The organism is Amycolatopsis sp. NPDC043889 (genome assembly GCF_056435645.1).
The window spans coordinates 224940-281853 of the sequence record NZ_JBWKEC010000007.1 but is presented as its reverse complement, the minus strand read 5'-3'; the positions used below and the strand labels follow the sequence as shown (position 1 = coordinate 281853).

Genomic DNA, 56914 nt, shown 5'->3' with positions numbered 1-56914 from the left:
TCTCGAGGAACTCGTCGATGCCGACGCTGCCGCCCTCACGGCCGAGCCCAGACTGCTTGATCCCGCCGAACGGCGCCGCCGGGTTCGAAACCAGTCCCTGGTTGAGGCCGATCATGCCGGCTTCCAGCCGTTCCGACACCCGCAGTGCCCGCTTGAGATCGGAGGTGTACACATAGGACACGAGACCGAATTCGGTGTCGTTCGCCGCAGCGATGGCCTCGTCCTCGCTGTCGAATGGAGTGATCGGGGCGACCGGTCCGAAGATCTCTTCCGAAGCGAGCCTGGCGTCCTTGGGCACGTCGGTCAGCACCGTGGCCTGGTAGAAGTTACCCGGACCGTCGACTGTGGATCCTCCGGTGAGGACGCGCGCTCCTCGCTCGGTGGCATCGGAGACCAGGCCACTGACCTTCTCGACGGCGGCTTTGTCGATGAGGGGGCCGACGACGACACCCTCCTCGGTGCCGCGCCCCATCGGCAAGGCCTCCATGCGCTCGGTGAGGCGCCGGGAGAACTCGTCGACGACGCCGCGCTGGACATAGAAGCGGTTCGCGGCCGTGCAGGCTTCGCCGATGTTGCGCATCTTCGCGGTCATCGCGCCTTCGATCGCCGCGTCGAGGTCGGCATCTTCGAAGACGAGGAAGGGGGCGTTGCCGCCGAGTTCCATCGAAGTGCGGAGCACCTTGTCCGCGCACTGTTCCAGCAGCTTCCGTCCGACGCCGGTCGAGCCGGTGAAGGACAGCTTCCGCGCGCGGCCATCGCGGATCAACGGCTCCATCACGCCGCCGGAGTCCGACGTCGTGAGCACGTTCAGCACACCTTCCGGCAGCCCCGCTTCGGCGAGGATCGCCGCGAGGGCCAACATCGAAAGGGGGGTTTGAGCAGCGGGTTTGATGACCATCGTGCAGCCTGCCGCGACCGCGGGTCCGATCTTGCGGGTGCCCATCGCCATGGGGAAGTTCCAGGGCGTGATCAGCAGACACGGCCCGACGGGCTGCTTCGTCACGAGGAACCGGCCAGACCCGTTGGGAGCGACGGCATAACCTCCGTCGATCCGGACGGCCTCCTCCGCGAACCAGCGGAAGAACTCGGCGGCGTAGGTGATCTCGCCCTTCGACTCCGCGAGCGGTTTGCCCATCTCGAGGGTCATCAGCAGCGCGAGTTCGTCGGCGCGCTTGATCAGCAGCTCGTAGGCGCGGCGCAGGATTTCCCCGCGTTCGCGCGGGGCGACGTTCGCCCAGTCGGCCTGTGCGGCGACGGCCGCGTCGAGTGCGCTGACACCGTCCGCCGGTGACGCGTCGGCCACCTCGCACAGGGCTTCGCCTGTCGAGGGGTCGAAAACGGGGAAGGTCTTCCCGTCCGTGGCGGGTACCCACTTGCCGCCGATGAACAGTTCCTTGCCGACCGACGTGACGACGCCGGCCTCACTGATCGAGCTCATCCCAACGCTCCTCCATGTTGTCCCGAACGCCATGCTATGGATATTGTCAACAATCGACAACAGCTCAGCCGACCTAGGAGCGCAGCCCATGGCCCAGCTATCACCGCTGCTCAAGCAGGCAACGCCGGTCGTGGTCGACCACGGTGAGGGGGTTTACCTCTACGGCACCGATGGCAAACGTCACCTGGATTTCACCGCCGGTATCGGCGTGACCAGCACCGGCCACTGTCACCCGCACGTGGTGAGCGCGGCGCGGGAACAGATCGGCAAACTCGTCCACGGGCAGTACACGACGGTCATGCACAAGCCGATGCTGGAGCTGACCGAGAAACTGGGCGGTGTCCTCCCGGAAGGCCTGGATTCCCTCTTCTACGCGAACTCGGGCAGCGAGGCGGTCGAGGCGGCACTGCGGTTGTCGCGGCAGGCCACGAAGCGGCCCAACGTCATCGTCTTCCAGGGCGGGTTCCACGGCCGGACCGTCGCGGCGGCGACGATGACGACGTCGGGCACCCGGTTCAGCGCCGGGATCTCGCCGCTCATGTCCGGCGTGCACGTCGCGCCCTTCCCCTACGCGTTCCACTACGGCTGGGACGAGGAGACGGCGACGAAGTTCGCGCTGCGCGAGCTCGACTACCTCTTCGCGACGGTCTGCGCGCCGAACGAAACGGCCGCGTTCTTCATCGAGCCGGTGCTCGGCGAGGGCGGGTACGTCCCGGCGAACACCGAGTTCCTGGCCGGACTGCGGGAACGCGCGGACAAGCACGGGATCCTGCTGGTGATGGACGAGATCCAGACCGGCTTCGGCCGGACCGGCCGGTTCTGGGGACACGAGCACTTCGGGGTGCGCCCGGACATCGTGCTCATCGCGAAAGGGCTCGCGAGCGGGTTCCCGATCTCGGGTATCGCCGCGTCGGAAGAGCTGATGGCGAAGGCGCTCCCCGGCTCCCAGGGCGGGACCTACGGCGGCAACGCGGTGGCCTGCGCGGCGGCGATCGCCACGCTCGAGGTGATCCAGCAGGAGGGCCTGGTCGAGAACGCCGCCGAACGAGGACGCCAGCTCCTGGAAGGCGTGCGGGTGATCGCGGACAAATCAGCGTCGATCGGTGATGTCCGAGGGCTGGGGCTGCTGGTCGGTTCCGAGTTCACCACGCCGGACGGCGAGCCGGACACCGCGAAGGCCCAGGCGGCCCAGAAAGCCGCGTCCTCCAACGGCTTGCTGCTGCTGACTTGCGGGGCGTACATGAACGTCGTCCGGATGGTGCCGCCGCTGATCGTCGACTCAGCACAGGTCGACGAGGCACTGCGCATCTGGGGCGACGTGGTGGCGGGGGGCGAGTGATGGCCCGCTACATCACGATCACGCTCGACAAGCGCGGAGTGTCCTGCCGGGCCCGGCTGCTCGACGCCGAAGCCCCGCGGACCTGCCGCGCCGTCTGGGACGCGTTGCCGCAGAGCGGTTCGGCGTACCACGCGAAGTACGCGCGCAACGAGGTCTACACGCTCGTACCGCCCTTCGCCGAACCGAAGCCGGGCCGCGAAAACCCCACGGTGACCCCGATTCCGGGGGATGTCGTGTACTTCGGGTTCGAGGCGTGGGAGATCGGCAACCCGGCGTACGGCTACGACGAGGGCAGCGAGGCGCACAGCGACCAGGGCGCGACGGACCTCGCGATCTTCTACGGCCGCAACAATCTGCTGATCAACGGCGACGCGGGCTGGGTACCCGGCAACGTGTTCGCGACGATCGAAGAGGGACTGGCGGAAATGGCCGAAGCCGCCCAGGACCTTTGGCTGCGAGGTGTCGAGGGCGAGACACTTTCGTTCGCACGCGCGTAGGAAACCCGTGGGCGGTGCGGGCTCCCACCCTCACCGCCCACGGGCCGGCACCCCACCCTGGCTTACTGTCGCGCTTCGGTGAGCCGGTACTCGACACCACCGACCTCTTCACCACGCTGGTCGACCTGGGTCACGTGGACGGTGTACTGCCCGCCGGCAGCTTCGGCCCCGGCGGTGAAGCTCAGCTTGGCGCCGACCTGTTCGCCCGATTTGAAGGTCAGGCCACTGATCCGGGCTCGCTGCGGGTTCACGATGGCCAGCTCGGTCTCACCGACCCGTTCGACGCCCTCGCCCTTCGCACCGGCCGCCCGAACTCGACGCGCCCGCACGGGGGCACCGCCAGCGCCGCCCCCAGCGCCGCGCTCCGTCTCATCCTGGATCCCATCGAGCGTCCACCCCTTCCGGCGGACCACCGCGGCCCGCTGCGACATGGGTAACCGAGCGAGGTTGTCACGAGGTTGTGGACGCGGCGGAAGACAAACGTGAAAAGGATTCATGGCCATCCTCGCCCACGACGTACTACGCTTCGACAACCAGGCAAAGAGGCGTGAGGAAGGGCAGTCGATGGGCGATGTTGCGGCACGGTTCGCCGAGATCGTCGGGGACACGAACTTGCTCTCGGGCGAGGCGATCCCCGAGGACTACGCACACGACGAGGCTTTGACCACCACCGCGCGGCGGCCCGCCCACCTGGCGAAACCGGGAAGCGCCGAAGAGGTCGCGGAGCTGCTCAAGGCGGCGACCGAACACGGCGTGCCGGTCACCGCGCGAGGGTCGGGCACGGGGCTCTCGGGTGGCGCCACACCACGCGAAGACAGCCTGGTGATCTCTTTCGAACGAATGAACGCGGTACTGGAGATCGACACGGAGAACCACGTCGCCGTCGTCCAGCCGGGTGTCACGCTGTCCGATTTGGACGAAAAGACCACAGCGGCCGGACTCGGCTACACCGTCTACCCCGGCGAGCTGAGCGCGAGCGTCGGCGGCAACGTCGGGACGAACGCGGGCGGCATGCGCGCGGTCAAGTACGGCGTCACGCGGCACAACGTCGTGGGCCTGCAGGCCGTGCTGCCGACCGGCGAGATCATCCGGACCGGCGGCAAGACCTCGAAGGTCTCGACCGGGTACGACCTGACCCAGCTGATCATCGGCTCCGAAGGCACTCTCGCGATCGCGACCGAGGTCATCGTGAAGCTGTATCCGCGCCTGCCGCACGGCGCCACGGTGTTCGCCCCGTTCGAGACCTTCGACGAGGTGATGACCGTCGTCCCGAAGATCGTCGCCAGCGGCCTCGCGCCGCACATCCTCGAGTACATCGACAACCTCACGCTCGCGGCGATCAGCTACAACGAGAAGCTCAGCCTCGGTGTCCCGGACGCCATCCGTGACAAGGCGCAGGCGTATCTGGTGGTGGCACTGGAAAACCGCGACAACGACCGGCTGCACGCCGACATCGAGGAACTCGGCGGACTGCTGGGCGATGTCGGCGCGATGGACGTGTACGTGCTCGAGGGCGCTTCGGCGCGCAAGCTCATCGAGGCGCGCGAGAAGGCGTTCTGGACGGCCAAGGCGGCCGGTGCCGACGACGTCATCGACGTGGTGGTCCCGCGGTCCGCCATGCCCGAGTTCCTGCGCAAGGCCAGGGAAATGGCGTTGTCGCGCGAGGCGGGCGCGCTCGGCTGCGGGCACGCCGGCGACGGCAACGTCCACCTGGCCATCTTCTGCAAGGACCCGGAGAAGCGGAAGCAGCTGCTGACCGACATCTTCGCACTCGGCATGGAACTCGGCGGCGCGATCTCCGGCGAGCACGGACTCGGACGGGCCAAATCCGGCTATTTCCTCGATCTGGAGGACCCGGCGAAGATCGCGCTGATGCGCCGGATCAAGGAGAGCTTCGACCCGGCCGGGATCCTCAACCCCGGCGTTCTTTTCGCTGAGAGGGCTTGAAAAGTGAGTGAGATGAACGGCGCCCAGTCCCTGATCCGCACGCTCGTCGACAGCGGTGTCGACGTGTGCTTCTCGAATCCGGGCACCTCGGAGATGCACTTCGTGGCCGCGCTCGACTCCGTACCCGAGATGCGCGGTGTGCTCGGCCTCTTCGAAGGCGTCGTCACCGGTGCCGCGGACGGATACGCGCGGATCGCCGACAAGCCGGCGGCCACGCTGCTGCACCTCGGCCCCGGTCTCGGCAACGGGCTGGCGAACCTGCACAACGCGCGCCGCGCGCGCACCCCGATCGTCAACGTGATCGGCGATCACGCGACCTACCACAAGCAGTACGACGCCCCGCTCGAATCGGACATCGAGGCCGTCGCCGGTTCGCTCGAAGGCTGGGTCCGCCGCTCCGAGCACACGAAGGACGTCGGTGCCGACGCCGCCGCGGCGGTCGCGGCCTCCCAGGACGCCCCCGGCCAGGTGGCGACCCTGATCCTCCCCGCCGACGCGTCCTGGGGTGAGGGCGGCGAGACCTGCGCGCCCATCCCGCCACGGATCCCGCAGGTCGTCGACGCGACGACGGTGAAGAACATCGCCGAGGTGCTGGCCAGTGGTGAACCGGTCGCGCTGCTCGTCGGCGGCAGCGGCTGCCGAGAAGCCGGTCTGCGCGCGACCAGCCGGATCGCGGCCGCGACCGGCGTGAAGGCGTTCGTCGAGACCTTCCCCGCCCGGCTCGAACGCGGCGAAGGCCTGCCGACGATCGAGCGGCTGGGCTACCTCGCCGAGCAGGTCGCGTACCAGCTCGACGGGATCAAGCACGTGATCGTCGCCGGGACCAAGGCGCCTGTGTCGTTCTTCGCCTACCCCGGCAAGGCGAGCAACCTGGTTCCCGAAGGCGCGCAGGTCCATGTGCTGGCCGAAGTCGCGCAGGACGTGCCGCGAGCGCTGAACGACGTCGCCGACCTGGTCGCCGCCGAGACCGAGCCGGTGCTGCAGGAGTCCTCCCGGCCCGCGCTGCCGTCCGGGCCGTTGACGCCGCAGAACTGGGTCGACGTGATCGGCGCGCTGCTGCCGGAGCGCGCGATCATCGCGGACGAGGCGAACACCTCCGGTCTGCTGCTGCCCGCCGCGACCGCGGGCGCGCCCCGGCACGACGTGCTGACCCTGACCGGCGGCGCGATCGGCTACGGCATGCCCGTCGCGACCGGGGCGGCCGTCGCCGCGCCGGACCGGCCGGTGATCAACCTGCAGTCCGACGGCAGCGCGCTGTACACGATTTCGGCGCTGTGGACGCAGGCTCGGGAGAACCTCAACGTCACCACGGTCCTGCTGAACAACCGGGCGTACGCGATCCTGCGGCTGGAGCTGCAGCGGGTCGGCGCGGACGCCAACGGCCCGAAGGCGAACGAGCTGCTCGACCTCTCCCGCCCCGACATGGACTTCGTCAAGATCGCCGAAGGCATGGGCGTCCCGGCGACCCGGGCGACGACGGCGGAGGAGCTGGCCGAGCAGTTCCAGCGCGCGCTCGCCGAGCCGGGCCCGCACCTGATCGACGCGATCGTTCCGACGCTGTTCTGAGCGGAGCCGCCCCTGCGTGCGATGAGTCCCTTCATCGCACGCAGGGCGCTAGCGGACCGAAACGACCATCGGCTCGGGCTGACGTTGCTTCGGGACGAAAACGGTCAAGACGAGTCCTAGGAGCGCCGCACCGGCGGCGACCACGAAGCTCAGCCGGAACCCCGTCGCGGACGGGACGGAAACCCCGCCGATGGTGATCGCCAGCGACGCGAGCATGGTCGCCATCACCGCGCTGGACGTCGACGTGCCGACGGAGCGCATCAGCGAGTTCAACCCGTTCGCGGACGCGGTTTCGGTGACCGGGACCGCGCCCATGATCAGCGCCGGCATGGCCGCGTAGGCGATGCCCACGCCGCCGCCGATGATGATCGACGCCGTGATCAGCTCGAAGGCGTTGTCCATCAACACGGTCGCGAAGGCGTATCCGGCCGCGATGGTGGTGGCGCCGACCATCAGTGTCGTCCGTGGTCCGTAGCGCTCGATGAGCCTGGCCGAAACCGGCGACAGCATGAACATGACCAGGCCGTTCGGCGCGAGGCACAGCCCGGCCTGCACCATGGTCAGGCCGAGGCCGTAGCCGGTCGACGCGGGCGCCTGCAGCAGCTGCGGGAACGACAACGCCATCGAGTACAGCGCGAACCCGATCATGATCGACGCGAGGTTGGTGAACAGTACCGGCCGCCGCGCGGAGACCCGCAGGTCCACGAGCGGATCACGCCGCCGCAGCTGGTAGGCGCCCCAGACCAGCAGGATCACCACCGCGCTCCCCGCGAAGACGAGGGTGCGGCCGCTGCCCCAGCCCCATTCGCCGCCCTTGACGATCGGCAACAGCAGGCAGACCAGTCCGATCGTCAGCCCCAGCGCGCCGAGGTAGTCGAACGGCGCCGGTGTCTTCACCGGCGACTCCGGCACCACGAACAGGATCAGCAGGCCGCAGACGAGCCCGAGCCCCGCCGACGCCCAGAACAGGACGTGCCAGTCTGCGTTCTGCGCGACCAGCGCCGACACCGGGAGCCCGATGGCACCGCCGACGCCGAGCGTCGAACTCATCACCGAGATCGCGGCGCCGACCCGCTCCGGCGCGAGTTCGTCGCGCATGATGCTGATGCCCAGCGGGATCGCGCCCATGGCGCAGCCTTGCAACCCCCGGCCGAGGACCATCAGCGCGAGTGAACTGGTCAGCGCGGACACCACCGAACCGGCGACCAGGAAACCCAGGCTGATCAGCAGCAACCGGCGTTTGCCGTAGAGGTCGCCGAGCCTTCCGCTCACCGGCATCACCACGGCTCCGGCGATCAGGGTCGCCGTGACCACCCACGACGCGTCCGACGGTGTCGCGTTGAGCAGCCGGGGAAACGCGGGGATGAGCGGGACGACGAGCGTCTGCATGAACGACGCCACCAGACCGCAGGTGGCGAGCACGACGACGAAGATCCGGGGCGAAGGTGCCCGTCCGACCGGTTTCACCCTGTGCATCCCATGATCCGACCTTACACAGCATCACCCTTCTCAGTGAATGGTTGACCGACGGGATCACAGCCAGGTGCGAACCCCACCATGGCCGGAACAGGTACCGCGGCGATTCTGGCTGTAGCTATAGGAACCGTCCTCGCAGAGGGCGGTCGCTCCGTCAGCCGCGCCGGGTCCGGCCGACGGCCGATGGACACAGACACCGTCGGTGTTGCGGTAGTAGTCGCTCCCGCACTCCGCCAGGTTCGGCACCTTCGCCGCCTGCGTGGTCTTCGGAGGTGTTTTCGTCGGTTTGGGCTCGACCTGCTTCGGCACCTCGACCGCGGCCGTGGTCGTCGGCACGAACTGCTGAGGCGTCGGCGGTGCCCAACTGCTGGTCGGCGTCGACGTTGTGGTCAGCGCTGTCGGGACTGTCGGCGTTGTCCGCACCGGGTCGCTCTGCGGCGTGACCCGCCCGGTGGGCACGGTCTCCACACCGCAGCCTCCGGCGACCAGAAGTCCGATCGCCAGTGCCATGCCCAGCTTCGTCGTTCTCTTCGGCATAACGACCTCCCCTGCACCTGATGGTGCCGCGTAGTCGGGAGATCGCCCGCCGGTGTTACCGCCGGCGAGAGGGTCAGTCGACCATCGAGCCGCAACTGATGTTCAACGCCGTCGCGGTCATGCTGCGCGCATGGTCCGACGCGGCGAAGGCGGCCACACGGGCGACGTCTTCGAGCGATGCCGTCCGCTTGAGCATCGTCGCGTCGACCATGTCACGGATGGCGTCGTCGAGGCCGGCGCCCGCCGGAATCGTCTCCGGGATCCCGCCAGTGCGCAGGGTCACGACACGGATGCCCTGCGGCCCGAGTTCGCACGCCAGCCCGCGCCGCAACGCCTCCATCGCGCTGAACGCGACCTGCAGCCCGCCGAGGTGGTACCCCGGCAGCGGGTCACCGTCGCCACCGAACATCAGGATCACCCCGGACCCCTGCCCGATCATGTGCCGGGCGGCGGCCCGTGCGGTGAGGAAGTTCGTCCGCACCGCCGTCCGGACCGGGCTTTCGAGGTCCTCCAACGACATCTCGACCAGTGGAGTGCCCTGGACGTCGTTGTGTGTGATCACGTTCATCGAGATGTCGACGCTGCCCGCCGAGGAAACCACCGAAGCGACATGCTCGTCGATGGCGGACTCATCGAGTGCGTCGAACTCCGCCGTTTCCGCTTTCCCGCCCGCCTCCCGGATTTCGTCCGCGAGCGCGTCGAGCTTCTTCAAGGTGCGACCGGTGAGGTGGACGGTCGCGCCCTCCCTGGCGAATCCGCGGGCCACCGCGCTCCCGATTCCGCCCGCCGCCCCGTAGATGATCGCGTTCCTGCCTTCGAGCAACATCGCTTCCTCCTACTTGCCATCCAAGGTGATGAGTCCTTCGGGTGTTCCCTCCAGCTGGATGTCGACCCACAACGGGCGCCACGAGTGGACCTCGTGGAACCTGCGTAGTTCCGCCAACCCGCTGAGCCAGCCCATCCACATGCCGTACGGCGGTTTCTCGTCGGAGAATCCACTTTGGACGAAGGTCAGCTTCGTACCGCCGCCGGAGTCCTCGAGCTCCCAAGTGGCGACGACACCGTCCTGGTACGCGAGCGACATCTTCGAGTCGGGCACCAGGTCGACGATCTTCGCCGGGTCCGGATCCTTTTCCAGTGAACCCATCGCCCAACGTCCGCCGACGTGGGTCTCCGCCTCGATCCGGGCGCCGAACCAGCGCGTGAACACGGCGGGATCGGCGATCGAGGAGTAGACCTCACCTCGCGGCGCGTCGATCCGCACTTCTTCGCTCATCAGCGGGGAAGTGAGGTCACAGCGGGCGGTGAGCGGCCGTCCTTCGACGTGGTCGACGAGGTTCGCGACGGAAAGCGCCCAGAACGTGTGCATCATGCCGAGTGACGAGTCCGGATCGGCCAGCATCGCGGCGTAGTCCGGCAGACCGCTCTGACTGAACGACAAGGACGTCTCGTCCCCGTCTTCCGCCAGCGCGATCTCGACGACGGTCTCCGTCCCGTCGACGGTCCAGGCGAACCGCAGGACATTGTTCTCGGCCAGTAGCAGCCGCTGGCGCGGACGATCGCCTTCCGGCGTGTAGCGACCCCAGAACTCGTACCGGGACAGCAGGTCGACTTCCGCGTACTCGGAAAGCCACACGCGCAGTGCCCCGGGATCGGTCAGCGCGTGCCAGACCTCGTCGATCGGCGCGCGCAGGCGCACCTCGAACCTCGTCGGTTCAGTCACGGGCATCTCCCTTCGGGTAACAGGCCACGGCGAGCTTGAAGGCGTCGCCTTCCGCTCCGCCGTAGCGGGTGAACAGATCCTGCAAAGTCGTCTTCAGTTCGTCGAGGAACTCCTGGCGCCGCTCCGGCTCCACCCGGATCTCGCCGGCAACGCCGATCGACGGCAGCTCCGGCGCGGTCCTGTCGAGCGCGGCGACGTCCGCCTGGACCTCCTCCATGAGGTCCACCAAGTAGCCAAGGCTCAGCTCGTCCCGCGCCGCCCGCGGGCCCAGCCGTCCGACCAGTCCGGGTGACAACCAGTACGAACGGGCTGTCGCCTGATACACGCCCTCACTGACGGCGCGCACCTTCCGCTCCGACACCTGCTTCACGAGACCGGCTTCCACCAGTCGTTTCACGTGGTAGTAGACCCGCTGCGGAGTCTGATCCAGCACCGTCGCCACCTCGGTGCACGACCGCGGCTCCGCCAGCTGCCGCAGGACGTCCACCCGCTGCGGTTTCAGCAACGCCTCCGCCTGCTCCAACCGCTCCAGGTACTCCACGTCTCTCACAGCACCACGTCCTTGATCACAAAAATCAGTTTGAACGTAAAAATCTATTTTGTCAATCGCCCCGGTTCGCGCTACTCTCGTCGTGTGGCGATCCTGCGGCGGTACACGGCGGACATCGCGGTCACCGCGGCGGTGATCGCGGGTTCCGTCGTGGTCTCGCTCGGGGACGGCGCGGAAGCACCGCGCAACGCGGTCATCGGCTGGACCTGCGTGGCACTCGCCTGCGCCGCGCTGTTCCTGCGCCGCCGGTATCCACTCCCCGTCGCGATCTTCACCGCGGCCTGCTGCGCGATCCACTATCCGCAGACCGACCCCGACGGATTCGTGCTGCTCGCGTTCGCCTTCGCGCTGTACGACAACGCCTCGACCGGGCGGATCCGCAGCGCGGCGGTCGTCGCGGCGGCCTCGATGGGCGGCGTCGTGATCGGCGAGGCACAGGCCGGCGCCGTACGGCAGGTGGACGACTTCGCGTTCCTGCTGATGACGGGCTGGTTCATCGCGCTCGTCGCGGTCGGCGCGCTGACGTACTACCGCCGCGAAGCCGAACGCACCAAGGAGACCGAGGCACGGCGGAGGGCCACGGACGAGCGGCTCCGGATCGCGCGCGAACCGCACGACGTCCTCGGCCACAACCTGGCGCTCATCAACGTCCAGGCGGGCGCGGCCCTGCACGGCAAGGATCCGGCGAAATCAGAGGAGGCACTGACCACGATCAAACAGACCAGCAAGGAGGCGTTGCGTGAACTCCGCGCCACATTGGGCATGCTGCGACAGGTGGACACGCCCAGCCTGGCCAGGGTCGCCGAGCTCGCCGAATCGGCGGGCTTCACGGAACGCCCGGGTGTAGGTGACGCCGCCCGCGAAGCGCTCCCGCAGGTCCTCCGGCAGCAGGCGGTACATCGCGCGGCTGTCGGCGATCGGCGTCGCGCCGCCGGTTTCGGCCGCGGTGTCGCACAGGAAGAAAAGGCGGGCGGGCCAGCGCGCCGAGTACGAGTTCTCGTTGTGCATCGGGATCGACTCGGCAGGCGGGTACTCCGTCGAGGTGTAGATGTTGCCCGAGACCGCCGACCGCGGCGTCGACCGTTCCGTGTACGTCAGCAGCGAGCCGCCGATCTCCTCCGTGACCTGGTTGAACACCGCCAGATCGGCAGGCATCCCGCGCAGCAGGATCGCGCCGTGCTCGCGCAGCCGGCCCTGCAGCACTTCGCGATGCGCGCGCACCCAGTCCAGACCCGTGGCCGCGTACACGGTGATCTTCGTGTGTTCGTTGCCACCTCCTCGAAGCTGGGCCCCGAGGAATCCCGACCCGGAACATTGGGCACCCATCGGCACAGACCCCCAGCCTCCTGGGTATTGGCTACCTCAGCTGAACCGCAAGAAGAAGTAGCAAGAGCGTCGCAGTACGAAACCGGCCCGTTCCTGGCGAATTTCACAAGGAACGGGCCGTTCACGAAGCGGCTTATTCGTAGATCTCGCCCTTCGCGGCCTTCTCGACCAGCGAAGCGGGCGGGGTGAAGTGGTCGCCGTAGCGTTCCGCCAGCTCACGAGCCCGGTCGACGAAGCCCTGCAGGCCACCCTCGTACTGGTTGATGTACTGGATGACACCACCGGTCCACGCCGGGAAACCGATACCGAAGATCGAGCCGATGTTGGCGTCGGCGACGGTGGTGAGCACGCCCTCGTCGAAGCACTTCACGGTCTCGAGCGCCTCGGCGAACAGCATGCGCTCCTTGAGGTCCTCGAAGGGCACCTCGGCGGTGCCCGACTTGAACGCGTCACGCAGGCCCGGCCAGAGACCGGCCCGCTTGCCGTCTTCGTCGTAGTCGTAGAAGCCCGAACCGGTGGAACGGCCCTTGCGGTCGAATTCCTCCACCATCCGGTCGATGACGCCCTCGGACGCGTGCGCGTTCCAGGTGCCGCCGGCGGCCTCGATCGCTTCGCGGGTCTCCTTGCGGATCTTGCGCGGCAGCGTCAGGGTCAGCTCGTCCATCAGCTGCAGCGGCGGGGCCGGGTACCCGGCCTGGGCGCCGGCCTGCTCGATCGACGCCGGCTCGACACCCTCGCCCAGCGCGGCGACGGCCTCGTTGAGGAACGTGCCGATGACGCGCGAGGTGAAGAAGCCGCGGCTGTCGTTGACGACGATCGGGGTCTTCTTGATCTGCAGCGTGTAGTCGAAGACCTTCGCCAGCGTGGCGGGCGAGGTCTTCTCACCGCAGATGATCTCGACCAGCGGCATCTTGTCCACCGGCGAGAAGAAGTGGATCCCGATGAAGTCCTCGCTCCGCTGGACACCTTCGGCGAGCGCGGTGATCGGCAGGGTCGAGGTGTTGGAGCCGAGCACGGCGTCGGGGTTGACGATGCCCTCGATCTCCTGGAACACCTTGTGCTTCAGCTCGACGCTCTCGAAGACGGCCTCGATCACGAAGTCGACGCCGGCGAAGTCCTCCGCCTTGTCGGTCGGCTTGATCTTGGCGAGCAGCGCGTCGGACTTCTCCTGCGTGGTCTTGCCGCGGGAGAGCGCCTTCTCCTCCAGCTTGACCGCGTAGCCCTTGCCCTTTTCGGCGCCTTCGAGGGTGACGTCCTTGAGCACGACGTCGATGCCGGCCTTCGCCGAGACGTACGCGATCGCGGCACCCATCATGCCCGCGCCTACAACGCCGACCTTCTTGGCGGTGTACTTCTCGAAGCCTTCCGGACGCGAGCCGCCGGAGTTGATGCTCTGCAGGTCGAAGAAGAACGCCTTCGTCATGTTCTTCGAGACCTGGCCGGTGGCGAGGTGCACGAAGTAGCGGGTCTCGACGGTGATCGCGGTGTCGAAGTCGACCTGCGAACCTTCGATGGCCGCGGCCAGGATCGCCCGCGGGGCAGGCATGTTCGCGCCCTTGATCTGCTTGCGCAGGTTCGCCGGGAACGCGGGCAGGTTCGCCGCGAAGCTCGGGTTCGACGGGGTACCGCCCGGGATCTTGTAGCCCTTGACGTCCCACGGCTGCACGCCGCCTTCGGGGTTGGCCTTGATCCACGCCTTCGCGGCCGGGACCAGCTCCTCGACGGTGCCGACGAGCTCGTTCACGAGGCCGAGCTCCTTCGCCTTGGCGGGGCGGTGCCGCTGGCCCTGCAGCAGCACGTTCAGCAGCGCGCTCTGGATGCCCAGCAGGCGCACGGTGCGGACGATGCCGCCGCCGCCGGGGAGCAGGCCGAGGGTGACCTCGGGAAGGCCGATCTGGCTGCCCTTGACGTCGGCCGCGATGCGGTGGTGCGTCGCGAGCGCCAGTTCGAGACCGCCGCCGAGCGCGGCGCCGTTGATGGCGGCCACGACCGGCTTGCCCAGCTGCTCGAGCCGTCGCATCTGGCCCTTCATCAGGGCGCTGCTCTCGGTGATCTCGGCGGCGTGCTCCGGCTTGGCCTGGATCAGGTCGTTGAGGTCGCCACCGGCGAAGAAGGTCTTCTTGGCCGAGGTGAGGACGACACCGGTGATGCTGTCCTTCTCCGCCTCCAGGCGGTCCACGACCACGCCGAGCGACTCGCGGAAGTCGGCGTTCATCGTGTTGGCGGACTGCTTCGGGTCGTCCAGGGTGAGCACGACGATGCCGTCGGCGTCCTGCTCCCAGCGGATGGTCTTCGCTTCAGTCATTGTCTCTTCCTCAGACCCGCTCGATGATGGTCGCGACGCCCATGCCGCCGCCGATGCACAGGGTGACCAGGGCGCGGCGCGCCTGGCGGCGCTCCAGCTCGTCGACGACGGTGCCGACCAGCATCGCGCCGGTGGCGCCCAGCGGGTGCCCCATCGCGATGGCGCCGCCGTTGACGTTGACCTTCTCCTCGTCGAGGTGCAGGTCCTTGATCCACTTGAGGACGACCGAGGCGAAGGCCTCGTTCAGCTCCCACAGGTCGATGTCGTCCGGGGTGAGGCCGGCGATCTTGAGGACCTTCTCGGTGGCCGGGGTCGGGCCGGTGAGCATGATCGTGGGCTCGGAGCCGACGGTCGCGGTCGCCACGATGCGGGCGCGCGGGGTCAGGCCGAAGTCCTTGCCGATCTGCTCGTTGCCGACCAGCACCACCGCGGCGCCGTCGACGATGCCGGACGAGTTGCCACCGGTGTGGACGTGGTTGATCTTCTCGACCGAGTGGTACTTCTGGAGCGCGACGGCGTCGAAGCCGCCCAGCTCGCCGATGCCTGCGAAGGCGGGCTTGAGCTTGCCGAGGCCCTCGATGGTGCTGCCGGGACGACGGTGCTCGTCGTGGTCGAGGATCGTGACGCCGTTGATGTCCTTCACCGGGACGACGGACTTCGCGAAGTAGCCGCCGGACCAGGCCGCTTCGGCCCTTTCCTGCGAACGCACGGCCCACGCGTCGACGTCCTCTCGGGAGAAGCCCTCGATGGTCGCGATCAGGTCGGCGCCGGTGCCCTGCGGGACGATGTAGTTGTCGTACGCGGTGGCCGGGTCCATGAACAGCGCGCCGCCGTCGGAGCCCATCGGCACGCGCGACATCGACTCGACACCACCGGCGATGATCAGCTGGTCCCAGCCGGAACGCACCTTCTGCGCGGCGGTGTTGGTGGCTTCGAGGCCGGAGGCGCAGAAGCGGTTCAGCTGGACGCCGGCGACCGACTCGGGAAGACCCGCGTTCAGCGCGGCGGTTCGCGCGATCACGGCGCCCTGCTCGCCGACCGGGGACACCACGCCGAGGACGATGTCGTCGATCACGGCGGGGTCGAGGTTCGGGTGCCGGACCTTCAGTTCCTCGATGAGGCCGACCACGAGATCGACCGGCTTGGTGCCGTGGAGGGCACCGCCCTTGTTCTTGCCGCGAGGCGTACGGATCGCCTCGTAGATGTAGGCCTCGCTACTCACAGAAAAACTCCTCCGCAGTACGGCGCTGTATCAGGGATGGACACAGCCGGGTCGTACCGGCCGGTAGCCATGCTAATGGTCATTAACATAAACCGCGATAACCCCAAGGTGTCAATGGGTTGCGATGCACGCAACCGGCGCTATCGTGTGTTCACCCATGGATCACCCGACCGAGCGTTCAGCCCGACCGCGCGACCGCAAGGCCCAGCTGGCAGGCCTCGCCGCGGAGCTGTTTCGCGCCCGCGGGTTCCACGGCGTCGGCATCAACGACATCGCCGCCGCGGCCGGGATCACCGGGCCCGCGCTGTACCGGCATTTCTCGGACAAGCAGGCGGTGCTGTCCTACGTCGTGCTGTCCGGCATCGACGACATGGAGACGGCCACCACCGAGACGCTCGCGGACGTCGACCTTCCCGTTCCCGCCCAGGTCAACGCCCTGTTGGGCACCCTCGCGGCGCAGGCGGTGGAGCGGCGCGAGGTCGCCGCGCTGTGGCGCTGGGAGGGCAGACACCTGCCGCGGGAGGAACGGCGCGAGATCCGCCGCCGGTCGGGCGCGGTGCTCGAAGCGTGGTCGAAGGCGCTGCTCGCGTTGCGGCCCGAACTGACCGCCGACGACGCCGAGCTGCTGTGCTGGGCGGGGCTGAGCGTGTTCGGCAGCGTCTCCGTGCATCACACGTCCGTGGCGAAGAAACGCTTCGCGCAGATCCTGGTGCAGCTGGCGGAGTCGGTGCTGCATGTCACACTTCCCGAACCCTCGGAGCCGCCGGAAGAGACGCCGTCGATGGCACTCGGCGAACCGTCCCGCCGCGAGCAGATCCTCGCGGCCGCGACGGAGCTGTTCGGCCGACGCGGCTTCCGTTCGGTGAGCATGGAGGAGATCGGCGCGGCCGCCGGGATCGCCGGGCCGAGCGTGTACCGGCACTTCCCCAGCAAGGCCGCGCTGATGGTGGCGATCGGGCACCGAGCTGCCGACCGGCTGGCGCTCGCCGCGGAACGCGCGTTGCGGACCGGCGACGAACGCGACGCGCTGCGCAGGCTCGCGGCGTCCTATGTGCACACCTTGCTGCACACGCCCGAACTGCTGGTGTCGTTCTCCGGCAGCCCCATGGAACTGCCGGAACGCGACAAGGCGGACCTGATCCGGGTCCAGCGAGACTACGTCGCGCGCTGGATCGCGCTGGCGTCGGAGGTCCGGCCGGAACTGAGCCTGCGCGAAGTGAAGATCACCGTGCACGCGGCGCTGACCATCGCGAACGACCTCGCGCGCACCCGGCGCGTCAACGGCCGCCCGAATATCGAGGCCGAGCTGACGACGTTGATGCACGCCGTCCTCGGGGTCTGAAAGTCCGCTTTGGGCAAACTCGCGTGTCCCGCAAAGGAGTGAAGGGCACGATATGCGCGTGCCCACGAAACGCGGCCTGCATCTGGTGACCCGGGAAGAAGACCACAAGGTCACCACGCTGGAGCTCTTCTTCGATCTGGTCTTCGTCTACGCCATCACCCAGACCACGCAGCTGATGGCCGATCACCTCACCCCGCTCGGCATCGGACAGGGCGTCGCGATGATCGCCGTGCTGTGGTGGTGCTGGTGCGCCTACGCCTGGCTGGCCAACACCCTGCACGTCGACCGCGGCATCGCCCAGCTGGCGATGTTCGCCGCGATGGGGACGATGTTCCTGGTCTCACTGACCATCCCGGAGGCGTTCACCGACCTGCCCGGCGGCCTGTACGCGCCGCTGATGTTCGTCGGCTGCTACTTCCTCGTCCGGCTGCTGCATCTGACCGCGTACTTCGGCGCCGCGCGGACCGACCCCGAGCTGCGCAAGACCGTCTTGAAGATGTTCGTCGGCCTGCTGCCGAGCGTCGCACTGCTGACTGTCGCCGCGTTCTTCTCCGGCTGGGCGCAGCTCGGCATCTGGGCCGTCGCGATGCTGGCCGACTACGTCAACGTCTTCCGGACCCGTTCCTCGGACTGGCGGCTGCACCAGCCCGGCCACTTCGCCGAGCGGTTCGGGCTGATAGTGATCATCGCGCTCGGCGAGTCGATCGTGGCGATCGGCATCGGGATCAGCTCGTACCCGATGTCCTGGCCGATCACGCTGGCCGCCGTCTTCGGGCTCACGCTGGCTTCGGCGATGTGGTGGATGTACTTCGCCGTCGTCGCGCACGTGTCCGAGCACAACCTGAAGCGCGCGGAGGGCGTGGAGCGGGTACGGATCGGAACCGATACGTACACCTTCCTGCACCTCCCGCTCATCGCCGGGATCGTGCTCGTGGCGCTGGGGCTGAAGAAGTCGCTGCTTTACGTGTCCGACACCGAGCACCACAGCCTCGCCGACGGCCTCCACGGAACCCCGATCTGGGCGCTGACCGGCGGGCTCGCGCTGTATCTCATCGCGTTGAGCGGGCTGCGGCGCCGGAACCTGGGCTCGTGGAACGTGCGGCGACTGGTACTCGCGGTGGTCCTGCTGGCCGCGACTCCGCTGCTGGAACTGGTGCCGGCGATCGCGCTCGTCGGCATCGTCGCGCTGGCGGCGGTGGGTCTCGTGGTCGTCGAGAGGCGCAAGATCGTGAGTAATCCTGGCCTGCCCGGCCTCCCGGATCACTCACCGGCGTGACGTTCGCCTCCCCCATGGTGGCGCATCAGCCCAAGGCGAGTTAACCTACTCACGAGTAGGTAAGCGAGGCAGGGAGACTCACCGTGGGTGCGCCTAGGAAACGAGACGCGATGGGCCTTGGCCTGTCCGCGCTCACCCGGCTGGCCGGGAGCAAGGTCATTGAACGGGCCGGACTTCGGAAGCCCGTGCAGAACCTGGTCAGTGCCGGGACGCGCAACGGCTTCCGGGTCGCGGGCGCGGCGGGACGGACCTTCAAATCCGCCCAGAAGCTCGGCAAGCCCGCGCGGCTCGCGCCTGCCGAGGACACCGGGCTGTTCGACCTCACCCCGAGTGAGGACCAGCAGCTCATCGTCGAGACCGTGACGGAGTTCGCGGCCGAACAGTTGCGGCCCGCCGCGTCCGACGCCGACGCGAAGCTCCATGCGCCCGAGGGCCTGTTGAGCCGTGCCGCCGAACTCGGCATCACGCTCGTCGGCATCCCGGAGGAGCTGGGCGGGGTCGGCACAGAACGGTCGGTCGTCACGAACGCGCTGGTCGCCGAGGCCCTCGCGCACGGCGACCTGGGTCTCGCGGTCGCGGTGCTCGCGCCGTCCGCGGTCAGCACCGCGCTGGTGTCCTACGGCGACGAGCAGCAACAGGCGGACTACCTGCCCGCGTTCGTCGGCGAGAACGTCCCGGCCGCGGCGCTCGCGTTGCAGGAGCGCACCGCGCTGTTCGACCCGTTCAAGCCCGCGACCAAGGCCCGCCGCACGCCGAAGGGCTACCAGCTCGACGGTGTGAAGTCGCTGGTCCCGAGGGCCGCCGACGCCGAGCTGTTCATCGTGTCGGCCGACCTGGAAGGCCGCGGCCCGGCGCTGTTCCTCGTCGAGTCGTCGAACTCCGGTGTCACCATCGAAAACGAACCGGCGATGGGCCTGCGCGGCGCGGCGACCGGGAAGCTGCACCTGGAGAAGGTCGCCCTTCCGGCCGGTGCGCTGCTCGGCGGCGGCAAGGCCGAGGTCTTCACCGAGGTCGTCCGGCTCTCGCGGCTCGGCTGGGCCGCGCTGGCCGCCGGTACCGCGAAGGCCGTCCTCGACTACGTGGTGCCGTACGTCAACGAGCGCAAGGCGTTCGGCGAACCGGTGAGCCACCGGCAGGCCGTCGCGTTCTCGGTGGCCGACATCGCCATCGAGCTGGAAGGGTTGCGGCTGGTCACGCTCCGCGCCGCTTCCCGCGCCGAACAGGGCAAGCCGTACGCCCGCGAGGTCGCGCTGGCCCGGAAACTGGCCGCCGACAAGGGGATGCAGATCGGCAGCGCCGGGGTGCAGCTCCTCGGCGGGCACGGGTTCGTCAAGGAACACCCGGTCGAACGCTGGTACCGCGACCTCCGTGCGATCGGCGTGATGGAAGGCGCCGTCCTTCTTTAGGTCGTGCCCTGCAAGTCATGTCCGCGGTCTTCGCGCCCAGGCGGCCACTGACGGCACCAGAAACCACCTGGATCACGAAGCCCACCGAACGGACTCACAGGACACGACCCAGGACTTTCGAAAGGCAGTCATGATCAACCTTGAGGTTCCGAAGAAGGCCGGTACCCTGATCAACCAGGCGTACCAGGCCGCGGCCGAGGTGTTCCGGCCGATCTCGCGCAAGTACGACCGCGCCGAGCACACCTATCCGGCCGAACTCGACATGTTCGCCGCGCTGCTGGACGGGCTGAACTCCTCCGGCGAGGGCGGTGCGGGCGCGGCGGGTGTCCGCCGGTCCGAGAAGAACGAGAAACCGGGCAACCGCAACGGTTCCAACCTCAACATCGTGCTCGGCACGATCGAGATGTGCTGGGGCGACGTCGGTCTGCTGCTGTCCATGCCGCGCCAGGGGCTCGGCAACGCCGCCATCGGCTCGGTCGCCACGGATGAACAGCTCAAGAAGTTCTCCGGGCTGTGGGCCGCGATGGCGATCACCGAGCCGGACTGCGGCTCGGACTCCGCCGCGATCACCGCGACCGCGCGCCTGGACGGCGACGAGTACGTGCTCAACGGGGAGAAGATCTTCGTGACCGCGGGCGAGCGCGCCGACGCGGTCGTCGTCTGGGCCACGCTGGACAAGACGAAGGGCCGCGCGGCGATCAAGTCGTTCGTCGTCGAGAAGGGCACACCCGGCTTCGAGGTGGTGCGCGTCGAGCACAAGCTCGGCATCCGTGCCTCCGACACCGCCGTGCTGCGGTTCGAGAACGTCCGCGTGCCCAAGGAGAACCTCCTCGGCACGCCGGAGATCGACACCGCCAAGGGTTTCGCCGGGGTCATGCAGACCTTCGACAACACCCGCCCGCTGGTCGCCGCCATGGCCATCGGTGTCGCCCGCGCGGCGCTGGAAGAGACCCGGAAGATCCTCACCGACGCCGGGGTGACCATCGACTACGACAAGCCCGTCCACAGCCAGCACGCCGCCGCCGCGACGTTCCTGCAGCTGGAGGCGGACTACGAATCGGCGTACCTGCTGACCATGGAATCGGCGTGGATGGCCGACAACCGCAAGCCGAACTCGCTGCAGGCCTCGATGGCCAAGGCGAAGGCCGGCCGGTCGGTCGTCGAGATCACGCTGAAATGCGTCGAGCTGGCCGGAACCTTCGGCTACACCGAGGAATCGCTGCTGGAGAAGTGGAGCCGGGACGCGAAGATCCTGGACATCTTCGAAGGCACGCAACAGATCCAGCAGCTGATCGTGGCGCGCCGGATCCTGGGCAAGACGTCGGCGGAGCTCAAGTAAGGCGTGGGGCTCGTGAGTGGTAAGGACGGTTAGAACCGTCCTTACCACTCACGAGCCCGTTTATTTCCACCATTTCGACAACACCTCCGCGGCCGCCGGACAGGGGTACTCTCCTAGCTTCCTCAGCCAGCGAAGGCCGGAGTCGTGATGAGACCGCTTTCCCCCGCCGCACGCTGGTGTCTCATCGTCCTCGGCGTCACGATCTGCTACTTCGCCACCGCCCGGATCGGGATCCAGTGGGCGATCGTGCGGGGACAGATCTCGCCCCTGTGGCCGGCCGCCGGTGTCGCGCTGGCGGTGCCGATGCTCCTGGGGCCCCGGTTCTGGCCGGGCATCTTCCTCGGCGCCCTCCTGACGAACATCGCCCTCGGTCCTTCGCTGGGCACGGTCCTGGCGATCTCCGCGGGCAACACGATCGGCCCGATGCTGGCGTACGCGGTCATGCGGCGGCTGGGTTTCCGCAACGAGCTCGACCGGCTTCCCGACGCCGTCCTCCTGGTGGCGGTCGGAGCGATCGGGGGCACGGCCTTCAGCGCCGCACTGGGCACCGGCGTGCTGATCGTCGGCGGCGCGCTGAGCCCCGGCGACTTCTGGGCGACCGCGCTCGTGTGGTGGACCGGCGACGCGATGGGCGTCCTGACGATCACGCCGTTGCTGCTTCTAGCGCCGAGGTTCCGTCTGCCCAGGCGGGTTCCGCTCCTCCGCTGGGGCGAGGCGGCGACGCTCGCGCTCTTCGCCGTCGGCACGTCGATCCTCGCGTCCACGACGACGGCGAAGCTGTTCCTGGTCTTCCCCGTGCTCGTGTGGGCGGCGCTGCGCTTCCGGCAGGCCGGGGCGCTGCTGTGCTCCTTGTGCGTCTGCACCGTCACGATCATCGCCGCCATACGCGGGCTCGGTCCTTACGGCTCCTACGAACTGGCCGCCCGGATGCTGCACGTCCAGGCCTTCGACGCCACCGTCGGCCTCACCGCGCTCGTGTTGTCCACGGTCGTCCTGCAACGCGACCGCGCGACGGCCGAGATCGCCGACGCCTGGCGCCAGATCACCGAGATGGTGGACATGATCGCGCCACGCCAGTCCCTGCGCAGCGCCATCACCCAGCGCACCGAAGACGAGGCTCAAGCGGCCTGTTCGTCGAGGAAACGGTCGAGGTAGCGCCACGTGGTCCCGCGGGCCTTCCGGCCGGTGAGGACGCCGAGGTGCCCACCGGGCGCGGTCTCGAAGGTCACCGACGGCGAGTTGTCCAGCAGCTCGGTGAGCCGTTCGACGGCCGCGCGCGGCGCGATCGTGTCGTTCTGCCCGGCGATGACCAGCGTCGGCACCTTGACCCCGGACAGCGCGATGATGCGGCCGTTGAGGTCGACCGTGCCCTCGGCGAGGTCGTTGGCGCGGAAGAACCGGTGGTAGATCTGGCCGAACGTACGCCCGGGGTAGGCGATCATGTTGTCCATGAAGTGGTCGACGGCCTCGATCTGCGCCAGGTAGTCCCGGTCGTCGAGATTCTTCAGGATGGCAAGGGGTTTGGTGATCTCCTTGCTGATCCCGGTCGCCCGGAAGACGCGGCTGACCAAATAGGACGGTGCGCCGCCGAGCGCCCGGTAGAACGGGGTCAGCAGGTGGCCGCCGGTGAGGTCGACCAGCGGGCGGAACGGGGCGATCAGCGGGATCGCGGTGAAATCGAACGGCGACGCGATGGTGGCGATCGACTCGATCGGCAGATCGGGCTGGTCGGCGGTGGTCAGCAACGAGAAGATCCCGCCGAGGCACCACGCGACGACGTGCACGCCCTGGCCACCGGAGTCCTCGCTGACCTTGCGGATCGCGCGCGGGAGCACCTCCTCGATCCAGTGCTCGATGCCGAGGCGCCGGTCGGAGAAGGCGACGTTCCCGTAGTCGACCAGGTACGTGTTGCGGCCGCCCTCGACCAGGTGCTCGGCGAGGCTGCACCCGCGGCGCAGGTCGAAGCACAGCGCGGGCGCGGCCAGCGGCGGCACCAGCAGCACCGGCGGGCCCGACTGGGGGCTCTTGCCGTTCGTCAGCCGGTACAGCGAACGATTCGGGCCCTGGTCGATCAGGACGCGCGGCACCGGGCGAAGATCGGCGACACCACCGTGCAGCACCTTCCCGACGACGTTCGACGCGGCGGCGGCGAGCCGTGCCGGGGGTGTGGCCATGGTGTGCCTCCTGGGGAATCAACGCGGTAAGACGTAATCTTGCCGCCTGGGAGCGCACGACTCAACACCCCGGCCGCCACAGGTCGTCCATTTCGGACAGTGGCTAGGCCGTACGAGTTAAGAATCGGTGCCCTTTTCCGCCCCTGGAGCACTCCGCGCGGCACGCGATTCGTACTCCGCGCGAGCACTGGAATGCGTTGCGGAGGAAAGAATCTTGTCGCCGCCGAGCGCGCGAAGCAGGCCTTCGCCGAGGCGGCGCGGAAGCAGCCGTGTGATCCTGCCCATGGCGTCCAGCGACGCGGGCACGAAGACGTCGAACTTGGGACGGCGTAACGCATCGACAATGGCCTGCGCCACATCTTCGGGCTGCACCGATTTGAAGAACTTCGCCTCGCCGAGCCCGCTGGCCAGTTCCGTGCGCACCACCGCGGGCATCACGCAGGACACCAGCACGCCCGTGCCGTGCAATTCCAGATGCACCGATTCCGACAGGCCGACGACGGCGTGTTTCGTGGCGCAGTAGGTGGCGGCGCCGGGGAAGCCCGCCTTTCCCGCCATCGAAGCGATGTTGACGATGTGGCCGGTGCCACGCGGGCGCATCCGCTTCACGGCTTCCCTGGTGCCGTGGATGACCGCGTGCAGGTTGATCTCGAGCAGCCTGCGGGTCGCCGCGTCGTCCTCTTCGTCGAGCGGTGCGAGCGGCATGATGCCCGCGTTGTTGATCAGCACGTCGATCGGGCCGACGCGCCGCTCGACCTCGTCGAGGAACTCGGTGAAGCCGCGCGTGTCGGTGACGTCGAGCGGCAGCGCCTCCGCGCCCAGTTCGGCCGCGGTCTTCTCGGCGAGGACCTGGTCCAGGTCGCCGATGACCACCTTGGCGCCGAGCCGGGACAGCGCCGTCGCGGTGCTGGCCCCGATGCCCTGCGCCGCTCCGGTGATCACGACGACCTTGCCTGCCAGGGAACGTTCACGCTTGGCCATGCTGGGCTCCTCCGCGGCTTCGCTGTCCGGGCACTGTTGGCGTTGTGTCAACTATGGTGCACCCGAAGCCGGGACGACGCCAGTCCTACGGACGCTGCTCGAACACCTGCCCGATCCAGCCCTTGACGTCGAAGCGCTCCGTCGGCTTGAAGCCCTGGCTCTCGTAATAGCGCTGCAGGTCGCCGTCGCCGCCCGCCCAGCAATCGACCCGCACCAGGCCGATACCGCGTTCCCGCGCCTCGGCCAGCGCGAACTCGATGAGCCGCGAGCCGACCCGGTGACCGGTGAACCGGCGCGAGGTCAGCAGCAAGCCGATGTAGATCTCCGGTTCGTCGACCGGCGAGACATGCGGGAAACGGTCACCGAGGATGATCGCACCGGCCACTTGGCCGTCGATCTCGGCGAGGTACAGCCCCGGCCCGTCCGCCATTCCTCGGACCCGCTCGACCCTCTTCGGGATCGTGGACCACGGCTCGGCCCCCCACTGCCCTTCGCTGCCGCGCGAGGCCAGCCACGCGACGACCTCGTCGAACATGTCCAGCAACGTTTGGAAGTCCCCAGAACCACCCTGGCGGATGATGAAGTCGCTCATCCTCCCGTTCTACAACATCGTGAGCACGCGCGGGCCTTCTGTGGTGATCGCTACCGTGTGCTCGACGTGCGCGGCCCTGGCGCCGCGCACAGTGCGCAGCGTCCAGCCGTCGTCCTCGATCCGGTAGCCGTCGCGGCCGTCGGCGATGAACATCGGCTCGATCGCCAGCACCAGCCCCGGCTTGAGCCGCATGCCGCGCCCCGCCTTGCCTTCGTTCGGCAGATGCGGATCCTCGTGCATGCTGCGGCCGATCCCGTGCCCGCCATGGTGAGCGAGGAGGCCGTACCCGGCTTCGCGACCGACCGCGCCGACGGCATGGGAAATATCGCCCATCCTGCCGCCCGCCAACGCGGCGGCGATCCCCGCGGCCAGCGCGCGTTCGGTGGTCGCGATGAGTTCGAGGTCGGCGGGATCGGCCTCGCCGACGACGTAACTGATCGCCGCGTCGCCGTGCCAGCCGTCGATGTAGGCGCCGGCGTCGATGCTGACCAGGTCGCCGTCACTCAGCCGGTGGTCCGACGGGATGCCGTGGACCACGGCGTCGTTGACGCTCGCGCAGATCACGGCGGGAAAAGGCGTCGGGGCGCCATGCGGCTGGTAGTGGAGGAACGACGGCTTCGCGCCACCGTCCCGGATCACCTGCGCGGCGATCTCGTCCAGTTCTTTCAGGCTCACGCCGATCGCCGACGCCTCTTTCACGGTGTGCAACGTCTGCGCCACGACACGGCCGGACTCGCGCATGGCGTCCAGCTCGGCGGCGGATTTCAGCTCGACCATGCAGATAACTATACCGGTATAGTTATCTGCATGGTCAAGGGTGTCAGGCGACGCCGAGGTGCCGCGCGATCAGCATCCGCTGCACCTCCGAGGTCCCTTCACCGATCTCGAGGATCTTCGCGTCCCGGTAGAAACGGCTCACCGGGAACTCGTTCATGAAGCCGTACCCGCCGAAGATCTGCGTCGCGTCGCGCGAGTTGTCCATGGCGGCGTTCGACGCGACGAGCTTCGCGATCGACGCCTCCTTCTTGAACGGCTCGCCGCGCAGCATCTTCGACGCCGCCGCGTAGTACGCCAGCCGTGCGGTGTGCGTGCGCACCTCCATGTCGGCGATCTTGAACTGGATCGCCTGGTACTCACCGATCTTGTGCCCGAACGCCTCGCGTTCCTTGACGTAGGTCAGGCATTCGTCGACGCAACCCTGCGCGAGCCCGACGCTCAGCGCGGCGATCGCGACCCGGCCTTCGTCCAAAATGGACAGGAACTGGGCGTAACCGCGGCCGCGTTCGCCGACCAGGTTCTCGGCCGGAACGCGGACATCGTCGAACGAGAGCTCGTGCGTGTCCGAGCAGTTCCAGCCGACCTTGGAGTACTTCGGCGCGACGGCGAAACCCGGGGTGCCGGACGGGACGATGATCGCCGAGATCTCCTTGCGCCCGTTCTCCTTCACGTCGGTGACGGCGGTGACCGTGACCAGTTTCGTGATGTCGGTGCCGGAGTTGGTGATGAACGACTTGCTGCCGTTGATCACCCAGGTGTCGCCGTCGAGTTTCGCGCGCGTGCGGGTGGCACCGGCGTCCGAGCCGCCGCCGGGCTCGGTGAGCCCGAAGGCGCCGAGCGCGGTGCCGGCGCACAGCTCCGGAAGCCACTTCTGTTTCTGCTCCTCGGTGCCGAACCGGTAGATCGGCATGGCGCCCAGGGAAACACCCGCCTCGACGGTGATCGCGACCGAGGAATCGACGCGCGCCAATTCCTCCAGGGTCAGGCAGAGCGCGAAGTAGTCGCCGCCCATGCCGCCGTATTCCTCGGGGAAGGGCAGGCCGAACAGTCCCATCTCGGCCATCTTCGCGACGATCTCGTACGGGAACTCCTCCCGCTCGTAGAGGTCGCCGATGACCGGGGCGACCTCGGAGCGCGCGAACTCCTCGACCGTCTTGCGCAGCGCCTCGTACTCGTCATCCAGCCGAAAGTCGATCATCGCTCATCCTTTTGGGGTGTCACAACGGCTACCGTCTCGTCCAGCGCGACCTGTTGGCCCGCCCGGACGGGGAGTTCGCTGACCACGCCGTCGATCGGCGCGGTGATCGTGTGCTCCATCTTCATCGCCTCGACGACCACGAGCGGCGTCCCGGCACTCACGACGTCACCGGCGGCGGCCTTGACCACCAGCACGGTTCCGGGCATCGGGCTGGTGACCGGTCCGGCGCCGCCCGCGGCACCGGCCGCCGAGCGCAGCCTCTCGCGCTCGCCGATCGCGAAGCTGTGACCGTCACGCGCGAGCCACACCGTCCGCCCGCTCCCGGCCGCGTGCCGATAGCGGTGGAAACCGGTGGGATGCCGGACTTCCAGCAGATCACCCTCGCGTCGCGCGGAAACCCGTACCGGCTCGGCGCCGTCGACGCTCACGAGCGCGTTCGCCGGAGTGCCCTGCACCCGCACGACGACTTCGGAACTTCCCGACTTCAACGCGAAGTCGATCCCGCCGGATCCGCCGAGCCGCCAGCCGTCCGGCACGTCCCAAGGATCGATGACGGCTCCCCGCGGTTGCAGGGAAAGCAGCCTGTCGAGCGCCGCCGCCACGAAGAACTCCGGCGGCACCTCCTCGGAGACCAAAGTGGACAGTCGCCGGTCGACGAGTCCGGTGTCGAGCTTGCCGTCGCGGACGTCGCCGTCGGCGAGGAGCCCGCGCAGGAAGGCGACGTTGGTGCCGACGCCGAGCAGCGCGGTGTCCGCGAGCGCCAGATCGAGCCGGTGCAACGCGGCCGCGCGATCCGGGCCCCAGGCGATGACCTTGGCCAGCATCGGGTCGTAGTTCGAGCCGATGACCGCGCCCTCGCTCATCCACGAGTCGACGCGCACGCCCTCGCCGGACGGCTCGTGGACCGCGAGCACGGTTCCCCCCGTCGGGATGAAGCCGCGAGCGGGGTCTTCGGCGTAGACACGGGCTTCGACGGCGTGGCCGTCCAGCCGGACGTCGTCCTGCGCCACGGTGAGCACGTCCCCCGCGGCGATCTTGACCTGCCACTCCACGAGATCCAGCCCGGTGACCAGCTCGGTCACCGGATGCTCGACCTGGAGGCGGGTGTTCATCTCCATGAAGAAGAACTCGTCGGGCGCGGTGGCCGAAACGATGAACTCGACCGTCCCCGCGCCGACGTAACCCACCGAGCGCGCGGCCTCGACCGCGGACGCGCCCATCTTCGCGCGCGTGGCTTCGTCGAGGAGCACCGACGGCGCCTCTTCGATGATCTTCTGGTGCCGCCGCTGAAGACTGCACTCGCGCTCGCCGAGGTGGATCACGTTGCCGTGCGTGTCGGCGAGCACCTGGATCTCGATATGGCGCGGCGTGGTGACGAACCGCTCCATGAGCAGGGTGTCGTCACCGAAGGAACCCTTGGCCTCACGGCGCGCGGACTCGACCGCCGCGTCCAATTCGGAAAGTCCGGTGACCAGCCGCATACCCTTGCCACCACCACCGGCGGACGGCTTGAGCAGCAGCGGGAAGCCGACCTTTTCCGCGGCGGCCGCGAACCCGCCTTCGGGAATGTCCACATCGGACGCACCGGGCACCACCGGGACACCGGCCTTGGACACCGTCGCCTTGGCGCGGATCTTGTCACCCATGGCGTCGATGGCCTCGACCGGCGGGCCGATGAAGACCAGGCCGGCGTCGGCGCAGGCACGCGCGAATTCCGCGTTCTCCGCGAGGAAGCCGTAACCGGGGTGGACCGCCTGCGCGCCCGTGTCGACCGCCGCCTGGACGATCGCCGGGATGGACAGGTAACTCTTCGCCGCTTCGGCCGGGCCGATGCGGACGGCGGTGTGCGCCTCCCGGACGTGCCGGGCGTCGGCGTCCGCGTCGCTGTACACCGCGACCGAACGGATGCCGAGCCCCCGCAGCGAGCGGATCACGCGGACGGCGATCTCCCCGCGGTTGGCGACCAGAACCGTGTCGAACATGCTCACATCCTGAAGACGCCGTAGTTGACATCGGACAAGGGCGCGTTGGCCGTCGCGGACAGCGCGAGGCCGAGCACCGTGCGGGTGTCCGCCGGGTCGATCACACCGTCGTCCCACAGCCGCGCCGTCGAGTAGTACGGGCTGCCCTGCGCCTCGTACTGGTCGCGGATCGGCTCCTTGAAGGCCTCTTCGTCCTCTGTGGACCATTCGCCGCCGCGAGCCTCGATGGCGTCCCGGCGGACCGTCGAAAGCACCGACGCCGCCTGCTCGCCACCCATCACGGAGATCCGCGCGTTCGGCCACATCCACAGGAACCGCGGCGAGTACGCGCGGCCGCACATCGAATAGTTGCCCGCGCCGAACGAGCCGCCGATGACGACGGTCAGCTTCGGCACGCGCGCGCAGGCCACCGCGGTGACCATCTTCGCGCCGTGCTTGGCGATGCCGCCCGCCTCGTAGGCCTTGCCGACCATGAAACCGGTGATGTTCTGGAGGAACAGCAGCGGGATCGAGCGTTTGTCGCACAGTTCGATGAAGTGCGCGCCCTTCATCGCGGACTCGGCGAACAGCACGCCGTTGTTCGCGATGATGCCGACGGGGTGGCCGTGGATCCGGGCGAACCCGGTGACCAGCGTCGAGCCGTACTCCTTCTTGAACTCGCCGAACCGGCTGCCGTCGACGATCCGGGCGATGACCTCGCGGACGTCGTAGGGCACGCGCGGGTCGGTCGGGACGACGCCGTACAACTCGTTCGGGTCGGCGACCGGAGCCTCCGTCGGGAGGACGTCCCAAGGACGCGGCGTCCGCGGCCCCAAAGTCGACACGATCGAGCGAACGATGCGCAACGCGTCGGCGTCGTCCTCGGCCAGGTGGTCGGTGACGCCGGACTGACGCGAATGGACGTCGCCGCCGCCGAGCTCCTCCGCCGTGACGACCTCGCCTGTCGCGGCCTTCACCAGCGGCGGGCCGCCGAGGAAGATGGTGCCCTGGTTCCGCACGATGACCGCTTCGTCGCTCATGGCCGGGACGTACGCGCCGCCGGCGGTGCAGGACCCGAGCACCGCGGCGATCTGGGGAATGCCGCGCGCCGACATCGTGGCCTGGTTGTAGAAGATCCGGCCGAAGTGCTCACGATCCGGGAAGACCTCGTCCTGCCTGGGCAGAAACGCGCCGCCGGAGTCGACCAGGTAGACGCACGGCAGGTTGTTGTGCAGCGCGACCTCTTGCGCGCGCAGGTGTTTCTTGACCGTCATCGGGTAGTAGGTGCCGCCCTTGACCGTCGCGTCGTTGGCGACGATCACGCATTCGCGGCCGGAGACCCGCCCGATTCCGGTGATGATCCCGGCCGAGGGCGCCTCGTCGTCGTACAGTCCGGTAGCGGCCAGCGGGGACAACTCCAGGAACGGCGAACCCGGGTCGAGGAGGGTGTCGACCCGGTCGCGTGGCAGGAGTTTGCCCCGCTCGACGTGGCGGGTGCGGGATTTCTCCGGGCCCCCGAGCCGGGCCGCGGCGAGCCGCTTGCGCAGGTCCTCGACCAGCTCGGCGTGGGAGGTGACGCTGCGGGCGTACTCGTCGCTGCCCGGATCGGCAGAAGTGCTCAGTACGGGTGTGTCCATGGCTCCTCGTCGCCAAGTTAGCCGTCGTTAACTCGCTCGCCCAGGTTAACGCCCACTAACCCGCTCTGTCCACCGCATCCCTCGAAGCGCGTGAAGGCCCCCTTCCCCTTGGCTGAGCCGAGGGGAAGGGGGCCTTCACGCGCGAAACGATCAGCCGATCGCGGAGACCAGCGGGTTGTAGTAGCCGCCCCGCTGACCGGCGGCCGTCGGGTGATACGAGTTCACGATCGGCCAGGTGAGGCTGTGCAGGTAGTCGTCGGCCGACGAGCAGATGTTGTGCCCGGTGAACGCGCCCCGCACGTCGACGAACTTCGCGCCGTGCGCGGCGGCACGGGCCGAGAGCACCGACGCCAGCGCGTCGGAACCCGAGTTGATCGCGGTGCGCTTCGTGTCGCTCAGCCCGACCGAGCACGAACCCGGCACGGTGTAGAAGCGCGGATACCCGAGGACGACCAGCTTCGCGCCGGGCGCCTTCGCCTTGATCTTGCTGTAGACGTTGTTCAGCAGCCCCGGAAGCGTGTTGTTCACGTACGTCTTCGCGGTGTTGACCCGGTTGATGCAGGTCTGGTCGCTGCCGGTGGTGCAGGTGGTCATGACGTCGGCGAACCCGGCGTCGTTGCCGCCGACCGAGACCGTCACCAGCGTGGCGCTGGAGGTGACGTTCGCGATCTGGTTGAGGACGTCGCCGGTGCGCGCCCCCGAGCACGCGACGAACTTGAAGGTGGTCCCGGCGTGGGCGTTGGCCCACAGCTGGGGATAGGCGTTGGCACTGCGCATGCAGTCGCCCGAGTTCCCGTAGCTGCCGGCACCGACGCCGGACGAGTACGAGTCACCGAGCGCCACGTAGTTGGTCGCCGCTTGGGCGGTGCCCGCGAGACCGAGGGTGGCAAGGACAGCGACCCCCAGGGCCGCACCAAAACGAGTGAAGGAAAGGGCTTTGATCCGAGCAGGGACGGCCATGGTCACTCCTTCGTGACAAGTTAACGAGAGACAGCATTACCAGGTGGTAGCCCCACGCAACAGGGTCATTTCCCCAGGTAACCCGCTTGGCTCAGGCTGGAAGTAAGGGTGGCGTGTCGGCGCTCGCTTACTGTGATGATGAGCTCTCGGCGGAAAAGCGTGCCTCGAGCTGTGCGGCCTTAATATGGCCAGATGCCGGCGAACCCCACCCCACTCGTGAACGGCGAGAAGGCGAACAGGCGCGAACAGATCATGGCCGCCGCCGCCGAGCTCTTCGCCCACCACGGTTTCCACGGCGTCGGCATCGACGACATCGGCGCGGCCGTCGGCATCTCGGGTCCGGCGCTGTACCGGCATTTCCGCAGCAAGGACGCCATCCTCGGCGAGATGCTGAACTCGATCAGCCGCTATCTGCTCGACGGCGGGACGGCGAGGGCGAGCCAGCGGGACGAGCCGGGCGAGGTCCTCGAAGCACTGGTGGACTTCCACGTCGACTTCGCGCTCGCGCATCCCGCGTTGATCACCGTCCAGGAACGCAACCTCGCCAATCTCACCGACAGTGACCGCAAACAGGTCCGGGCCCTGCAGCGCCAGTACGTCGAGGTCTGGGTGCGCGCGATCAGTGACGCCGTCCCCGGGATCGGCGAGCGTCAGGCGCGGTCGGCGGCGCACGCGGTCTTCGGGTTGATCAACTCGACGCCGTACAACCGCCATCTCGGTGACAGCGAACTGGCCGAAATGCTCTGCCGCCTCGCGCTGGGTGCACTGCACGCCGCCAAGTGACCACGTCCGGGTTTCGGCCTATCCCCACTTTTCCGTCCTCTGGTGTTTGATAGGCACGTGGAGCCGGACAGGAGCGAGTACGAGCGGAGGCTCGTCGAAAAGGCGCAGCGCGCGCTCGTGGCGATCAGCCTCGGGGAGGACGCCGAGGCGCTCGACGAGCTCACGCCGACCGCCGTCGAGCCCCAAGCCCGCTCCGAAGAGACCAAAGAGCTCGTGATGATGCTCTTCGGTGAATGCAGCGCCATGGTGTCGACCCTCGGTGACGGCGGCAGCGCGCCGGTCAAGGTCCAGGTGTTCGACGAAGACGGCGAAGAGGTCTCGATCGACCAGGCGGACCCGCCCGTGCGGACGGCCGTGCGCACGCTGCTGGCCGAGGTGCACGGCAACAGCGAGGCCGCGCAGGAACAGGTCGAGATCGCGCTCGCCAACGCCGCGCCGGACGAGGTCGACAGCCTCGTGCTGCAGGCGCTGCGCTGGACGATCCGGCTGTCGGCGGAATGCCTGGACCGGGATCTGCCGGTGGCGCCCTGGATCTCGGACGCCGTGGCGGACTAGGCGGTGTCCTGACTCCGAGGAGCCGCCAGGTTCCCAATGTCGCATTCGAGACGCTCAGTGTCTCCGATGCGACATTGGGGACACTGAGCGTCGGCGGCAGGGCGGACAGTCCGGCGGGCCGCGTTGCGAAAGTGGCTTTCGCAACGGCACCTTCCCCGCGCCAGTAGGTACCACCGACTAGCCCGTAAGGGACGACACGCGTGATCAGCCGGACATCACGCGAGTCACCTGATCGAGCAGCAGCTTCACCAGCCGCGCGATCTGCTCGGTCTCGATCAGGAACGAGTCGTGCCCGTACGGCGAGCCGATGACGGCGAACTCCGCCCCGTCGATCCCGTCCGCGATGGCCTGCGATTGGTACAGCGGGTAGAGCCGGTCACTGTCCACCCCGGCCGCGACCGTGCGCGCGGTGATCCGGCCGAGCGCGCTCGCGACCCCGCCCCGCCCGCGACCGACGTCGTGCGTGTTCATCGATTCGGTGAGCACCACATAGCTGCCGGCGTCGAATCGGCGGGAAAGCTTCCCAGCATGATGGTCCAAATAGGACTCGACGGCGAACCGCCCGCCGCGCAAGGGGTCTTCACCGTCTTGGTAACGCCGGCCGAAGCGTTGCGCCAGTTCGGCTTCGCTGCGATAGGTCGCGTGCGCGATACGGCGCGCGATACCGAGGCCGGCGTCCGGGCCGCCGCCGGGGACGTCGTAGTAGTCGCCGCCGTGCCAGCCCGGATCCGCGCGGATGGCGTGCAGTTGCGGCGCGGCCCAGGCGATCTGGTCCGCCGACGCCTGCGCCGTCGACGCGAGCACGAGCAGCGCCGCGACCCGATCCGGCTCGCTCACCGCCCATTCCAGCGCGCGCATGCCGCCCATGGAGCCACCGGCCACCGCGGCCCACCGGCCGATGCCCAGCGCGTCGGCGAGGACGGCCTCGGCGCCCACCTGATCCCGGACGGTCACGGCGGGAAACCTGCTGCCCCAAGGCTTTCCGTCCGGATGCCGCGAAGACGGGCCGGTCGAGCCCTGGCAGCCGCCGAGTACGTTCGGGACCACCACGAAGAAGGCGTCGGTGTCGATCGCCTTGCCCGGCCCGATCAGGCCGTCCCACCAGCCGGGACTGACGTGGCCTTCCTCCGCGGGGCCGACGGCGTGGCTGTCCCCGGTCAGCGCGTGCTCGACGAGGATCGCGTTGGAGGCGCTGGAATTCAGCGTTCCCCAGGTCTCGTAGGCGAGGGTGAAAGGCAGCGTCCCGCCGGTTTCGAGCGCCTGGACGCCGCCGACGAACCGGCGACGTCCAGGCGGCTCTCCCTCTCGCCACGCACCGGTCACAGAGCGGCCTTGGCCGCCCGGAATCCGGCCTCGAGATCGGCCTTGAGGTCCTCGATCCCTTCCAGCCCGACGGCGAGCCGCACGAGACCCGGCGTGACCCCGCTGGAGGCCTGCTCCTCGGGCGTGAGCTGGCTGTGCGTGGTCGAGGCCGGGTGCACGATCAGGCTGCGCACGTCACCGATGTTGACCAGCTGGCTGTGCAGTTCCGTACCGTCCACAAAGGCCCGTCCGGCTTCGACACCGCCGCGCAGATCGAACGACAGCACCGCGCCGGCACCCTTCGGCAGGTACTTCTTCGCCGCCTCGTGGTGCGGGCTCGACGGCAGCCCGGCGTAGTACACCTTTTCGACCTCGTCGCGCTGCTCCAGCCATTCGGCCAGTGCCTGCGCGTTGGCCACGTGCCGCTCCAGACGCAGCGAAAGTGTCTCGATTCCTTGCAGGATCAGGAAACTGTTCAACGGCGCGATCGCGGCGCCGGTGTCGCGCAGGATCTGGACCCGGGCCTTGGCGGCGTACGCTCCCGGGCCGAGGGCCTCCCAGTACTTGAGGCCGTGGTAGCTCGGGTCGGCTTCGTTGAATCCGGGGAACCGCGCCGGATCCTCGCCGAAGTCGAAGGTGCCGCCGTCGACCAGCACACCGGCGACCGTGGTGCCGTGCCCGCCGAGGTACTTGGTCGCCGAGTGGACCACGATGTCTGCGCCGTGCTCGATCGGGCGCACGAGGTACGGGGTCGGCACGGTGTTGTCGACGACCAGCGGGACACCGGATTCGTGCGCGGCGTCGGCGACCGCGCGGATGTCGAGCACGTTGCTGCCCGGATTGGCCAGCGTCTCGGCGAAGAACAGCTTGGTGTTGGGCCGGACGGCGGCCTTCCACTGCTCGATGTCGTCCTGATCCTCGACGAACGAGACCTCGATGCCGAGCTTCGGCAGCGTGTAGTGGAAGAGGTTGTAGGTGCCGCCGTAGAGGGAGGGGCTGGAGACGAAGTGGTCGCCCGCGTTCGCGAGGTTGAGGATGGCCGCCGTCGTCGCCGCGCTCCCGGAGGCGAACGCCAGCGCCGCGACACCGCCTTCGAGCGCCGCGAGCCGCTGCTCCAGCACGTCCTGCGTGGGGTTGTTGATCCGCGTGTAGATGTTGCCGGGCTCGGCGAGGCTGAAGAGGTCGGCGCCGTGCTGACTGTCGCGGAACACGTACGAGGTGGTCTGGTAGATCGGGGTCGCCCGCGCGCCGGTGGCGGTGTCCGGCGCCGCACCCGCGTGGATCTGCTTGGTCTCGAACGACCATCCGTCCGCGCTCATCGCGATTCTCCTAGCGGTTCAAGGGGTTTCGGCTGTTGTCACCGACGCTAGCTCCGCCGCACGCAGCACCCAACCACTCTCAGAAGGTGGGATTCCTTTCCTGAAGAGCGAACCTGTTGCCCTCCGAATCGGTGAACATCGCCCACCAGCCCCACGGCTGCTTCTCCGGCTGGGAGGGGAACTCGACTCCCTTCGCCGAAAGCTCCTCATACGTCTTTTCGATGTCGTCGGCGTAGAAGAAGAAGTTGCCCGTCGGGAGTTCGTCCCGCACTTCGAAGCGCTTGAGGTCCTCCGGCGCGGTACTCAAAACGAGCGACGTCACCCCATCGGCCGAAGTGACCTCGACCCACCGGTTCCCTTTGTCGTCGTACGGCACGTCGGTGGTGATCTCGAACCCGACGACCTCGGACCAGAACCTCTTCGCCCGATCCTGATCCCGCACCCCGACCACGATCTTGTGCACACCTTGAATCGCCACGCCGGCTCCTTTGTATCCATGATGGATATAACGAGATCGGAGTGTATGCTTCCCGGATGGCCGACGGCAACCCGCAGCTCACCCCCGCGGCGTTCCAGACCCTGCTGGCGCTCGCGAAAGGTCGCGCGCACGGCTACGCGATCATGGGTTTCGTCGACGAGGTGAGCGGCGGCACCGCCCAACTCGGTCCGGGCACGCTGTACCGGACGCTCGCCCGGCTCGTCGCCGACGGCCTGGTCGAAGAGGCCCCGGACACGAGCGAGGACCAGCCGCACGACTCGCGCCGCCGCTACTACCGGCTGACCCCCGCCGGCCGGGACGTCGCCGCCCGCGAGGCGGAGTTCCTGAGCAGGCTCGTCGCGGTGGCCGGGCAGGCCGGGCTGCTGAAGCGGGCGGAGTCGGCGTGAGCCGGGCGCTCGGTTTGGTGCCGCATCTGTTCGTCAAGGACGTCGACGCGTCGCTTTCTTTCTACACCAAGGCGTTCGGCGCCGTGGAACTGTTCCGCAACGTGCTGCCGAACGGCGTCGTGCTGTTCGTGGAAGTCGCCGTCGGCGACGCGCGGCTGCTGGTGAGCCAGGAGATCCCGCGGCTCGACGCGCTCGCGCCCGCCACCCTCGGCGGCACCCCGATGCTGCTCGTCCTGGAGACCGAGGATCCCGACGACCTCGCGCGGCGCGCGGTGTTCGCGGGCGCCCGGGTGGAGGCGCCGGTCGAGGAGATGTTCTTCGGCGAGCGCTACGGCCGCATCGTCGACCCCGACGGCCACCGCTGGGCGCTGACGACCAAACGGGAACGGTTCACGCCGGAAGACATCGACGCGCGGACGCCACGCGAGGTCTGACGTGTGCGGCGGTCCCACCTGCTGGACAATCGCCCCATGGTTTCCGTGCGGAGCGTGGTCGATCGGGTCGGTCCGACGCTGTTGCACGCCCTCCAGGTCCCCGAGGAGTCCCCGGCCGTCGGCGACGTCGTCATCGCCGAACCCGGCAACACCCTCGCCGCGGGGGATCTCGTCCTAGGTGTCGCGATCACCGAAACGCCGGACGCCGCGGAGCTCGTCCGGCTCAGCGCGGCCAAAGGTGCCGCCGCCGTCCTGCTGAAACCGCCGCTCGCGGCGAAACCCTCGGTGAAACGAGCGGCGAAATCGGCGGACATCGCGTTGATCGAGGTGCGTTCGGCGACGTCGTGGGCCCAGCTCGTCTGGCTGCTCAGGACGGTCCTCGACGCGCTGGCCGACGAGTCGGACGCGCTGGAGGACGGCGGCGGCCCCGGTTCCGGTGACCTGTTCCGGCTCGCGGACGCCGTCGCTTCGGTGGTCGACGCGCCCGTGACCATCGAGGACACCAACTCGCGGGTGCTCGCCTACTCGGCCAGGCAAGACCTGACCGACTCGGCCCGCGTGTCCACGATCATGGGCCGCCGCATCCCCGACGACGTGCTCGCGCGGTTCCGTTCGCGAGGGGTGTTCCGCGAGCTTTCCCGCGGACGCCAGACGATCTTCGTGCCCGCGCAGCGCGACGGCACCCTGCCCCGGCTCATCGTGCCGATCCGGATGGGCGGTGAGCTGCTGGGGTCGATGTGGGCGGTCGTCGCGGGCCCGGTCTCCGACGAACGCGCGGCCGCTTTCGCCGACGCCGCGCCCGTCGTCGCGCTGCACCTGCTGCGCCGCCGCGCGCACACCGATTCGCAACGCCGGGTCTCGGCCGAACTCCTGCGCGCCGTACTGGAAGGCAAGGCCAGCCCGCGCAAGGCGATCGCGGAACTCGACCTCTCCGAGGAGCCGCACCGCGTCGTGGTCATCGAGGTCTCCGGCGGCGACGGCCGCGACGACGAGGGCCTGCGGCTCGCCCTCCTCGAACGGATCTCGCAGGGTGTCGGCAGGCGGCCGGTGGCCACCGAACTCGGCGGCGTGCTCTACGCGGTCGTCCCCGACGGCGACGGCTGGAACGAACTCCGGGCCGCACTCGAAGCCCTGCCGTCGTCGAGGAAGGGCGGGACACCACGGGCGGCCGCCGGGTCGGCCTGCGAAATCGGCGAGCTCGCGACGTCACGGCTTCAGGCCGACGAGGCGCTGGGGCTGCTTCGCGCGAAGCTCGTGCCCGGCCGCGTCGTGGCCTTCGACGAGGCGTGGACCGCACTTTCGCTGCACCGCGGGGCGACGGCGGCGAGTACCGCGAGGGTCGCCGAGCTCGGCCCGCTCGGCTTGCTGCGCGCGCACGACGAAGCCCACGAGAGCGGCTACGTCGACACGCTCTATCAATGGTTGCGGCATCCCGGAGACCCGCGCGCGGCCGCGAAGGAACTCCGGATCCATCCCAACACCCTGCGGTACCGGATGCGGCGGCTGCTCGACCTCGTCCCGCTGGACCTCGACGATCCCGATGTCCGGCTGGCACTGATCACGCAACTCGTTTCCCTGCGATGGAGCTGATTCCACTACAAAATGCTCGATAACGAACAGTTTGTAGTTCGACAAAACCGTGTCCAGACGTCAGGAAAGGGTCTTTCAGGACGAAAAACGTCTTGAAAGACCCTTTCCTGACATCCGACGGTTCAGTGCGCGCTGGCGCGATAACCGTCCTCAATGGTCTGCCGCACCGCGGCGAGCAGATCGGCGCCGGGGTAAAGCGGCAAAAGAACACCGGGGCCGCCGTCGACCCGCAGCGCGGCTTCGTAGCCGTTTCCCGGGGTTTCGACCAGGCCCACGATGACATCTGCCGGATTGCCTTCGGTGTCGACGGTGCGGACGCGCCGCTCCCGTCGCCAGTCCTGATTTGTCATGCGGAACAGAATGGCAGCTTACCGGCCAGTAAGATCAACATCTTGACTCGATCGTGCTGCATTTACCGTTTCGCAGGTTGCAGGGCCGTTCGTCATACCCGATAGCCGAGGTCTTCGGCGACGAATCTCTTCGGCACCATCCGGACCCAGACGGTCCCTTTCACCTCGGGATCATCGTGCAGGTAAGAACGAAAACGCGCATCCCATTCGCGTTCGTCCCGACCGAGGTACCGGCTCAGCAGCCGGCGTCCACGAGGGACGTCGAAGGGCAGCACCTCCGCTTCACCGCGCGCGAGCACTTGCCGCACCAGGCCGGTTCCGACGTCGCATACGTCGACCGTCACCGCGATCGACGGCGACTCGCGGACGAGGCCGGCCAGCCGCGCCCACGGTCCGGTGAGGATCCAGAAGGCCCGCTTCTCCCAGAGGTACCAGGCCGGGCGCACGGTCGGGCCCGCGGTGGCGACCCTGGCCGTGAGCGGACCGGCGAGGAATTCGTCGACGTCGAACATCAGACCTCGAGCAACGTCTTGCCGATCGCGCCACGCGTCTGCATGACCGCGTGCGCGTCGGCCGCCCGTTCGAGCGGGAATCGTTGACCGATCACGGGTTCCAGCCGTCCGGCGGCGGCTTCGGCGAGTGCCGACTCGGTGAACGCCCGCATCTCGGCCGGTCCGCCGAGGCCGCGGATAACCGTGACCCCGCGCGCGGCGGCGTCTTCTTCGGACACCTCCGTCCACGAACCACTCGACAGTCCGTAGATCAGCATCCGGCCGCCGGGCCTGAGCAACCCGAACGACTTCTGCCCGATCTCGCCGCCGACCCCGTCGAACACGACGTCGACCTCGCCGGCCTTCGCCGCCCAGTCCGGCTCGCGGTAGTCGACCGCCACGTCCGCGCCGTGCTCCCGGACGTGCCCGGTCTTCGCCGCGCCGCCCGCCGCGCCGACGACCTCGGCACCGGCCGCCTTGGCGAGCTGGACGACCAGCCCGCCGACACCGCCCGCCGCTGCTTCCACCAGCACGCGCTCGCCGGGCCGGATACGCGCGGCGGTCACGAGCGCGGTCGCCGTGCGGCCGTCGGCGAGGATCGCCACCGCGGCGTCGAGGGCCAAGCCGTCCGGCACCTCGAAGACACCGTCGGCGGCGACCGCGACCCGTTCCGCGTACGCCCCGGAACCGCCTGTCGAGGTCACGACGCGTTTGCCGACCAGGCCGAGGTCGACCCCTTCCCCGACCGCGCTGATCACGCCGCCGACGCCGTTGCCGGGGATCATCGGCGGTTCGGCGCGGAACGGCCCGCCTCCGCCGGCGCGGAACTGCGTCTCGACGAACGTGATGTTGGCGAACGCCACCTCGATCAGGACCTGCCCCGCGGCGGGGACCGGATCCGGGGCATCGCCCGCGACGAGCACTTCGGGCCCGCCGAACTCTTTCAACCACACGGCTCTCATGTGACCCAAGGTGCAAGCTCCAGCTGACTGGAGGTCAAGCGATTGTGCTCGCGAAACCATGATCGGTTCTCAACACTGTCGCGGGCGAACGATGACACCGCCGTCCGGGTGGCTCACCGTGAGTGGCAGCACCTTTGTTCGCAGACCCGCCGCCAGGAGGCATTCCGTGCGTATCGCCGTCCCCCGTGAGATCAAGAAGCATGAATACCGGGTGGCGCTCACCCCGGCGGGCGTGCACGAACTGACCGGGCGCGGCCACGACGTCTTCGTCGAGACCGGCGCCGGCCTCGGCTCGTCCATCACCGACGAGGAGTACCTCGCCGCGGGTGCGAAGATCCTCGCGACCGCGGAGGAGACCTGGTCCGAGGGCGAGCTCGTGCTCAAGGTCAAGGAGCCGATCGCCGAGGAGTATCCGCGGCTGCGCGCCGGCCAGGTGCTCTTCACCTATCTGCACATCGCCGCGGACCGCCCGCTGACCGACGCGCTGCTGGCCGCGGGCACCACCGCGATCGCCTACGAGACGGTGCAGACCCCGAACCGCGCGCTGCCGCTGCTCGCGCCGATGTCCGAGGTGGCCGGACGGCTGGCCCCGCAGGTGGGCGCGTTCTCGCTGATGAAGCCGAGCGGTGGCCGCGGCGTGCTGCCCGGCGGCATCCCCGGCGTGCACCCGGCGCGCGTGGTCGTCATCGGCGGCGGTGTCGCGGGCCTCAACGCGGCGCGGGTCGCGCTCGGCCTCGGCTCGGACGTCGAGATCCTCGACACCAACGTCGACCGGCTCCGTCAGATCGACAACGACTTCGGCGGCCGCATCCGCACGGTGACCTCGAACGCGCTGTCGGTGGAGCAGTCCGTGCTGGAGGCCGACATGGTCATCGGCGCGGTACTCGTGCCCGGCGCGAAGGCGCCGAAGCTGGTCTCGAACGAACTCGTTTCGCGGATGCGCCCGGGCAGCGTGCTGGTCGACATCGCGATCGACCAGGGCGGTTGCTTCGCCGACTCGCGGCCGACCACGCACGACGAGCCGACCTACAAGGTCCACGAGTCGGTGTTCTACTGCGTCGCGAACATGCCGGGCGCGGTGCCCCGGACGTCGACCTACGGCCTGACCAACGTGACGCTGCCGTACGCCGTGCAGCTGGCGGAGCACGGCTGGCAGAAGGCGCTGCAGGCCGACGCTTCGCTGGCGAAGGGCCTCAACACGCACGCGGGCGCCCTGACCAACGCCCCCGTCGCCGCCGCGCACGGCCTGGCCGCCACCGACCTGGCCGACGTCCTGGCCTGACCCCCCCCACGCCACACTCCCACGCGAGGGATCTTTGCCACCCCGGTGCGCAAAGGTCCCTCGCTCCTTTCCGCGCGACGACAGCTCGTGGGCAGGGACGGTTACTCAAGGGACAAGGCAACGTGGCGTTCCGGGCGTCGGTGGCTTCGAGGCCGAACGAGGAAGTCCCCAATGCGACATTGGAGACACTGAGCGTCTCCGATGTGGCATTGGGGACACCGAACGAGCCACCGGCACACCCGTAGCTCTCTCACCTGGCCAGGGCGCCCCGCGCCCTAGGCCGACCCACCCGCCAACCGCCGCCGACCGCACCGCGGGGGTCCGGGGGGCTCGGCCCCCGGGTGATACGACAAAGCCCCACCTTCGGGAAGACGCGCCAACGTCGACCGAAGTGGGGCAAAGGGGCTGAGGGCGGCCCGCTCGACCAGCCTGGGGGTCACTGGGAGCGGGCCGCCTCCTCCATCGTAGGCAATAAGTCGCCGTCGCGCTGCATGGGGTTGCCATGTCTTCCGAATTATTTGTTCACCGCGCCTCTTCATGGTCGGTGATTTTCCATGCTTGGCGGCGCATAACCGGTAGTCAGCGGCCATTCGGCGCAGCGACGGGTGCGCCGGAGGACCGAGTCGTCACCGTGCCGAACGTGACGAAGGTCGCTTTCGGCGGATTGACCCCTTCCTCGGGTGCGAACTCACCCCGTGAGGCAGGATGTCGCGTGATCGGCCTTCGTCAACAAAAGGGGACGGTATGCACGACGGCAGTGGCCGCATCGCGGTGCAGAACCTGAGCAAGCAGTTCGGTGCGGTCAACGCGGTCCAGAATCTGAGCTTCACGGTGGAGCCGGGTTCGGTGACCGGCTTCCTGGGGCCCAACGGGGCCGGGAAGACCACGACGCTGAGGATGCTGCTCGGGCTGGTGACGCCCACGAACGGCACGGCGACCATCAACGGGCGCCCGCACGACCAGCTGGGGAATCCGGCGCGGGTCGTCGGTTCGGTGCTGGAGAACGAGGGTTTCCACCCGGGACGCACGGCGCGGAATCACCTGCGCGTGTACTCGGCGGCGATCGGGATGCCGGATCAGCGGGTGGACGAGGTCCTGGGGCTGGTGGGTCTTTCGTCGGCGGCGGACCGCAAGGCGGGCGGGTTCTCGCTCGGTATGCGGCAGCGGCTGGCGCTGGCGACGGCGTTGCTGGGGAATCCGCAGGTGCTGGTGCTGGACGAGCCGACGAACGGGCTCGATCCCGAAGGCATCCTGTGGCTTCGGAACTTCCTGCGCGCGTACGCGCGTGAGGGGCGCACGGTGCTGGTCTCGAGCCACCTTCTGAACGAGGTGGAGCAGACGATCGACCAGGTCGTGATCATCAGCCAGGGCATGACGCGCTACAACGGCTCGCTGGACCAGTTGCGCAAGAGCAACCAGTCCCGGGTGCTGGTGCAGTCCGCCGACGCGAACGGCCTCGTCGCCGCGTTGCAGGAGGCGGGGATCACGCAGGTCTCGCCGATGCCGGACGGCCGGGTCGCGGTGTCCGGCGCGACGGTGCAGCAGATCGGTGACATCTCGGCCAAGGCGAGCATCGCGGTCTACGGCATGCAGGAGGAGACGGCGGATCTGGAGCGGATGTTCTTCCAGCTGACGCAGGGTCAGTACGCCGCGCCGCCGCCCGGTTTCCAGCAGGGCCCGCCGCCGGGCTACCAGGGGCCGCCTCCGGGATATCAGGGCCCGCCGCCCGGTTATCAGGGGCCGCCTCCCGGCTACGCGCCGCAGAACACGCCGCCGCCCGGTTTCGCGCCGCCGCAGCAGTTCCAGCAGCAGGGCCAGCCGCCGCAGCAACCGCAGTACCAGCAGGCGCCGCCTCAGCAGCAGGCGCAGCAGCAGGGCCAGAACGAGGGCTGGGGAGGCCAGGGCTGATGGGCAACCTGATCAAGGCGGAGTTCCGCAAGACGCTCACGCTCAAGGCGTGGTGGGCGCTGATGATCCCCGCGGTGGTCTTCGCTTTCGCGTTCGCCCTGTTCTGGGGCATGGTCACCAACGACTTCAGCGACTTCCTCGGCCGCTCCGACACCCGTGAGCTGACCGAGGCGCTCGGCATCTCGACCGGCGAACTGCCCGTCGGCCTGCTCGCCCTCGGGCACGGCATCAACATCGGCACGATGATCCCGATCATCTTCGGTGTCTTCGCCCTCGCCGGCGAGTACACGAAGAAGACGATCACCACGACGTTCCTCACCGCCCCGAACCGGGTTTCGGCGTTGAGCGCGAAGATGATCACCTACATCGCCTGGGGTGCGATCTACGGTGTGATCATCGTGGGCGCGGCGAGCCTCGGCACCGTGATCACGGTCGACAGCGCGCGCCTGCCGACGGCGGGCCAGTGGCTGGGCGTGCTCGGCGCGGGTGTCCTCGCGACGATCCTGGCGACCTTGTTCGGCATCGGGGTCGGCGCGGTCTGGCGCAGCGTGGTCGGCAGCATCATCACGCTGACCATCTGGATGCTGGTGGTCGAGAACGTCCTGGTGTTCGTCATGTTCGGCGCCGCCGACATCACGTGGCTGGGCGGGGTCCTGCCGAACGGCACGGTCAACGGCATCGTGGGCGCCATCGGCGCCGAGGCGTTCGGCGCCGCCGGCGTGAAGGTGCCCGGCCTGCAGGACGAGACCGCGTGGGCGCTGCAGTACGCGGCCGGTGCGCCCGGGGCGTTCTCGTGGTGGGCCTCGGCGCTGATCTTCTTCGGCTGGACGATGATCTTCTTCCTGGCCGGCTGGGCCGTGAACCAGAAGAAGGACATCACGTAGGTCACAGCTGCCTCACCCAACCGCTATGAAAGGTCCTTTCCTTGCAAATTTCGCAAGGAAAGGACCTTTCATGGCGTTCGGCCCTGCGCGAACCGGCCGGTCCTGTCGGTGCGGACGCATAGGCTTGCGGGGTGACCACTGCTCCACCTCGTCCGCGTCAAGCCAGTCCGGCTCGTGAGACCGCCCCCGCGCCCACCGGAGGCTGGATCCGCCGCCTGGCCGCTTCGTGCTGGAAACATCCTTGGCTCGTCGTGCTCTCGCTGGGCGCGGCGATCATCGGCGTCGGGCTGCAGGCCGCCGGTCCGCTGCTGATCCGCGAGGCGCTGGACGACGCCGTCGCGGGCGACACCTCCCGGCTCGGCCTGCTCGCCGCGGTGATGGCGGTGCTGCAGGTGCTGACCTTCGGCAACGCCTTCGCCCGCCGGTACGTCGGCGGGCGGCTGGCCCTCGATGTCCAGCATGATCTGCGCCGCCAGGTGTTCAACGCGGTCTCCCGGCTCGACGGCGGCAAACAGGACGCGCTGCGCACCGGCCAGGTCGCCTCCCGCGCGATCTCGGATCTGCAGCTGGTCACGTCGGTCCTGATGCAGGTGCCGCTTTCGGCGGGTTCGGTGATCTTCGCGCTGCTGTCGCTCGGCGCGATGCTGTGGATGTCGCCGACGCTGACCTTGATCGCGATGGTGGTCGCCCCCGCGATCGCGATCATCATGGCGGTGAGCCGGAAGCGGCTCTTCCCGGCGACGTGGGCGGCCCAGCAGCGCGCGGCCGACGTCGCGCAGCAGGTCGAGGAGACCGTCACCGGCGTACGCGTCGTGAAGGGCTTCGGCCAGGAGGCGCGCGAAGTCGCGAAGCTGGAGAAGACAGCGAAGAAGCTCTTCGCGGAACGCATGCGCGCGGCCCGGCTCTCGTCGTTGCCGACGGCCACGACGGCCGCGCTCCCCGCGGCGGGTCAGGTCGCGGTACTGGCGGTCGGCGGCATCCTCGCGTTGAAGGGTGAAGTCAGCCTCGGCACCTTCCTGGCGTTCGCGACCTATCTGTCCATCCTGATCGGCCCGGCACGGATGATCTCGAGCCTCGTCGTGCAGGCCCAGCTGACCAGGGCGGGCGCGGAACGGGTCAACGAACTGATCGACGCGCAGCCGGACGTAGTCGACAGCCCGGACGCGCGGCCGCTGCCCGAAGGACCGCTCGGCGTCCGGCTGGAGGACGTCTCCTTCGGCTACACGCGGTCGGATCCCGTCCTCGACGGTCTCACCCTGGAGGCCCGGCCGGGCGAGACGCTCGCGCTGGTCGGCACGGCCGGTTCCGGCAAGTCGACGATCTCCTTGCTGCTCCCCCGGTTCTACGACGTGCACAGCGGCTCGGTCCAGGTCGGCGACCTCGACGTCCGCGAGGTCCGGCGGCGAGAACTGCGCAGCGTCATCGGCGTGGTCTTCGAGGAGGCGTTCCTCTTCTCCTCGTCGGTACGAGACAACATCGCCTACGGCAGGCCGGACGCGAGCGACGAGGAGATCCGCGCGGCCGCGCGGGCGGCGGAGGCGGACGAGTTCATCCAGCGCCTCCCCGACGGCTACGACACCCTCGTCGGCGAGCGCGGCCTCACGCTTTCGGGCGGCCAGCGACAGCGGCTCGGCCTCGCCAGGGCGCTGATGACCGATCCGCGCGTGCTGGTCCTCGACGACGCGACCTCCGCCATCGACACGGTCACCGAGGCCGCGATCCACGACACGCTGCGGTCGGTCACCGCGAGCCGGACGACACTGCTGATCGCGCACCGTCGCTCCACCCTCGCCCTCGCCGACCGGATCGCCGTGCTCGACAAGGGTCGCGTCGTCGACGTCGGCACCGAGGAGGAGCTGCTCGCGCGCTGTCCGCTGTTCCGCGAACTCGTCGCGGGCCCGGGTGACGACGTCGAGGAGCCACATCGCTGCGAAGGCCTGGACTGCGGCCCCTCGGGAATCACCCCGGCGCTGTGGCCGGAGCAGGACAAGGCCCACGAGCTGCCGGGTGAGCGGAAGGGCACCGGCGGCGAATGGGACGTCGACCTGCCGCCCAGCCCCGAACTCGTCGAAGGCGTCCGGAAACTGCCGCCCGCCACCGACGTCCCGCGCCTGCCGGGCACCGATGTCACCGCGCCCGAACCGAAGTTCCGCCTCGGCCGGCTGCTGAAACCGGTACGCGGCCCGCTGGCCGTGGTGATCGGGCTGGTCGCGGCGGACGCGCTGGCCACCATCGCGATGCCCGCGCTCTACCAGCACGGCATCGACAACGGGGTGCGCGCCGGGGCGGAGGCGGTGATCTGGCTGGCCGCCGTCATCGGCGCGCTGGTGATTCTCACGGACTGGCTGGTGGTCTACCTCCAGACCAGGATGACCGCGCGGGTCGGCGAGACGGTGCTGTATTCGCTGCGCGTCCGCAGTTACGCCCATCTGCAACGGCTCGGGCTCGACTTCTACGAACGCGAACTGTCCGGGAAGATCATGACCCGGATGACGACCGACGTCGACGCGCTCTCGACGTTCCTGCAGACCGGCGTCGCGCAGGCCGTGGTGAGCGCGCTGACACTGGTCGGGATCGCGGCGGCGCTGATGATCACCGACATCGGGCTGGCGACGTACGCGCTCGCGGTGCTGCCGATCCTCATCGTGGCGACGGTGATCTTCCGCCGGGCGTCGTCCAAGGCGTATACCGAAGCCCGGGAACGGGTCAGTGTCGTCAACGCGGACATGCAGGAGAACGTGAACGGGCTGCGGGTCGCGCAGGCGTACACCCGCGAGGAGCGGACGGCGGAGAAGTTCGCTTCACGCAGCGACGAGTACCGGCGTTCACGGCTGCGGGCCCAGCGCTATGTCGCGACGTACTTTCCTTTCGCTGCAATGCTTTCCGGACTGGCCGAGGTGGTCGTGCTGATCGTCGGCGCGAACCGGGTGGCGGCGGGCACGCTGTCGGCCGGTGTGCTGGTGGCGTTCCTGTTGTACCTGGGTCAGTTCTACTCGCCGATCCAGCAGCTGTCCTCGGTGTTCGACGGCTACCAGCAGGCGCGGGTCGGCCTGACGCGCATCGGCGATCTGCTGCGCACGCCGACCTCCGTTCCGGCGGCGGAAAACCCGGTCCCGGTCCCGGAGCGGCTGCGTGGTGAAGTCTCCTTCAAGGACGTCGATTTCGCTTACACCGCAACGGATGAGCCCGCGCTGAAGGAACTGACGCTGGAGGTCGCACCCGGGGAGACAGTCGCCCTGGTCGGTGCGACTGGCGCCGGGAAGTCGACGGCGGTGAAGCTCGTCGCGCGCTTCTACGACGCGACAGGCGGCGTGGTCCGGATCGACGGCACGGACATCCGCGAGTACGACCTGGCCGCACTGCGCACGAGGATGGGCGTGGTACCGCAGGAAGCGCATCTGTTCTCGGGAACTGTGGCGGACAATGTCCGCTACGGCAGGCCTTCCGCGACGGACGCGGAGGTCGAGGAAGCGGTACGGTCGGTCGGCGCGCTCGACGGCGTCGCCGCGCTCCCTGCCGGTTTCCATCAGCCCGTCGGCGAACGCGGACGGTCTCTTTCGGCGGGACAACGGCAACTCGTCGCCCTCGCCCGCGCCGAACTCGTGGATCCGGACGTCCTCCTGCTCGACGAGGCGACCGCGGCCCTCGACCCGTCCACCGAAGCCGCCGTCCTGCGCGCGACGGAGCAGCTCGCGCGCCGCCGCACGACCTTCGTGGTCGCGCACCGCCTCGCCACCGCCGCCAAGGCGGACCGGATCGTGGTGCTGGACCACGGCCGGATCATCGAACAGGGCACGCACGCGGAACTGCTCGCGGCGGACGGTCACTACGCGCGCCTTTGGTCCTTGGGCTGACCAGCTTTCGTGAGTGGTGGCGGTTTCGCGTGACTGGATGGACGACACACGTGATCGGGCGGACGACTCGTGGCGGAACCCCGGCCGCGATCGTGTCGTCCGTCCAGTCACGCGTGTCGTCCACCGGATCACGTGTGTCGTCCGGTCAGTCACGTGACATCGCCGGTTCTGGGCCTCGTGAGTGGTAAGGACGGTTAGAGCCAACGGTGTCTTGCGTACCTACCGGAGGTGGCTCCCGGTCGATCGCGGGTCCGTGAAGGCCTCCTTCCCTACACTCAAGGTAAGGAAGGAGGCCTTCACGGACACCAGAACGCCGGCAACGGCACGTTAAGGCTGGCCCAGGTCCCCTCGTGAGTGGTAAGGACGGCTAGAACCGTCCTTACCACTCACGACATCCGCCCCCGCTCACCAGGAACGCGGCTCCGGCGGAGGGTGTCGCGAGCGGCAATTCGGGTTCCAGCCCGAAACGCCGTTCACGCGGCGGAGAGATCCAGCTGGAATTGCGCCCCCGGAGCCGACGGCTCCCACCCTCGCGCCAGCGCCAGCCGGATCGCCCGTTCGACATCCGAAGGCAGCACGGCCTTCGACGGCACCCCCATGTAGTTCACCGGATGCGCGTGATCCGTCCGGACCACCAGAACGGCACCCCGCGCGTCCTCCAATTCCACCCCGTACGAAAGGAAATATCCGCCGTCCTGTGCGTAGGTGGGCTTCCGCCGGACGATCCACCGATAAGCGGTCTCGTCGACCACGATCCGTCGCGAACCCTTGCGCAGCAATGCCATGCGTTCAGCATGACCCGACGGGCAAGGGAATTTCGGTCGCGCGCCGACACCGGCGTCTGCCACGCTGCACGGGAAATGAACGAAGAGATCCCGGCGCGGCAGATCCGCGCCGTGCACACCGAGACCACCATCCGCGTCTATCAGGCGTACTCGCCGGCCATCGCCGACGCCGCACTGGAGGCGGGCACTTTCGTGCCGCCGTTCAAACGCGAACGCATGACCTGGATCAAGCCGTCCTTCCTCTGGATGGCGTACCGCTGCGGCTGGGCCGCGAAGCCCGGCCAAGAGCGCGTACTCGCCCTCGACATCACCCGCGAGGGTTTCGCGTGGGCGCTCGAACACGCGGCGCTCAGCCACTTCGACCCCGACGTCCACCCCGACCTGAAGACGTGGCAGGACGAGGTCAGGGCCAGCCCGGTCCGTATCCAGTGGGATCCGGAACGCAGCATCCGGCTCGGTACCCTGAAGCACCGTTCGCTCCAGATGGGCCTGAGCGACGAAGCCGTCGATCGCTATGTCGACAAATGGATCACGGCGGTCACCGACGTCACCCCGGTCATGCACGAGGTCGGCGCCCTGGTCGCGGCGAACCGCATCGAAGACGCCGAAGCGCTGCTACCCGCGGAGCGTCCGTACCCCGGCTAAGGCCGCCACTTGAGACCGCTCATCCCGGCGACCTCGAGGTCCTGAGCCGAAGCCCAGCGGACGGTCCCCGGCCGGACATGCACCCCGGCCGTCACCGTCCAGTCCGGCTCGTCGGGCTCGACGTGCTCCATCTCCTTGAAGTCGGCGAGCGTCGGCCAGACCGCCGAGCACGAGTCGCACATCAGCACGACCTTGCCGGACTCGGTGATCAGCGGGCGCACACGCCCCTCGTCCCAGAACGACGGGCACTCGTCCAGCCACATCGGCTGCCACCACCTCGCGGGCGATCGGCGGCCGGCACGACACCGGCCGCATCCTCCGCCCAGGGAAACCCCCTGACGTGAACTCCAGGCTGTCCGGGCACGACGTCCCAGCCAACCTTTGCCGACGGGACAGTGACCTGACCAGCACGGACGGTGAAAACGAGAGCAAAGGTCCCTTGCTCCCCAGCAGGACGCGGACGGGGCCGATTTTCGGTCTCTTGATCGAGACAGTGACCCATCACCTAGTGCGCCACGCCTCACACAGGCCAGTTCCATCACACGGCCGCGACCGAGGGGGTTAGCCTGGTAGGCGCATCAGCGGTGTTCAAGATCTCGAGACGGATAGAGGCGAGTCCAAGCCGTGTCCAGCAGCAGCCCTGCGTCACAATTCGGCCCCAACGAGTGGGTCGTCGAGGAAATGTACGACCAGTTCCTTGCCGACCCCAGCTCAGTCGATGCCGCCTGGCACGACTTCTTCGCGGACTTCAAGCCAACGCAGGACGCGCAGGCGAAGGCTGACGACGCACGTCAGACCTCTGCGGAGACCGCGAAGGGGAGCCCGGACACCAACGGCCAGGCCGCCAAGCCGACGCCGCAAACGGTCCGCAACGCCGAGTCCACCGCGAAGCAGACCGCCCCGGCGAAGGCTGCGCCGAAGACGGCCCCGAAGACCGAGGCGAAGGCGGCGGCACCCAAGGCCGCGCCCAAGGCGGCTGAGAAGGCCCCCGCCGAGAAGGACGCCGAGCCGGAGTCGAAGCAGCTCCGCGGCGCCGCGGCGGCGATCGCGAAGAACATGGACGCCTCGCTGTCCGTGCCGACGGCCACGAGTGTGCGCGCGGTCCCGGCGAAGCTGATGGCCGACAACCGCATCGTCATCAACAACCACCTCAAGCGCACGCGCGGCGGCAAGATCTCCTTCACGCACCTCATCGGGTACGCGATGGTCCGCGCGCTGAAGAACTTCCCGAACATGAACCGGCACTACCAGCTGATCGACGGGAAGCCGTTCGCGGTCACGCCGGAGCACGTGAACTTCGGTCTCGCGATCGACATGAAGGGCAAGGAAGGCGCCCGCACGCTCGTCGTGGCCTCCATCAAGGCCACCGAGAACATGACCTTCATGCAGTTCTGGCAGGCCTACGAGGAGATCGTCAAGAAGGCCCGCAACGGCAAGCTGACCGCCGACGACTTCGCCGGCACCACGATCTCGCTGACCAACCCCGGCGGCATCGGCACCAACCACTCGGTGCCGCGCCTGCAGGCGGGCCAGGGCGCGATCATCGGCGTCGGCGCCATGCAATACCCGGCGCACTTCGAGGGCACCAGCGAGAAGGCCCTGGTCGACCTCGGCGTCTCCAAGATCATGACGCTGACCTCGACCTACGACCACCGCATCATCCAGGGCGCGGAGTCGGGCGAGTTCCTCAAGCGCATCCACGAGCTGCTGCTCGGCGAAGACGGCTTCTACGACGACGTCTTCACCAGCCTGCGCCTGCCCTACGAGCCGATCCGCTGGGTCGCCGACATCCCGGACGGCCCGGTCGACAAGACCGCGCGCGTGATCGAGCTGATCGACGCCTTCCGCATGCGCGGTCACCTGATGGCCGACACCGACCCGCTGAACTACCGGCAGCGCAGCCACGCCGACCTCGACGTCCTCTCCCATGGCCTGACCCTGTGGGACCTGGACCGCGAGTTCCCGGTCGGCGGCTTCGCCGGCCAGGAGCGGATGAAGCTGCGTGACATCCTCGGCGTGCTGCGCAACTCGTACTGCCGCACCGTCGGCATCGAGTACACGCACATCCTCGACCCCGAGGAGCGCCGCTGGATCCAGGACCGCGTCGAGATCCCGCACGAGAAGCCGGACCCCGCAGTCCAGAAGTACGTGCTCTCGAAGCTCAACGCCGCCGAGGCGTTCGAGACCTTCCTGCAGACCAAGTACGTCGGCCAGAAGCGGTTCTCCCTCGAAGGCGGCGAGACGGCGATCCCGCTGCTCGACACGCTGCTGGACAAGGCCGCCGAGCACGAACTCGACGAGGTCGTCATCGGCATGCCGCACCGCGGCCGCCTGAACGTGCTCGCGAACATCGTCGGCAAGCCGATCGCGCAGATCTTCCAGGAGTTCGAGGGCAACCTCGACCCGGGCCAGGCGCACGGTTCCGGTGACGTGAAGTACCACCTCGGCGCCGAGGGCAAGTACTTCCGCATGTTCGGCGACGGCGAGACCAAGGTGTCGCTGACCGCGAACCCGTCGCACCTGGAGACCGTCGACCCGGTCCTCGAGGGCATCGTCCGCGCGAAGCAGGACATCCTCGACAAGGGTGACAGTGACACAGGGGGCTTCACTGTGTTGCCTGTCCTGATGCACGGCGACGCGGCCTTCGCGGGCCAGGGTGTCGTGGCCGAGACGCTGAACCTCGCGCTGCTGCGCGGGTACCGCACCGGCGGCACCGTGCACGTCATCGTCAACAACCAGGTCGGCTTCACCACCGCGCCCGAGCACTCTCGTTCGAGCCAGTACGCCACCGACGTCGCCAAGATGATCGGCTCGCCGATCTTCCACGTGAACGGCGACGACCCCGAGGCCGCGCACTGGGTGGCCAAGCTGGCCGTCGACTACCGCCAGGCGTTCCACAAGGACGTCGTGATCGACCTGATCTGCTACCGCCGCCGCGGCCACAACGAGGGCGACGACCCCTCGATGACGCAGCCGGCGATGTACGACATCATCGACACGAAGCGTTCGGTCCGGAAGACCTACACCGAATCGCTGATCGGCCGCGGCGACATCTCCGTCGAAGAGGCCGAAGCCGCGTTGCGCGACTTCTCCAGCCAGCTGGAGCACGTGTTCAACGAGGTCCGCGAGCTGGAGAAGCACCCGGCGAAGGCCAGCCCCTCGGTCGAGGAGGAGCAGCAGGTCCCGGCGAAGGTGCCCACGGCGACCACCACCGAGGTCATCGAGCACATCGGCGACGCGTTCCTCAACGTGCCCGAGGGCTTCACCCCGCACCCGCGGGTCAAGCCGGTCATGGAACGCCGCCACAAGATGTCCCGTGAGGGCGGCATCGACTGGGCGTTCGGTGAGCTGCTCGCCTTCGGTTCGCTGGCCATGGAAGGCCGCCTGGTGCGGCTGTCCGGCCAGGACTCCCGCCGCGGCACCTTCACCCAGCGCCACTCGGTGCTGATCGACCGCAAGACCGGCCAGGAGTACTCGCCGCTGCAGAACCTGGCCGACGGCCAGGGCCGCGTGATGATCTACGACTCGGCGCTGTCCGAGTACGCGGCGGTCGGCTTCGAATACGGCTACTCCGTGGCCAACTCCGAAGCGCTGGTCATGTGGGAAGCGCAGTTCGGTGACTTCGTCAACGGGGCGCAGACCGTCATCGACGAGTACATCTCCTCCGGCGAGGCCAAGTGGGGCCAGCTCTCCGACGTCGTGCTGCTGCTGCCGCACGGCCACGAAGGCCAGGGCCCGGACCACACCTCCGGCCGTATCGAGCGCTTCCTCTCGCTGTGCGCCGAAGGCTCGATGACCGTCTCGGTGCCGTCCACGCCGGCGAACTACTTCCACCTGCTCCGCCGTCACGCCCTCGACGGGGTCAACCGGCCGCTGGTGGTCTTCACCCCCAAGTCGATGCTGCGCAACAAGGCGGCGACCTCGGCGGTCGAGGACTTCACCGGCCAGTCGAAGTTCATGTCGGTCATCGACGACGCCGACGTCGACCCGTCGAAGGTGCGCAAGGTCCTGCTGACCTCCGGCAAGCTGTACTGGGAGCTGGTGGCCGAGCGCGCCAAGCGCGAGGCGAACGACATCGCGATCGTGCGGGTCGAGCAGTACTACCCGTTGCCGAAGAAGAAGCTGCTGGCGGCGCTCGAGCGCTACAACGGCGCTCCCGCGGTCTGGGTCCAGGAGGAGCCGGAGAACCAGGGTGCGTGGCCGTTCTTCGGCCTGAACCTGCCGCGGAAACTCCCGGAGGTGTTCTCCAGCCTGGACGTCGTGTCGCGTCGTCCGATGGCGGCGCCGTCGGCCGGTTCGTCCAAGGTGCACGAGGTCGAGCAGAAGGCGCTGATCGCGCGGGCCTTCGACTGATCGCCTAGAAGTCCGTGAAGGCCTCCTTCCCTACTCTCAAGGTAGGGAAGGAGGCCTTCACGGCGTTGAGGTGTCGAAAACGGTGAGGCCCGTTCGTGTAGTGGGCAAACGACCGAAGGAGACACCATGAAGACCCTGCTCGACGGCCTCAAGCTCCCCGAATCCGCCCGCTGGCACGACGGCCGCCTCTGGCTGGCGAACTGGGGCGGCGGTCAGATCCTCGCGGTCACGCCCGGCGGTGAGAGCGAACTGATCGCGAACGTGCCGACCGCGATGCCGATCACCTTCGACTGGCTCCCCGACGGCCGCCTTCTCATCGTCGACGGCCCGAACGCTCGCCTGCTCAACGCGGACCTGAGCACCTACGCGGATCTGAGCCCGGTCGCCTCCCTCTGGAACGAGGTCGTGGTCGACGGCCGCGGCAACGCCTTCGTCAACGGGATGAACGACTTCCAGGCGCCGGGCGCCATCGCCGTCGTCACCCGCGACGGCGAGATGCGCCAGGTCGCCGACGGCATCCTGTTCGGCAACGGCATGGCCGTCACGCCCGACGACGCGACGCTGATCGTCGCCGAGTCGTACGGCAGCAGGCTCACCGCGTTCGACATCGCCGAGGACGGCTCGCTGTCCGGCAGGCGGGTATGGGCCGAGCTCGGCGGCGACCACCCGGACGGCATCTGCCTCGATGCCGACGGCGCCGTCTGGTACGCGGACGTGGCGGGCAAGCACTGCGTCCGCGTCCGCGAAGGAGGCGAAGTGCTTCAGAAGGTCGAAGCCGACCGAGGCTGTTTCTCCTGCACGCTCGGCGGCGAGGACGGGCGTTCGCTCTACGTCCTCGCCGCGGAGTGGCACGGCTGGGAGAACCCGTTCGGCGACGGGCCGACCGGGCAGGTCCAGGTCACCGAAATCGGCTAACCGATCGCCTCGGAGGTCGCCTTCGCGACCTTCAAGGCGTTCTCCTTGCACAGCGTCTGGTCGAGCGGTTTGGACGGGTCGGCGCCGCTCACGATGATCTGCGCTTCGACGTTGCCTTGGTAGAGCTTGATCGAGCACTGCCCATCGGACCGGATGTCGTTATAGCCGGCCTTCGTCGCCTTGGCGAGGGTGGGGATCACTTCGCCGCCGTCCCGCATGGCATTGTCGTAGCCCGCTTTGGCCCAGTCCTCGCCGGCACCCGTGCCCGATTCCTTCGACTTCGCCAGGTACATGGTCACCGAAGCCGACGGAGCCCCGTATTCGCGCCAGGAACACGACGACGCGGTGTAGATGATGTCGTTGTTCGAGGTGCTCGCCGGCTCCTCGCCCTTCGGGGTTTCGAGCGGCGGCAGGTTCCTCACCCCGGTCCCGATCTTCTGGCAGGTGGGCAGCTTGGAGTACTTGTCCGGCGGACCGGTCTTCTTGGACGACGTCGGCGCCGCGGTCGACGACGAACCGGAGTCGGACAGCAGCAGGAAGGCCGCGACCCCGCCACCGCCGAGCAGCACGACCGCGCCGATGACGAGGCCGACGATGAGCCCGGTGTTCGACTTCTTGGGCGGCGGGCCGTATCCGGGCGGCGGATACCCCGGATATCCCTGCGGCGGATACGGCTGCTGAGGTCCCTGCTGATAGGGCGGTCCGGGCTGCATGCGGAGAGGTTAAAGCCTCGCGAAGGTCCTTAGTGGACGAACGCCGCAACTGGGCGCCGAATCACTCTCCGGAGACGTGAAGGCCCCCTTCCCAGCAGGAGGAAGGGGGCCTTCACGTACTCCAGGGGTGGATCAGACGGTCAGCGACCAGCTGTTGAGCGTGCCGGTGTCGATCCGGTAGACGTCCTGGACCTTCAGCTTCCAGGCACCGTTCGCGGCCTCGCTCGAGACGTTGGCGGTGTAGGTGGTGTTGATGTTGTCGGACGAGTCGTTGCTCGAACCCTTCAGGCGGTAGGAGCTGCCGTCCGGCGCGACCAGGTCGATGACGAGGTCACCGACGTAGGTGTGCGTGATGTTCACCGCGACCTTGGTGGTGGCCGAGGCGTTGCGGGCGCAGTTCGCGACGGTGATCGTGCTGGTCACCGCGGCACCGGCGTCGGGGATGGCGACGACGCCGCTGTTGGTCTGCGTGCCACAGGGGGTCGGCTCGGGGTCGGGGCCACCGCCGGCGCCGGTGTAGAGCAGCACGTTCGGCGACCCGGTGCCCGGGTTGGTCACCTTGTCCTTGGTGCCGTTGGCGACCAGCGCGTCACGGACCTGCTTCGGCGTGGCCGTCGGGTTGGCGGAGGCGTACAGGGCCGCCGCGCCCACGACGTGCGGGGTCGCCATCGAGGTACCGCTGATGGTGTTGGTGCCGTTGTTCAGCCACGTCGACGTGATGCCGCTGCCCGGCGCGAAGATGTCGAGGCAGGTGCCGATGTTGGAGAAGCTCGACCGCGCGTCCGTGTTCGTCGTCGAGCCGACGGTGATCGCTTCCGGCGTGCGGGCGGGCGAGGTGTTGCAGGCGTTGGCACCGGTGTCGTTACCGGCCGCGAGACCGTAGGTGATGCCTGCCGCGATCGACCGCTGGACGGCCTGGTCGAGGGTCGTCGAAGCGCCACCACCGAGGCTCATGTTCGCGACGGCGGGCTTGACGGCGTTCGCGGTCACCCAGTCGACACCGGCGATGACGCCGGCGGTCGTCCCGGAACCGGAGCAGTTCAGCACGCGGACGGCGACGAGCTTGACCCCCTTGGCCAGACCGTGCGCGGTACCGCCGATGGTGCCGGCGACGTGGGTGCCGTGGCCCTGGCAGTCCGTGGCGTTGTTGTCGTTGTCGACCGTGTCACGGCCATGGGTCGCGCGCCCGCCGAAGTCCGGGTGCGTGGTGAGGATGCCGGTGTCGATGACGTACGCGGTGACGTTCGACGCCGTGGTGCTGTAGCTGTACTTCTGGTTGAGCGGAAGGCTCTGCTGATCGACCCGGTCCAGGCCCCACGACGGCGGGTTCAGCTG

At 68.5% G+C, this 56914-nt stretch carries 49 protein-coding genes and 1 pseudogene (2 of these 50 only partly in view); 22 read left to right on the top strand and 28 right to left on the bottom strand.

Features of this window, described 5'->3' with window-relative positions:
• Window positions 1-1438 carry the 5' portion of an NAD-dependent succinate-semialdehyde dehydrogenase gene (locus AC0685_RS17065; protein ID WP_478226368.1) on the bottom strand. 26 nt of this gene lie to the left of the window's left edge, so 1438 of the gene's 1464 nt are visible here — the first part of the coding sequence; the start codon lies at window positions 1436-1438; the stop codon falls past the left edge of the window.
• Between the two features lie 88 nt (window positions 1439-1526).
• Between AC0685_RS17065 and AC0685_RS17060 the strand changes: the two genes are divergently transcribed.
• Both AC0685_RS17060 and AC0685_RS17055 read left to right on the top strand, forming a co-directional pair.
• Window positions 1527-2777: an aspartate aminotransferase family protein gene (locus tag AC0685_RS17060; RefSeq protein WP_478226367.1), complete on the top strand. Its 1251-nt coding sequence runs from the start codon at window positions 1527-1529 to the stop codon at window positions 2775-2777.
• Window positions 2777-3274 (top strand): DUF3830 family protein, encoded by a 498-nt coding sequence (locus AC0685_RS17055; protein WP_007033814.1) that lies wholly within the window; start codon window positions 2777-2779, stop codon window positions 3272-3274. Before AC0685_RS17060 ends, AC0685_RS17055 begins: the two co-directional genes overlap by 1 nt.
• Window positions 3275-3336: 62 nt before the next feature.
• On the opposite strand, the gene AC0685_RS17050 is transcribed toward AC0685_RS17055, so the two are convergent.
• Entirely contained in the window at window positions 3337-3603 is a 267-nt protein-coding gene (locus AC0685_RS17050; protein ID WP_478226366.1) for a hypothetical protein, read from the bottom strand.
• Between the two features lie 235 nt (window positions 3604-3838).
• On the opposite strand from AC0685_RS17050, the gene AC0685_RS17045 reads away from it, so the two are divergent.
• Together AC0685_RS17045 and AC0685_RS17040 are read left to right on the top strand one after the other, a co-directional pair.
• Complete coding sequence (locus AC0685_RS17045) at window positions 3839-5221, top strand: FAD-binding oxidoreductase (protein ID WP_340683855.1); 1383 nt, start codon at window positions 3839-3841, stop codon at window positions 5219-5221.
• A 12-nt stretch (window positions 5222-5233) separates the two neighbouring features.
• On the top strand, window positions 5234-6787 hold the full coding sequence (locus tag AC0685_RS17040) for an acetolactate synthase large subunit (RefSeq protein ID WP_478226365.1): 1554 nt from the start codon (window positions 5234-5236) through the stop codon (window positions 6785-6787).
• Window positions 6788-6835: 48 nt separating this feature from the next.
• On the opposite strand, the gene AC0685_RS17035 is transcribed toward AC0685_RS17040, so the two are convergent.
• The 5 genes from AC0685_RS17035 to AC0685_RS17015 form a co-directional block, all read right to left on the bottom strand.
• Complete coding sequence (locus AC0685_RS17035; protein WP_478226364.1) at window positions 6836-8263, bottom strand: MFS transporter; 1428 nt, start codon at window positions 8261-8263, stop codon at window positions 6836-6838.
• Window positions 8264-8320: 57 nt separating this feature from the next.
• The gene (locus tag AC0685_RS17030; RefSeq protein WP_478226363.1) at window positions 8321-8800 is read right to left on the bottom strand and encodes a DUF3761 domain-containing protein; all 480 of its coding nucleotides are present in this window, start codon (window positions 8798-8800) and stop codon (window positions 8321-8323) included.
• Between the two features lie 73 nt (window positions 8801-8873).
• A complete protein-coding gene (locus AC0685_RS17025; protein WP_478226362.1) occupies window positions 8874-9626 on the bottom strand; it encodes an SDR family NAD(P)-dependent oxidoreductase in 753 nt (250 codons plus the stop codon).
• 9 nt (window positions 9627-9635) lie between these two features.
• On the bottom strand, window positions 9636-10529 hold the full coding sequence (locus AC0685_RS17020) for an SRPBCC domain-containing protein (protein WP_478226361.1): 894 nt from the start codon (window positions 10527-10529) through the stop codon (window positions 9636-9638).
• On the bottom strand, window positions 10516-11073 hold the full coding sequence (locus AC0685_RS17015; protein ID WP_478226360.1) for an ArsR/SmtB family transcription factor: 558 nt from the start codon (window positions 11071-11073) through the stop codon (window positions 10516-10518). The genes AC0685_RS17020 and AC0685_RS17015 overlap by 14 nt, the downstream gene beginning before the upstream one ends.
• 84 nt (window positions 11074-11157) lie before the next feature.
• Between AC0685_RS17015 and AC0685_RS17010 the strand changes: the two are divergent.
• Window positions 11158-11838: pseudogene (locus AC0685_RS17010) on the top strand (sensor histidine kinase); the annotation flags it as partial.
• Here AC0685_RS17010 and AC0685_RS17005 read toward each other — a convergent pair.
• From AC0685_RS17005 to AC0685_RS16995, 3 genes are all read right to left on the bottom strand, one after another.
• Window positions 11764-12399, bottom strand: coding sequence for a TauD/TfdA family dioxygenase (locus AC0685_RS17005; protein ID WP_478226416.1), 636 nt, complete (start codon window positions 12397-12399; stop codon window positions 11764-11766). The pseudogene AC0685_RS17010 and the gene AC0685_RS17005 overlap by 75 nt on opposite strands.
• Window positions 12400-12532: 133 nt before the next feature.
• A complete protein-coding gene (locus tag AC0685_RS17000) occupies window positions 12533-14704 on the bottom strand; it encodes a 3-hydroxyacyl-CoA dehydrogenase NAD-binding domain-containing protein (RefSeq protein WP_478226359.1) in 2172 nt (723 codons plus the stop codon).
• 10 nt (window positions 14705-14714) lie between these two features.
• Window positions 14715-15926 (bottom strand): acetyl-CoA C-acetyltransferase, encoded by a 1212-nt coding sequence (locus AC0685_RS16995; RefSeq protein WP_478226358.1) that lies wholly within the window; start codon window positions 15924-15926, stop codon window positions 14715-14717.
• Window positions 15927-16083: 157 nt separating this feature from the next.
• On the opposite strand from AC0685_RS16995, the gene AC0685_RS16990 reads away from it, so the two are divergent.
• The 5 genes from AC0685_RS16990 (at window position 16084) to AC0685_RS16970 (ending at window position 22444) form a co-directional block, all read left to right on the top strand.
• Window positions 16084-17268, top strand: a complete 1185-nt coding sequence (locus tag AC0685_RS16990; protein WP_478226357.1) for a TetR/AcrR family transcriptional regulator — start codon at window positions 16084-16086, stop codon at window positions 17266-17268.
• Between the two features lie 52 nt (window positions 17269-17320).
• On the top strand, window positions 17321-18544 hold the full coding sequence (locus tag AC0685_RS16985; RefSeq protein WP_478226356.1) for a low temperature requirement protein A: 1224 nt from the start codon (window positions 17321-17323) through the stop codon (window positions 18542-18544).
• A gap of 110 nt (window positions 18545-18654) precedes the next feature.
• Window positions 18655-19950 (top strand): acyl-CoA dehydrogenase family protein, encoded by a 1296-nt coding sequence (locus AC0685_RS16980; protein WP_478226415.1) that lies wholly within the window; start codon window positions 18655-18657, stop codon window positions 19948-19950.
• Window positions 19951-20080: 130 nt separating this feature from the next.
• A complete protein-coding gene (locus tag AC0685_RS16975; RefSeq protein WP_478226355.1) occupies window positions 20081-21289 on the top strand; it encodes an acyl-CoA dehydrogenase family protein in 1209 nt (402 codons plus the stop codon).
• A gap of 147 nt (window positions 21290-21436) precedes the next feature.
• The gene (locus tag AC0685_RS16970; protein ID WP_478226354.1) at window positions 21437-22444 is read left to right on the top strand and encodes an MASE1 domain-containing protein; all 1008 of its coding nucleotides are present in this window, start codon (window positions 21437-21439) and stop codon (window positions 22442-22444) included.
• On the opposite strand, the gene AC0685_RS16965 is transcribed toward AC0685_RS16970, so the two are convergent.
• The 8 genes from AC0685_RS16965 to AC0685_RS16930 all read right to left on the bottom strand — a co-directional run bounded on the left by AC0685_RS16965 (window position 22408) and on the right by AC0685_RS16930 (window position 31569).
• The gene (locus tag AC0685_RS16965) at window positions 22408-23463 is read right to left on the bottom strand and encodes an alpha/beta fold hydrolase (RefSeq protein ID WP_478226353.1); all 1056 of its coding nucleotides are present in this window, start codon (window positions 23461-23463) and stop codon (window positions 22408-22410) included. The two genes, AC0685_RS16970 and AC0685_RS16965, sit on opposite strands and share 37 nt — an antisense overlap.
• 117 nt (window positions 23464-23580) lie before the next feature.
• Complete coding sequence (locus tag AC0685_RS16960) at window positions 23581-24444, bottom strand: SDR family oxidoreductase (protein WP_478226352.1); 864 nt, start codon at window positions 24442-24444, stop codon at window positions 23581-23583.
• Between the two features lie 85 nt (window positions 24445-24529).
• Window positions 24530-25036 carry a GNAT family N-acetyltransferase gene (locus AC0685_RS16955; RefSeq protein WP_478226351.1) on the bottom strand — a complete coding sequence of 169 codons (507 nt, stop codon included), beginning with the start codon at window positions 25034-25036 and terminating at the stop codon, window positions 24530-24532.
• A 9-nt stretch (window positions 25037-25045) separates the two neighbouring features.
• Window positions 25046-25813 carry a type I methionyl aminopeptidase gene (gene map / locus AC0685_RS16950; protein WP_478226350.1) on the bottom strand — a complete coding sequence of 256 codons (768 nt, stop codon included), beginning with the start codon at window positions 25811-25813 and terminating at the stop codon, window positions 25046-25048.
• Between the two features lie 43 nt (window positions 25814-25856).
• Window positions 25857-27011 (bottom strand): acyl-CoA dehydrogenase family protein, encoded by a 1155-nt coding sequence (locus tag AC0685_RS16945; protein WP_340683876.1) that lies wholly within the window; start codon window positions 27009-27011, stop codon window positions 25857-25859.
• A complete protein-coding gene (locus AC0685_RS16940) occupies window positions 27008-28993 on the bottom strand; it encodes an acetyl/propionyl/methylcrotonyl-CoA carboxylase subunit alpha (protein WP_478226349.1) in 1986 nt (661 codons plus the stop codon). The genes AC0685_RS16945 and AC0685_RS16940 overlap by 4 nt, the downstream gene beginning before the upstream one ends.
• A 2-nt stretch (window positions 28994-28995) precedes the next feature.
• Entirely contained in the window at window positions 28996-30609 is a 1614-nt protein-coding gene (locus AC0685_RS16935; protein ID WP_478226348.1) for a carboxyl transferase domain-containing protein, read from the bottom strand.
• Window positions 30610-30759: 150 nt separating this feature from the next.
• Window positions 30760-31569, bottom strand: a complete 810-nt coding sequence (locus AC0685_RS16930) for an SGNH/GDSL hydrolase family protein (protein ID WP_478226347.1) — start codon at window positions 31567-31569, stop codon at window positions 30760-30762.
• A gap of 192 nt (window positions 31570-31761) precedes the next feature.
• Between AC0685_RS16930 and AC0685_RS16925 the strand changes: the two genes are divergently transcribed.
• Entirely contained in the window at window positions 31762-32352 is a 591-nt protein-coding gene (locus AC0685_RS16925) for an SACE_7040 family transcriptional regulator (protein ID WP_465420411.1), read from the top strand.
• A 57-nt stretch (window positions 32353-32409) separates the two neighbouring features.
• Entirely contained in the window at window positions 32410-32907 is a 498-nt protein-coding gene (locus AC0685_RS16920) for a hypothetical protein (protein WP_034309225.1), read from the top strand.
• Between the two features lie 204 nt (window positions 32908-33111).
• Here AC0685_RS16920 and metX read toward each other — a convergent pair whose 3' ends face one another.
• The 3 genes from metX to AC0685_RS16905 all read right to left on the bottom strand — a co-directional run bounded on the left by metX (window position 33112) and on the right by AC0685_RS16905 (window position 36006).
• Window positions 33112-34230: a homoserine O-acetyltransferase MetX gene (gene metX, locus AC0685_RS16915; protein ID WP_478226346.1), complete on the bottom strand. Its 1119-nt coding sequence runs from the start codon at window positions 34228-34230 to the stop codon at window positions 33112-33114.
• Window positions 34227-35528 (bottom strand): bifunctional o-acetylhomoserine/o-acetylserine sulfhydrylase, encoded by a 1302-nt coding sequence (locus tag AC0685_RS16910; protein ID WP_478226345.1) that lies wholly within the window; start codon window positions 35526-35528, stop codon window positions 34227-34229. Before AC0685_RS16910 ends, metX begins: the two co-directional genes overlap by 4 nt.
• Window positions 35529-35607: 79 nt before the next feature.
• Complete coding sequence (locus AC0685_RS16905; RefSeq protein WP_478226344.1) at window positions 35608-36006, bottom strand: VOC family protein; 399 nt, start codon at window positions 36004-36006, stop codon at window positions 35608-35610.
• Window positions 36007-36062: 56 nt separating this feature from the next.
• On the opposite strand from AC0685_RS16905, the gene AC0685_RS16900 reads away from it, so the two are divergent.
• From AC0685_RS16900 to AC0685_RS16890, 3 genes are read left to right on the top strand one after another with little or no spacing between them, the layout of a single operon-like run.
• Window positions 36063-36413, top strand: a complete 351-nt coding sequence (locus AC0685_RS16900) for a PadR family transcriptional regulator (RefSeq protein WP_478226343.1) — start codon at window positions 36063-36065, stop codon at window positions 36411-36413.
• Window positions 36410-36847, top strand: a complete 438-nt coding sequence (locus AC0685_RS16895) for a VOC family protein (protein WP_478226342.1) — start codon at window positions 36410-36412, stop codon at window positions 36845-36847. The genes AC0685_RS16900 and AC0685_RS16895 overlap by 4 nt, the downstream gene beginning before the upstream one ends.
• Before the next feature lie 36 nt (window positions 36848-36883).
• The gene (locus AC0685_RS16890; protein WP_340683884.1) at window positions 36884-38437 is read left to right on the top strand and encodes a helix-turn-helix domain-containing protein; all 1554 of its coding nucleotides are present in this window, start codon (window positions 36884-36886) and stop codon (window positions 38435-38437) included.
• A gap of 122 nt (window positions 38438-38559) precedes the next feature.
• Here AC0685_RS16890 and AC0685_RS16885 read toward each other — a convergent pair whose 3' ends face one another.
• The 3 genes from AC0685_RS16885 to AC0685_RS16875 form a co-directional block, all read right to left on the bottom strand.
• Complete coding sequence (locus tag AC0685_RS16885; protein WP_034309241.1) at window positions 38560-38787, bottom strand: hypothetical protein; 228 nt, start codon at window positions 38785-38787, stop codon at window positions 38560-38562.
• Window positions 38788-38879: 92 nt separating this feature from the next.
• Window positions 38880-39299: a pyridoxamine 5'-phosphate oxidase family protein gene (locus AC0685_RS16880; RefSeq protein ID WP_478226341.1), complete on the bottom strand. Its 420-nt coding sequence runs from the start codon at window positions 39297-39299 to the stop codon at window positions 38880-38882.
• Window positions 39299-40240, bottom strand: a complete 942-nt coding sequence (locus tag AC0685_RS16875; RefSeq protein ID WP_478226340.1) for a zinc-binding dehydrogenase — start codon at window positions 40238-40240, stop codon at window positions 39299-39301. Before AC0685_RS16875 ends, AC0685_RS16880 begins: the two co-directional genes overlap by 1 nt.
• 166 nt (window positions 40241-40406) lie before the next feature.
• On the opposite strand from AC0685_RS16875, the gene ald reads away from it, so the two are divergent.
• The 4 genes from ald to AC0685_RS16855 all read left to right on the top strand — a co-directional run bounded on the left by ald (window position 40407) and on the right by AC0685_RS16855 (window position 48168).
• Entirely contained in the window at window positions 40407-41522 is a 1116-nt protein-coding gene (gene ald, locus AC0685_RS16870; RefSeq protein ID WP_378444572.1) for an alanine dehydrogenase, read from the top strand.
• A gap of 744 nt (window positions 41523-42266) precedes the next feature.
• Window positions 42267-43430 (top strand): ABC transporter ATP-binding protein, encoded by a 1164-nt coding sequence (locus tag AC0685_RS16865; protein ID WP_034309248.1) that lies wholly within the window; start codon window positions 42267-42269, stop codon window positions 43428-43430.
• Window positions 43430-44314 carry an ABC-2 transporter permease gene (locus tag AC0685_RS16860; protein ID WP_478226339.1) on the top strand — a complete coding sequence of 295 codons (885 nt, stop codon included), beginning with the start codon at window positions 43430-43432 and terminating at the stop codon, window positions 44312-44314. The genes AC0685_RS16865 and AC0685_RS16860 overlap by 1 nt, the downstream gene beginning before the upstream one ends.
• A gap of 131 nt (window positions 44315-44445) precedes the next feature.
• Window positions 44446-48168, top strand: coding sequence for an ABC transporter ATP-binding protein (locus AC0685_RS16855; RefSeq protein WP_478226338.1), 3723 nt, complete (start codon window positions 44446-44448; stop codon window positions 48166-48168).
• Between the two features lie 473 nt (window positions 48169-48641).
• Here the strand turns inward: AC0685_RS16855 and AC0685_RS16850 are convergent, their stop codons facing one another.
• On the bottom strand, window positions 48642-48953 hold the full coding sequence (locus tag AC0685_RS16850; RefSeq protein ID WP_478226337.1) for a hypothetical protein: 312 nt from the start codon (window positions 48951-48953) through the stop codon (window positions 48642-48644).
• Window positions 48954-49028: 75 nt separating this feature from the next.
• On the opposite strand from AC0685_RS16850, the gene AC0685_RS16845 reads away from it, so the two are divergent.
• Complete coding sequence (locus tag AC0685_RS16845) at window positions 49029-49598, top strand: DUF4291 domain-containing protein (RefSeq protein WP_478226336.1); 570 nt, start codon at window positions 49029-49031, stop codon at window positions 49596-49598.
• Here AC0685_RS16845 and AC0685_RS16840 read toward each other — a convergent pair.
• Entirely contained in the window at window positions 49595-49861 is a 267-nt protein-coding gene (locus AC0685_RS16840; RefSeq protein ID WP_478226335.1) for a hypothetical protein, read from the bottom strand. The two genes, AC0685_RS16845 and AC0685_RS16840, sit on opposite strands and share 4 nt — an antisense overlap.
• A gap of 361 nt (window positions 49862-50222) precedes the next feature.
• On the opposite strand from AC0685_RS16840, the gene AC0685_RS16835 reads away from it, so the two are divergent.
• Both AC0685_RS16835 and AC0685_RS16830 read left to right on the top strand, forming a co-directional pair.
• Window positions 50223-53951: a multifunctional oxoglutarate decarboxylase/oxoglutarate dehydrogenase thiamine pyrophosphate-binding subunit/dihydrolipoyllysine-residue succinyltransferase subunit gene (locus AC0685_RS16835; protein ID WP_478226334.1), complete on the top strand. Its 3729-nt coding sequence runs from the start codon at window positions 50223-50225 to the stop codon at window positions 53949-53951.
• Between the two features lie 126 nt (window positions 53952-54077).
• Window positions 54078-54866: an SMP-30/gluconolactonase/LRE family protein gene (locus AC0685_RS16830; protein ID WP_478226333.1), complete on the top strand. Its 789-nt coding sequence runs from the start codon at window positions 54078-54080 to the stop codon at window positions 54864-54866.
• Here the strand turns inward: AC0685_RS16830 and AC0685_RS16825 are convergent.
• Both AC0685_RS16825 and AC0685_RS16820 read right to left on the bottom strand, forming a co-directional pair.
• Window positions 54863-55579: a hypothetical protein gene (locus AC0685_RS16825; protein ID WP_478226332.1), complete on the bottom strand. Its 717-nt coding sequence runs from the start codon at window positions 55577-55579 to the stop codon at window positions 54863-54865. The genes AC0685_RS16830 and AC0685_RS16825 overlap by 4 nt on opposite strands.
• 132 nt (window positions 55580-55711) lie before the next feature.
• A protein-coding gene (locus tag AC0685_RS16820) for a S8 family peptidase (RefSeq protein ID WP_478226331.1) crosses the window boundary here: on the bottom strand, window positions 55712-56914 show its 3' portion. The gene runs 363 nt beyond the window's last position; the window shows 1203 of its 1566 coding nt (coding positions 364-1566); its start codon lies off the right edge, out of view — the gene reads right to left on this strand; the stop codon is at window positions 55712-55714.

Bases quoted from the DNA above. Each gene is read 5' to 3' on its own strand.
- AC0685_RS16970 (WP_478226354.1), top strand. From the start codon at position 21,437: ATGAGACCGCTTTCCCCCGCCGCACGCTGGTGTCTCATCGTCCTCGGC.
- AC0685_RS17000 (WP_478226359.1), bottom strand. From the start codon at position 14,704: ATGACTGAAGCGAAGACCATCCGCTGGGAGCAGGACGCCGACGGCATC.
- AC0685_RS17005 (WP_478226416.1), bottom strand. From the start codon at position 12,399: ATGGGTGCCCAATGTTCCGGGTCGGGATTCCTCGGGGCCCAGCTTCGA.
- AC0685_RS16900 (WP_478226343.1), top strand. From the start codon at position 36,063: ATGGCCGACGGCAACCCGCAGCTCACCCCCGCGGCGTTCCAGACCCTG.
- AC0685_RS16980 (WP_478226415.1), top strand. From the start codon at position 18,655: ATGGGCCTTGGCCTGTCCGCGCTCACCCGGCTGGCCGGGAGCAAGGTC.
- AC0685_RS17035 (WP_478226364.1), bottom strand. From the start codon at position 8,263: ATGCACAGGGTGAAACCGGTCGGACGGGCACCTTCGCCCCGGATCTTC.
- AC0685_RS17060 (WP_478226367.1), top strand. From the start codon at position 1,527: ATGGCCCAGCTATCACCGCTGCTCAAGCAGGCAACGCCGGTCGTGGTC.
- AC0685_RS17020 (WP_478226361.1), bottom strand. From the start codon at position 10,529: ATGCCCGTGACTGAACCGACGAGGTTCGAGGTGCGCCTGCGCGCGCCG.
- AC0685_RS16860 (WP_478226339.1), top strand. From the start codon at position 43,430: ATGGGCAACCTGATCAAGGCGGAGTTCCGCAAGACGCTCACGCTCAAG.
- AC0685_RS16930 (WP_478226347.1), bottom strand. From the start codon at position 31,569: ATGGCCGTCCCTGCTCGGATCAAAGCCCTTTCCTTCACTCGTTTTGGT.
- AC0685_RS16985 (WP_478226356.1), top strand. From the start codon at position 17,321: ATGCGCGTGCCCACGAAACGCGGCCTGCATCTGGTGACCCGGGAAGAA.
- AC0685_RS16830 (WP_478226333.1), top strand. From the start codon at position 54,078: ATGAAGACCCTGCTCGACGGCCTCAAGCTCCCCGAATCCGCCCGCTGG.
- AC0685_RS16890 (WP_340683884.1), top strand. From the start codon at position 36,884: ATGGTTTCCGTGCGGAGCGTGGTCGATCGGGTCGGTCCGACGCTGTTG.
- AC0685_RS16975 (WP_478226355.1), top strand. From the start codon at position 20,081: ATGATCAACCTTGAGGTTCCGAAGAAGGCCGGTACCCTGATCAACCAG.
- AC0685_RS16885 (WP_034309241.1), bottom strand. From the start codon at position 38,787: ATGACAAATCAGGACTGGCGACGGGAGCGGCGCGTCCGCACCGTCGAC.
- AC0685_RS16990 (WP_478226357.1), top strand. From the start codon at position 16,084: ATGGATCACCCGACCGAGCGTTCAGCCCGACCGCGCGACCGCAAGGCC.
- AC0685_RS16825 (WP_478226332.1), bottom strand. From the start codon at position 55,579: ATGCAGCCCGGACCGCCCTATCAGCAGGGACCTCAGCAGCCGTATCCG.
- AC0685_RS16925 (WP_465420411.1), top strand. From the start codon at position 31,762: ATGCCGGCGAACCCCACCCCACTCGTGAACGGCGAGAAGGCGAACAGG.
- AC0685_RS17040 (WP_478226365.1), top strand. From the start codon at position 5,234: ATGAACGGCGCCCAGTCCCTGATCCGCACGCTCGTCGACAGCGGTGTC.
- AC0685_RS16880 (WP_478226341.1), bottom strand. From the start codon at position 39,299: ATGTTCGACGTCGACGAATTCCTCGCCGGTCCGCTCACGGCCAGGGTC.
- AC0685_RS17045 (WP_340683855.1), top strand. From the start codon at position 3,839: ATGGGCGATGTTGCGGCACGGTTCGCCGAGATCGTCGGGGACACGAAC.
- AC0685_RS16955 (WP_478226351.1), bottom strand. From the start codon at position 25,036: ATGAGCGACTTCATCATCCGCCAGGGTGGTTCTGGGGACTTCCAAACG.
- AC0685_RS16965 (WP_478226353.1), bottom strand. From the start codon at position 23,463: ATGGCCACACCCCCGGCACGGCTCGCCGCCGCCGCGTCGAACGTCGTC.
- AC0685_RS16840 (WP_478226335.1), bottom strand. From the start codon at position 49,861: ATGTGGCTGGACGAGTGCCCGTCGTTCTGGGACGAGGGGCGTGTGCGC.
- AC0685_RS16865 (WP_034309248.1), top strand. From the start codon at position 42,267: ATGCACGACGGCAGTGGCCGCATCGCGGTGCAGAACCTGAGCAAGCAG.
- map (WP_478226350.1), bottom strand. From the start codon at position 25,813: ATGGTCGAGCTGAAATCCGCCGCCGAGCTGGACGCCATGCGCGAGTCC.
- AC0685_RS17030 (WP_478226363.1), bottom strand. From the start codon at position 8,800: ATGCCGAAGAGAACGACGAAGCTGGGCATGGCACTGGCGATCGGACTT.
- AC0685_RS16960 (WP_478226352.1), bottom strand. From the start codon at position 24,444: ATGGCCAAGCGTGAACGTTCCCTGGCAGGCAAGGTCGTCGTGATCACC.
- AC0685_RS16935 (WP_478226348.1), bottom strand. From the start codon at position 30,609: ATGGACACACCCGTACTGAGCACTTCTGCCGATCCGGGCAGCGACGAG.
- AC0685_RS17055 (WP_007033814.1), top strand. From the start codon at position 2,777: ATGGCCCGCTACATCACGATCACGCTCGACAAGCGCGGAGTGTCCTGC.
- AC0685_RS16940 (WP_478226349.1), bottom strand. From the start codon at position 28,993: ATGTTCGACACGGTTCTGGTCGCCAACCGCGGGGAGATCGCCGTCCGC.
- AC0685_RS16945 (WP_340683876.1), bottom strand. From the start codon at position 27,011: ATGATCGACTTTCGGCTGGATGACGAGTACGAGGCGCTGCGCAAGACG.
- AC0685_RS16845 (WP_478226336.1), top strand. From the start codon at position 49,029: ATGAACGAAGAGATCCCGGCGCGGCAGATCCGCGCCGTGCACACCGAG.
- AC0685_RS16910 (WP_478226345.1), bottom strand. From the start codon at position 35,528: ATGAGCGCGGACGGATGGTCGTTCGAGACCAAGCAGATCCACGCGGGT.
- AC0685_RS16875 (WP_478226340.1), bottom strand. From the start codon at position 40,240: ATGAGAGCCGTGTGGTTGAAAGAGTTCGGCGGGCCCGAAGTGCTCGTC.
- AC0685_RS16850 (WP_478226337.1), bottom strand. From the start codon at position 48,953: ATGGCATTGCTGCGCAAGGGTTCGCGACGGATCGTGGTCGACGAGACC.
- AC0685_RS17025 (WP_478226362.1), bottom strand. From the start codon at position 9,626: ATGTTGCTCGAAGGCAGGAACGCGATCATCTACGGGGCGGCGGGCGGA.